The organism is Halomonas icarae (assembly GCF_009901955.1).
Classification (GTDB): domain Bacteria; phylum Pseudomonadota; class Gammaproteobacteria; order Pseudomonadales; family Halomonadaceae; genus Halomonas; species Halomonas icarae.
In genome coordinates, this window is record NZ_WUTS01000001.1 from 1,268,288 (window position 1) to 1,325,958 (window position 57,671).

At 63.8% G+C, this 57,671-nt stretch carries 51 protein-coding genes (2 of these 51 running past the window's edge); 40 read left to right on the plus strand and 11 right to left on the minus strand.

Annotation, left to right across the window (positions count from 1 at the left end):
- The 12 genes from nirJ to GRB80_RS06035 form a co-directional block, all read left to right on the plus strand.
- Positions 1-281: the 3' end of a heme d1 biosynthesis radical SAM protein NirJ gene (gene nirJ, locus GRB80_RS05980; protein WP_161422883.1), read on the plus strand. Its footprint begins 952 nt before the window's first position; only the last 281 of its 1,233 coding nucleotides appear in the window; its start codon lies off the left edge, out of view; the stop codon is at positions 279-281.
- A gap of 20 nt (positions 282-301) precedes the next feature.
- Positions 302-1,138: a uroporphyrinogen-III C-methyltransferase gene (gene cobA / locus GRB80_RS05985; protein ID WP_161422884.1), complete on the plus strand. Its 837-nt coding sequence runs from the start codon at positions 302-304 to the stop codon at positions 1,136-1,138.
- Positions 1,138-2,745 (plus strand): nitrite reductase, encoded by a 1,608-nt coding sequence (locus GRB80_RS05990; RefSeq protein WP_161422885.1) that lies wholly within the window; start codon positions 1,138-1,140, stop codon positions 2,743-2,745. Before cobA ends, GRB80_RS05990 begins: the two co-directional genes overlap by 1 nt.
- A gap of 98 nt (positions 2,746-2,843) precedes the next feature.
- Positions 2,844-3,326 (plus strand): globin, encoded by a 483-nt coding sequence (locus GRB80_RS05995; protein ID WP_161422886.1) that lies wholly within the window; start codon positions 2,844-2,846, stop codon positions 3,324-3,326.
- Positions 3,327-3,413: 87 nt separating this feature from the next.
- A complete protein-coding gene (locus tag GRB80_RS06000) occupies positions 3,414-4,625 on the plus strand; it encodes an NnrS family protein (RefSeq protein WP_161422887.1) in 1,212 nt (403 codons plus the stop codon).
- Positions 4,626-4,648: 23 nt separating this feature from the next.
- Positions 4,649-5,035: a SirB2 family protein gene (locus tag GRB80_RS06005; RefSeq protein WP_161422888.1), complete on the plus strand. Its 387-nt coding sequence runs from the start codon at positions 4,649-4,651 to the stop codon at positions 5,033-5,035.
- 107 nt (positions 5,036-5,142) lie between these two features.
- Positions 5,143-5,463 carry a carboxymuconolactone decarboxylase family protein gene (locus GRB80_RS06010; protein ID WP_132041737.1) on the plus strand — a complete coding sequence of 107 codons (321 nt, stop codon included), beginning with the start codon at positions 5,143-5,145 and terminating at the stop codon, positions 5,461-5,463.
- A 191-nt stretch (positions 5,464-5,654) separates the two neighbouring features.
- Entirely contained in the window at positions 5,655-6,107 is a 453-nt protein-coding gene (locus tag GRB80_RS06015; protein WP_132041736.1) for a c-type cytochrome, read from the plus strand.
- A gap of 54 nt (positions 6,108-6,161) precedes the next feature.
- Positions 6,162-7,517, plus strand: a complete 1,356-nt coding sequence (locus GRB80_RS06020; protein WP_161422889.1) for a cbb3-type cytochrome c oxidase subunit I — start codon at positions 6,162-6,164, stop codon at positions 7,515-7,517.
- 82 nt (positions 7,518-7,599) lie between these two features.
- Positions 7,600-8,412, plus strand: a complete 813-nt coding sequence (locus GRB80_RS06025) for a CbbQ/NirQ/NorQ/GpvN family protein (protein ID WP_161422890.1) — start codon at positions 7,600-7,602, stop codon at positions 8,410-8,412.
- 185 nt (positions 8,413-8,597) lie between these two features.
- Complete coding sequence (locus tag GRB80_RS06030; RefSeq protein ID WP_161422891.1) at positions 8,598-10,541, plus strand: nitric oxide reductase activation protein NorD; 1,944 nt, start codon at positions 8,598-8,600, stop codon at positions 10,539-10,541.
- Between the two features lie 38 nt (positions 10,542-10,579).
- The gene (locus tag GRB80_RS06035; protein WP_161422892.1) at positions 10,580-10,798 is read left to right on the plus strand and encodes a hypothetical protein; all 219 of its coding nucleotides are present in this window, start codon (positions 10,580-10,582) and stop codon (positions 10,796-10,798) included.
- Positions 10,799-10,882: 84 nt separating this feature from the next.
- Here GRB80_RS06035 and GRB80_RS06040 read toward each other — a convergent pair whose 3' ends face one another.
- From GRB80_RS06040 to GRB80_RS06070, 7 genes are all read right to left on the minus strand, one after another.
- Positions 10,883-11,173 carry a cytochrome C oxidase subunit IV family protein gene (locus GRB80_RS06040; RefSeq protein ID WP_161422893.1) on the minus strand — a complete coding sequence of 97 codons (291 nt, stop codon included), beginning with the start codon at positions 11,171-11,173 and terminating at the stop codon, positions 10,883-10,885.
- Positions 11,174-11,223: 50 nt separating this feature from the next.
- Positions 11,224-11,793 carry a cytochrome c oxidase subunit 3 family protein gene (locus GRB80_RS06045; RefSeq protein WP_161422894.1) on the minus strand — a complete coding sequence of 190 codons (570 nt, stop codon included), beginning with the start codon at positions 11,791-11,793 and terminating at the stop codon, positions 11,224-11,226.
- A complete protein-coding gene (locus GRB80_RS06050) occupies positions 11,790-12,248 on the minus strand; it encodes a DUF4870 family protein (RefSeq protein ID WP_237561927.1) in 459 nt (152 codons plus the stop codon). Before GRB80_RS06050 ends, GRB80_RS06045 begins: the two co-directional genes overlap by 4 nt.
- A gap of 103 nt (positions 12,249-12,351) precedes the next feature.
- Entirely contained in the window at positions 12,352-13,665 is a 1,314-nt protein-coding gene (locus tag GRB80_RS06055; protein WP_161422895.1) for an MFS transporter, read from the minus strand.
- A 52-nt stretch (positions 13,666-13,717) separates the two neighbouring features.
- Positions 13,718-15,310 carry an MFS transporter gene (locus GRB80_RS06060; RefSeq protein WP_132041728.1) on the minus strand — a complete coding sequence of 531 codons (1,593 nt, stop codon included), beginning with the start codon at positions 15,308-15,310 and terminating at the stop codon, positions 13,718-13,720.
- A 276-nt stretch (positions 15,311-15,586) separates the two neighbouring features.
- Positions 15,587-16,252 carry a two-component system response regulator NarL gene (gene narL / locus GRB80_RS06065; RefSeq protein WP_132041727.1) on the minus strand — a complete coding sequence of 222 codons (666 nt, stop codon included), beginning with the start codon at positions 16,250-16,252 and terminating at the stop codon, positions 15,587-15,589.
- Positions 16,249-18,183: a histidine kinase gene (locus GRB80_RS06070; protein ID WP_161422896.1), complete on the minus strand. Its 1,935-nt coding sequence runs from the start codon at positions 18,181-18,183 to the stop codon at positions 16,249-16,251. Before GRB80_RS06070 ends, narL begins: the two co-directional genes overlap by 4 nt.
- Before the next feature lie 155 nt (positions 18,184-18,338).
- Between GRB80_RS06070 and GRB80_RS06075 the strand changes: the two genes are divergently transcribed.
- From GRB80_RS06075 to GRB80_RS06135, 13 genes are all read left to right on the plus strand, one after another.
- A complete protein-coding gene (locus tag GRB80_RS06075; protein ID WP_161422897.1) occupies positions 18,339-19,616 on the plus strand; it encodes an MFS transporter in 1,278 nt (425 codons plus the stop codon).
- 222 nt (positions 19,617-19,838) lie between these two features.
- Positions 19,839-23,633 (plus strand): nitrate reductase subunit alpha, encoded by a 3,795-nt coding sequence (locus GRB80_RS06080; protein WP_161422898.1) that lies wholly within the window; start codon positions 19,839-19,841, stop codon positions 23,631-23,633.
- Positions 23,630-25,189 (plus strand): nitrate reductase subunit beta, encoded by a 1,560-nt coding sequence (narH, locus tag GRB80_RS06085; protein ID WP_161422899.1) that lies wholly within the window; start codon positions 23,630-23,632, stop codon positions 25,187-25,189. Before GRB80_RS06080 ends, narH begins: the two co-directional genes overlap by 4 nt.
- On the plus strand, positions 25,182-25,952 hold the full coding sequence (gene narJ / locus GRB80_RS06090) for a nitrate reductase molybdenum cofactor assembly chaperone (protein ID WP_161422900.1): 771 nt from the start codon (positions 25,182-25,184) through the stop codon (positions 25,950-25,952). The genes narH and narJ overlap by 8 nt, the downstream gene beginning before the upstream one ends.
- Positions 25,953-25,965: 13 nt before the next feature.
- The gene (gene narI / locus GRB80_RS06095) at positions 25,966-26,643 is read left to right on the plus strand and encodes a respiratory nitrate reductase subunit gamma (RefSeq protein WP_161422901.1); all 678 of its coding nucleotides are present in this window, start codon (positions 25,966-25,968) and stop codon (positions 26,641-26,643) included.
- Between the two features lie 21 nt (positions 26,644-26,664).
- A complete protein-coding gene (locus GRB80_RS06100; protein ID WP_161422902.1) occupies positions 26,665-27,486 on the plus strand; it encodes a peptidylprolyl isomerase in 822 nt (273 codons plus the stop codon).
- A 115-nt stretch (positions 27,487-27,601) separates the two neighbouring features.
- Positions 27,602-28,207 carry a molybdenum cofactor biosynthesis protein B gene (moaB, locus tag GRB80_RS06105; RefSeq protein WP_161422903.1) on the plus strand — a complete coding sequence of 202 codons (606 nt, stop codon included), beginning with the start codon at positions 27,602-27,604 and terminating at the stop codon, positions 28,205-28,207.
- A complete protein-coding gene (locus GRB80_RS06110) occupies positions 28,204-29,454 on the plus strand; it encodes a molybdopterin molybdotransferase MoeA (RefSeq protein WP_161422904.1) in 1,251 nt (416 codons plus the stop codon). Before moaB ends, GRB80_RS06110 begins: the two co-directional genes overlap by 4 nt.
- Complete coding sequence (locus GRB80_RS06115) at positions 29,414-30,157, plus strand: Crp/Fnr family transcriptional regulator (RefSeq protein WP_161422905.1); 744 nt, start codon at positions 29,414-29,416, stop codon at positions 30,155-30,157. The genes GRB80_RS06110 and GRB80_RS06115 overlap by 41 nt, the downstream gene beginning before the upstream one ends.
- Positions 30,158-30,254: 97 nt before the next feature.
- The gene (locus tag GRB80_RS06120) at positions 30,255-31,226 is read left to right on the plus strand and encodes a GlxA family transcriptional regulator (RefSeq protein ID WP_161422906.1); all 972 of its coding nucleotides are present in this window, start codon (positions 30,255-30,257) and stop codon (positions 31,224-31,226) included.
- A 233-nt stretch (positions 31,227-31,459) separates the two neighbouring features.
- The gene (locus GRB80_RS06125) at positions 31,460-32,668 is read left to right on the plus strand and encodes a M24 family metallopeptidase (RefSeq protein ID WP_161422907.1); all 1,209 of its coding nucleotides are present in this window, start codon (positions 31,460-31,462) and stop codon (positions 32,666-32,668) included.
- Between the two features lie 65 nt (positions 32,669-32,733).
- Positions 32,734-33,492, plus strand: coding sequence for a creatininase (locus GRB80_RS06130; protein WP_161422908.1), 759 nt, complete (start codon positions 32,734-32,736; stop codon positions 33,490-33,492).
- Positions 33,493-33,575: 83 nt separating this feature from the next.
- Positions 33,576-35,264, plus strand: coding sequence for a BCCT family transporter (locus GRB80_RS06135; RefSeq protein ID WP_161422909.1), 1,689 nt, complete (start codon positions 33,576-33,578; stop codon positions 35,262-35,264).
- Positions 35,265-35,413: 149 nt separating this feature from the next.
- On the opposite strand, the gene GRB80_RS06140 is transcribed toward GRB80_RS06135, so the two are convergent.
- Positions 35,414-36,277 (minus strand): LysR family transcriptional regulator, encoded by an 864-nt coding sequence (locus GRB80_RS06140; protein ID WP_161422910.1) that lies wholly within the window; start codon positions 36,275-36,277, stop codon positions 35,414-35,416.
- A 262-nt stretch (positions 36,278-36,539) separates the two neighbouring features.
- Between GRB80_RS06140 and GRB80_RS06145 the strand changes: the two genes are divergently transcribed.
- The 10 genes from GRB80_RS06145 to GRB80_RS06190 all read left to right on the plus strand — a co-directional run bounded on the left by GRB80_RS06145 (position 36,540) and on the right by GRB80_RS06190 (position 49,162).
- Complete coding sequence (locus tag GRB80_RS06145; protein WP_161422911.1) at positions 36,540-38,000, plus strand: sodium:solute symporter family protein; 1,461 nt, start codon at positions 36,540-36,542, stop codon at positions 37,998-38,000.
- Between the two features lie 186 nt (positions 38,001-38,186).
- Entirely contained in the window at positions 38,187-39,224 is a 1,038-nt protein-coding gene (locus GRB80_RS06150) for a GlxA family transcriptional regulator (protein WP_161422912.1), read from the plus strand.
- Positions 39,225-39,509: 285 nt separating this feature from the next.
- Entirely contained in the window at positions 39,510-40,829 is a 1,320-nt protein-coding gene (gene glyA, locus GRB80_RS06155) for a serine hydroxymethyltransferase (protein WP_161422913.1), read from the plus strand.
- Between the two features lie 38 nt (positions 40,830-40,867).
- Positions 40,868-42,118, plus strand: coding sequence for a sarcosine oxidase subunit beta family protein (locus GRB80_RS06160; protein ID WP_161422914.1), 1,251 nt, complete (start codon positions 40,868-40,870; stop codon positions 42,116-42,118).
- An 11-nt stretch (positions 42,119-42,129) separates the two neighbouring features.
- On the plus strand, positions 42,130-42,504 hold the full coding sequence (locus GRB80_RS06165; RefSeq protein ID WP_161422915.1) for a sarcosine oxidase subunit delta: 375 nt from the start codon (positions 42,130-42,132) through the stop codon (positions 42,502-42,504).
- Positions 42,501-45,548, plus strand: coding sequence for a sarcosine oxidase subunit alpha family protein (locus GRB80_RS06170; protein ID WP_161422916.1), 3,048 nt, complete (start codon positions 42,501-42,503; stop codon positions 45,546-45,548). Before GRB80_RS06165 ends, GRB80_RS06170 begins: the two co-directional genes overlap by 4 nt.
- Positions 45,541-46,191, plus strand: coding sequence for a sarcosine oxidase subunit gamma (locus GRB80_RS06175; RefSeq protein WP_161422917.1), 651 nt, complete (start codon positions 45,541-45,543; stop codon positions 46,189-46,191). Before GRB80_RS06170 ends, GRB80_RS06175 begins: the two co-directional genes overlap by 8 nt.
- Before the next feature lie 147 nt (positions 46,192-46,338).
- The gene (locus GRB80_RS06180) at positions 46,339-46,683 is read left to right on the plus strand and encodes a cupin domain-containing protein (protein WP_132041705.1); all 345 of its coding nucleotides are present in this window, start codon (positions 46,339-46,341) and stop codon (positions 46,681-46,683) included.
- 133 nt (positions 46,684-46,816) lie between these two features.
- Positions 46,817-47,683 carry a formyltetrahydrofolate deformylase gene (purU, locus tag GRB80_RS06185; protein WP_132041704.1) on the plus strand — a complete coding sequence of 289 codons (867 nt, stop codon included), beginning with the start codon at positions 46,817-46,819 and terminating at the stop codon, positions 47,681-47,683.
- Between the two features lie 99 nt (positions 47,684-47,782).
- A complete protein-coding gene (locus tag GRB80_RS06190; RefSeq protein ID WP_161422918.1) occupies positions 47,783-49,162 on the plus strand; it encodes an L-serine ammonia-lyase in 1,380 nt (459 codons plus the stop codon).
- 33 nt (positions 49,163-49,195) lie between these two features.
- Here GRB80_RS06190 and hglS read toward each other — a convergent pair whose 3' ends face one another.
- A complete protein-coding gene (hglS, locus tag GRB80_RS06195) occupies positions 49,196-50,557 on the minus strand; it encodes a 2-oxoadipate dioxygenase/decarboxylase HglS (RefSeq protein WP_161422919.1) in 1,362 nt (453 codons plus the stop codon).
- A 169-nt stretch (positions 50,558-50,726) separates the two neighbouring features.
- The gene (locus GRB80_RS06200; RefSeq protein WP_161422920.1) at positions 50,727-51,653 is read right to left on the minus strand and encodes a LysR family transcriptional regulator; all 927 of its coding nucleotides are present in this window, start codon (positions 51,651-51,653) and stop codon (positions 50,727-50,729) included.
- Positions 51,654-52,062: 409 nt separating this feature from the next.
- Here GRB80_RS06200 and GRB80_RS06205 point away from each other — a divergent pair, with 409 nt between their 5' ends.
- The 5 genes from GRB80_RS06205 to GRB80_RS06220 all read left to right on the plus strand — a co-directional run bounded on the left by GRB80_RS06205 (position 52,063) and on the right by GRB80_RS06220 (position 57,010).
- Positions 52,063-53,385, plus strand: coding sequence for an aspartate aminotransferase family protein (locus GRB80_RS06205; RefSeq protein ID WP_161422921.1), 1,323 nt, complete (start codon positions 52,063-52,065; stop codon positions 53,383-53,385).
- 183 nt (positions 53,386-53,568) lie between these two features.
- On the plus strand, positions 53,569-54,651 hold the full coding sequence (gene mmsA, locus GRB80_RS06210; protein ID WP_337194372.1) for a CoA-acylating methylmalonate-semialdehyde dehydrogenase: 1,083 nt from the start codon (positions 53,569-53,571) through the stop codon (positions 54,649-54,651).
- Between the two features lie 96 nt (positions 54,652-54,747).
- The gene (locus GRB80_RS16460; protein ID WP_267491317.1) at positions 54,748-54,879 is read left to right on the plus strand and encodes a hypothetical protein; all 132 of its coding nucleotides are present in this window, start codon (positions 54,748-54,750) and stop codon (positions 54,877-54,879) included.
- A 50-nt stretch (positions 54,880-54,929) separates the two neighbouring features.
- Entirely contained in the window at positions 54,930-56,492 is a 1,563-nt protein-coding gene (locus GRB80_RS06215; protein WP_202597171.1) for a sodium/proline symporter, read from the plus strand.
- The gene (locus GRB80_RS06220) at positions 56,489-57,010 is read left to right on the plus strand and encodes a hypothetical protein (RefSeq protein WP_161422922.1); all 522 of its coding nucleotides are present in this window, start codon (positions 56,489-56,491) and stop codon (positions 57,008-57,010) included. The genes GRB80_RS06215 and GRB80_RS06220 overlap by 4 nt, the downstream gene beginning before the upstream one ends.
- 193 nt (positions 57,011-57,203) lie before the next feature.
- Here GRB80_RS06220 and GRB80_RS06225 read toward each other — a convergent pair whose 3' ends face one another.
- Positions 57,204-57,671 carry the 3' portion of a TauD/TfdA family dioxygenase gene (locus GRB80_RS06225; RefSeq protein WP_161422923.1) on the minus strand. It continues 768 nt past the right edge of the window, so the window shows 468 of its 1,236 coding nt (coding positions 769-1,236); its start codon lies off the right edge, out of view — the gene reads right to left on this strand; the stop codon is at positions 57,204-57,206.

Sequence of the window (57,671 nt, forward strand, 5' to 3'; positions counted from 1 at the left end):
TCTTCGCGATCTGGCGCGATACCCAGGACCCGCTGATGGTCGGCTTCCGCCAGCGCCCGCGACCGCTCAAGGGGCGCTGTGCCGAGTGCCACTATCTGTCGATCTGCAACGGCAATACACGGGTGCGCGCCTGGAAGGTCACCGGTGACCCCTGGGAGGAGGATCCCGGCTGCTATCTGACCAATGCCGAGATCGGTGTTGCCGAGGAGGACGAGCGCCGGGTGGCGGCGCCCCATCTCGCTACCCCCTATCAGGCCATCCAGGCCGTCGAGATCACCTGAGGCTTGCGAGGAGTATCGCCATGCCGTCACACCGCGTTTCCTACGATCTGGCCGAGGCGCCGCTGGCGTCCGGCGAAGTGGCCATCATCGGCGCCGGCCCCGGTGACCCGGGCCTGCTGACCCTGCGGGCGCTGTCGCTGATCGAGCAGGCCGACTGTCTGGTCTACGATCGGCTCGTCTCCCGCGAGGTACTGGCGCTGGCGAGCCCCAGGGCTCGGCGCTTCTATGTGGGCAAGGCCTCGCGCTGCCATGCCCTGACCCAGGACGAGACCAATGCCCTGCTGGTGCGCCTTTCCCACGAGGGCAGGCGGGTGGTGCGCCTCAAGGGTGGCGACCCCTATATATTCGGCCGCGGCGGCGAGGAGGCCGAGGTGCTGATCGAGCACGGCGTTGGCTTTCGCGTGGTGCCGGGCATCACCTCTGCCCAGGGGTGCGCCGCCTACGGCGGCTTCCCGCTGACCCACCGCGACCATGCCCAGAGCGTCACCTTCGTTACCGGTCACTGCAAGGGCGACGGCGACCTGGCCCTGAACTGGGCCTCGCTGGCCGCCCCGAACCAGACCACGGTGTTCTACATGGGGCTAGCCAATGCCGAGCTGATCCGCGGCGAACTGCAGCGCCATGGCCTGCCGGCCTCGCATCCCGTGGCCCTGGTGGAGCGCGGTACCACCCCGGAGCAGCGCCGGGTGATCACCTGTCTGGGGGAGCTGGTCGAGACCATCGAGAGTGAGGGGCTGAAGCCACCCACCCTGATCGTGGTCGGAGAGGTGGTACGTCTGGCCGACACCCTCTTTCAGCCGGTACCGGAGCAGGCGGCCTTTATCGAGGGTGCCGTCCTGGAGCGGGTTGCCCTGTGATGACCGATACACGAAGTGCCGTGATCTCGCGGCTCCTGCCCCTGTTGGTGGCGGCGCTGTTCTTGCCCCCGGCGGCTGCCTCGGCCGAGGACGAGCTCGATCTCAAGCCCCAGGCCGGGGCGCTCTACCAGACCCACTGCGCTTCGTGTCACGGTGAAGAGCGCCTGGGGGGAGTCGGCCCGGCGCTGTTGCCAGGCAATCTTTCGCGGCTCAAGCCGGCGGCGGCCGAGGCGGTCATCCGTGACGGCCGTGCCGCCAGCCAGATGCCGGGCTTCGCGGCTCAGCTGGAGGAGGATCAGATCACTCGCCTGGCCGAGTGGATCTACCGTGAGCCCGGTGTGCAGCCGTCCTGGGGACGCGACGAGATCCTGACCAGCCAGGTGGTGCATCACCGTGATGGCAGCCTGCCGGACGAGCCGCGCTTCGATGCCGACCCGCTCAACCTCTTTATCGTGGTGGAGACCGGCGATCATCATGCCACCCTGCTCGACGGCGATACCTTCGAGCCGCTCCACCGCTTCGAGACCCGCTATGCCCTGCACGGTGGGCCCAAGTACACCCCCGATGGGCGCCATGTCTTCTTCGGCTCCCGGGACGGCTGGATCACCAAGTACGATATCTACAACATGGAGGTGGTGGCCGAGGTGCGTGCCGGCATCAATATGCGCAATATCGCCGTCTCCGGTGATGGCCGGTACGTGATGGCCGCCAACTATCTACCCCACAGCCTGGTGCTCTTCGATGCCCACAACCTGGACCTGATGAAGGTCTACCCGGTGCTGGGCGAGGATGGCGAGAGCTCACGGGTCAGCGCCGTCTATGCCGCCCCGCCACGGGGCAGCTTTATCGCCGCCCTCAAGGATATCGAGGAGGTCTGGGAGATTCCCTGGCCGCTGCCCACCGAACCGGTGGTCTCCACCGGCCATATGGCGACCCCGCTGGCACCGCAGCGCGCCCACGATACCGCCAACTTCCGGGTGCGCCGCATCCCGGTGCCGGACTACCTGGACGACTTCTTCTTCGATCTGGAGTATGCCCACGTCATCGGCGCCTCCCGGGGTGGGGAGAGCGACGGCCAGGGTGGCATGGTGATCAACCTGGACAGCGGTGAGAAGGTCGCTGACCTGCCCCTGGAGGGGATGCCCCATCTCGGCTCGGGCATCACCTGGGAGCATGAGGGGCGCCGGGTGATGGCCACTCCTCATCTGACCCGGGCAGCGGTGTCGATCATCGACATGACCACCTGGGAGGTGATCAAGACCCTGGAGACCGACGGCCCCGGCTTCTTCATGCGCAGCCATGCCAACTCGCCCTATGTCTGGGCGGATGTCTTCTTCGGGCCCAACCGCGACCGGGTGCATGTCATCGACAAGGCGAGCCTCGAGATCGTCGAGACCCTGATTCCCGAACCGGGCAAGACCGCCGCCCACGTGGAGTTCGATCGCTACGGCGAGAAGCTGCTGCTTAGCCTGTGGGAAGATGACGGCGCGGTGATCGTCTATGACGCCGAGAGTCTCGAGGAGGAGAAGCGCATACCCATGAGCAAGCCCTCGGGAAAGTACAACGTGTGGAACAAGACACGCTATGAGGAGGGCACCAGCCACTAGCTCTTGCGAAACAATCGGCGCGAGCCGGCGGGCCGGATCAGCGCTAGGCTTCAAGGAAGCAGAGCCAGATGCGACCGGCGATGCCCGGGGAGGCAGCCTTGGAAATCGACACTATCTTCGACGCCAGCTACGGCCGGGTTCTCGAGCATGAGGTTGGCGGGCAGGGCTTCTTCGAAACCTTCTACGCACGCTTTGTCGCCGCCTCGCCTGAGGTAGCGGAGAAGTTCCGTCATACCGATATGGTGCGTCAGCGGGCGATGCTCAAGAAGTCGTTCTACCACCTGCTGGCCTTCTATGCGTCCAGTCACGCCGACTACTACCTGAACAAGGTGGCGATCAGCCACAATCGTCGCCATCTCGACATTCGCCCGGGGCTTTACGATCTCTGGCTGGATGCCATGGTGGAGAGCGTGCGGCGGCATGATCCGCACTGTTGCCCCGAGGTTGAGCTGGCCTGGCGTCTGGTGATGAGCCCGGGCATCGTCTACATGAAGTTTCACTACGATCGCGACGTGCCCGTCGCTCATGACATCCCGTCGGGAGCTGTCCCTTATCAGGACCCGTCCCAGGGGGCGATATAAAGAATCATTCTTGATGCCTGTCATGGAAGTCGTGCACCCATCGGCGCACAATGATCCCATCCAAGCCTCCTGACGGGGTATCCTGACATGTCCTCCTCCCGCACCAGCCAGACCGCCATTTCGCCGACGCTTCTACCCGTGGCGCGTCTGGCCTTTCGGCCCTTCTTCCTGCTCGCCGCGCTGTTCAGCATCCTCTCCCTGGTGGTGTGGCTCGCCTTCTGGCACGGCGATATCCTGCTGCGCCCTCAGGGGGGGCTGATGTTCTGGCACCAGCACGAGATGCTGTTCGGCTTCGCCGTCGCCGTGGTGGCGGGCTTTCTGCTCACCGCGGTGCAGAACTGGACCGGTTTGCCCAGTCTTAAGGGTGGCCCGCTGCTAGGCCTGGTTGGGCTCTGGTTGCTGGCGCGAGTGCTGATGGCCTTTCCCATGGCGCTGCCGGGCTGGCTGGTGGCGACGATCGATCTCGCCTTCCTGCCGCTGGTGGCGGCGGTGATGGCGAGCCTGGTGATTCGCGCCCGGCGCTGGCGAAACCTGATCTTCCTGCCGGCTCTGGGGCTTCTGACCCTGGCCAACCTGCTGATGCACCTGGGCGTGTTGAGCGGCAAGGCGGAGCTGATCCGCCCCGCCGCACACCTGGCGGTATTGCTGATCACGCTGTTGATGGTGGTGGTGGGCGGTCGGGTGATCGCCATGTTCACCGCCAATCGACTGGGCCTGACGCGCAAGCCACCGATTCCGGCCCTCGAGACCCTGAGCCTGGGCAGCGTGATGGCGGTGGTGGTGAGCCAGCTGCTGGTTGCCCTGGGCGTAGCACTGCCATCGACATGGCTGGCGGGGCTGATGGGGCTCGCGGCACTGGCCAATGCCGTGCGCATGTCGCGCTGGGGTGGCCTGCACAGCTGGCGTGAGCCGCTGTTGTGGGGGCTGCATCTGAGCTACGCCTGCATTCCACTGGGGCTTGCCATGTGGGCCCTGGCGCTGCTCGTCGGCAGCCGCGCCGATGCCGCGCTGCATGCCCTGACCATCGGTGGCATGGGCACCATGATGCTCTCGATGATGGCACGCGTCTCGTTGGGCCATACCGCGCGCCCCATCCGTACGCTGCCCGGCATCGGCGTGGCCCTGGGACTGATGGTGGCCGCCGCACTGCTGCGTTTGCCGGTGCTGGTGCTGTTCCCCCAGATTACCCACTGGACCTATAACCTGGGGATCATCTTCTGGTGCCTGGCCTACGGGGTCTTCCTGTTCCACTATACGGGCCCGCTGCTGTCGCCGCGTGCCGATGGCAAGGATGGTTAGCCCGAGACAAGGAGCCCCTCGAGATGGAGTACTACCTGGTGATCAAGCATCTGCATATCACCGCCGCTACCCTGAGCATTCTCTTCTTTATGCTGCGTGCCGTCTGGTCGGTGCGTGAAGCGCCGGTGCTGCAGGCGCGCTGGGTCAGGATCGCCCCCCATATCATCGATACTCTACTGTTGACGCTGGGCGTGGTGCTGATGGTGATGCTCTCCCTGTGGCCGCATCAGCACCCCTGGCTCGCCGCCAAGCTGATCGCCCTGCTGGCCTATATCGGCCTGGGAATGGTGGCGATCAAGCGTGGGCGGAGCCCGGCGACGCGTGGCATGGCCGCCGTGGCCGCCATTCTGGTCTTTGTCTACATGCTGGGAGCGGCCATCCAGCATAGCGCGCTCTCCTGGCTAGCCTGACTCGAGAGTCGCATATCATCCGCCTAGCGCGACCTAAGGTCGGTTGATTGGCCTGTACTGATGTGGCCTATACTGATGTAACACTCATCCGCAGCAAGGAACATGGCATGTCGAAACAGGATCTTCCTTCCGGTGCCGGCCAGGTGGCCGAGCAGTATCCCGAGGTGTGGGACGCCTACGCCGAGCTGGGCAAGGCCTGCGCCGAGAGCGGTCCGCTGGATGCCCGTACGCGTCGGTTGGTAAAGCTGGCCCTGGCCGTGGGCGCTCGCTCTGAGGGTGCCGTGCACTCCCATGCCCGACGCGCCCTGGAAGAGGGCGAGACCAGCGAAGCCCTCAAGCAGGTGGCCATGCTGTCGATCCCCACCCTGGGACTGCCACGTGGCGTCGCTGCCCTGACGTGGATCGAGGACATCACTGACGAGCGCTGAACGCCACCCTCGGGCGACATGTTTTCACCCTCTGTTGCCCGTACCTTTCTGCACTAATTGACCGACATCAAAGCCTGATAGCCCTCTCTTCTGCTAGGCTTAACATGCATCGATAATGCATGTTAATAAATTGCCAGGCGCAAATCGCAGATCAGCGACGCGCCTGCCAGACGAGCAAGGGGGAAAGGTTCATGGCCGACGGTCTCACCAAGTCGGCGGCCCGCAATATCTTCTATGGCGGGTCGCTGTTCTTCTTTCTGCTGTTTGCCGCCCTGACGGCGCACAGCCACTGGTACATGGTCAACAAGTCCACCGACAAGGAGGGGCTCACCGAGTCGGTCGTGCAGGGCAAGCACATCTGGGAAAAGAACATGTGCATCAACTGCCACAGCATCATGGGCGAGGGCGCCTACTTCGCGCCGGAGCTGGGCAATGTCTGGGAGCGCTATGGCGGCCACCAGAACCCCGAAGCGGCGCGTGCCGGCCTGGCTGCGTGGATTCGTGCTCAGCCCCTGGGCGCTCAGGGCCGCCGCCAGATGCCGGCCTACGATTTCAGCGACGAGGAGATGAACGCACTGATCGACTTCCTCGAGTGGACCGACAGCATCGACGACCAGGACTGGCCACCGACCCCGGCGGGCTGAGTCGCCGGACCACCGGACCGCCGCAACGCGGATGAATCAAGGAGAACGACACCGATGAAATATGAAACCCAGAAGGTGGCACTGCCATTCTTCATGGTGGCCATGGCGCTCTTTGCCCTGCAGATCGTCTTCGGGCTGCTGGCCGCCGCCGTCTATGTCTGGCCTAACTTCATGGCCGAGGCCATGCCCTTCAATATCATGCGGGTTAGCCATACCAACCTGCTGATCGTGTGGCTACTGCTTGGCTTCATGGGCTCAACCTACTACCTGATGCCGGAAGAGGCGGAGCGCGAGATCCATAGTCCCACCATCGCCTATATCCAGCTGGCGATCTTCGCCTTCGCCGGTGCCGCGGCGCTGGTCGGCTACCAGTTCGGAATCCACGAGGGGCGCGAGTTTCTCGAGCAGCCGTTCTGGGTAAAGGTGCTGATCACCATCTCCTTCCTGATGTTTCTGTTCAACACCAGCATGACGCTCGCCAAGGGGCGCCGCACCGCAATCAACATGGTGCTGATGCTGGGCCTGTGGCTGGCCGCGGTATTCTGGCTGTTCGCCTTCTACAACCCCAGCAACCTCGCCGTGGACAAGCTCTACTGGTGGTGGGTGGTGCACCTCTGGGTCGAGGGCGTCTGGGAACTGATCATGGCCTCCCTGCTGGGCTACCTGTTGATCAAGATGACCGGTGTCGACCGCGAGGTGATCGAGAAGTGGCTCTACGTCATCGTCGGCCTGGCGCTGTTCTCCGGACTGCTGGGCACCGGTCATCACTACTACTGGATTGGTGCGCCGAGCTACTGGCAGCCCATCGGCAGCATCTTCTCCACCCTGGAGGTGCTCCCCTTCTTCGCCATGGTGGTGTTTGCCTTCACCATGTTCTGGAAGGGCAGCCGCAACCACCCCAACAAGGCCGCCATGCTGTGGGCCCTAGGCTGCCCGACCATGGCCTTCTTCGGCGCCGGGGTATGGGGCTTCATGCACACCCTGCACTGGGTCAATTACTACAGCCACGGCACCCAGGTCACCGCGGCCCACGGCCACCTGGCCTTCTACGGTGCCTATGTGATGCTGCTGCTGGGCATCATCAGCTTCGCCATGCCCCAGCTGCGCCGCGTTCAGCCCTACAACCAGGTGATCAACATGTGGGGCTTCTGGATCATGACCGGCGCCATGGCCTTCATGACCTTCACGCTGACCTTTGCAGGCGTCGTCCAGACCCACCTGCAGCGTGTGCTTGGCATGAACTTCATGGAGGTGCAGGACCAGCTGGTGCTGTTCTATGGCATGCGGCTGGGCGCCGGCATCGCCGTGGCCATTGGTGCCTGCCTGCTGCTCTACGCCTTCTTCGGCCCTGTCCGGGAACAGGTCCCCGCAGGCGGCACCCAGTTGACCGCGGGCCCGGGTCGCGCCTGATCTAACGAGGGCCCTGCAAGGGGCCCTCTTCGATTGTTTTCGAAGATTGTTTTCGAAGATTGTTTTTTGATGGAGTTACGCCATGACCCTCTCCACCGTGGCGGCGTCACACGCCGACCGGGAGATTCCCTACTACGACAGCGTGGGCAACGAGTGCGCGATGTTCGAGCACGCCTATGCCCAGCGCCTGCCGCTGCTGCTCAAGGGACCTACCGGCTGTGGCAAGACCCGCTTCGTCAGCCATATGGCGGCCAGACTGGGCAAGCCGCTGTTCACCGTCTCCTGTCACGACGACCTTACCGCCGCCGACCTTACCGGACGCTTCCTGTTGCAGGGCGGTGAGACACGCTGGGTCGACGGTCCGCTGACCCGCGCCGTGCGCGAGGGCGGCATCTGCTACCTCGACGAGGTGGTCGAGGCACGCAAGGATGTCACCGTGGTGCTGCACCCGCTCACCGACGACCGCCGACTGCTGCCGCTGGAGCGTACCGGTGAGCTGCTCGAGGCGCCGGACGACTTCATGCTGGTGGTCTCCTACAACCCCGGTTATCAGCATATCCTCAAGTCACTCAAGCCCAGCACCCGCCAGCGCTTCGTGGCGATGACCTTCGACTTCCCCCCGCCCAAGGTCGAGCGCGATATCGTGGCCCGCGAGAGCGGCCTGGAGCCGGATCGCTGTGCGGCACTGGTCAATCTGGCGGCCAGCCTGCGCGCCATGAAGGGCCAGGACCTGGAGGAGGGCATCTCCACTCGTCTGCTGGTCTACTGCGCGACCCTGATCCAGGCCGGCATGCCGATCCGCGACGCCGCCCGCGCCACCCTGGTGGAGCCGCTTACCGATGATGCCGACGTCCAGGAGGGCCTGATGGAGGCCGTCCAGGCCACCTTCGGTTGATCCGTATATGTTCGTTGCAGTCGCTGATACCGGGAGGCCCTTCGGGGTCAGACCCCGGCGGAGGGGATCACCGTTGGAAAGGTGCACCATGACGGGTCTATTGGCCTGGCCGGGGTCTGACCCCGAAGAGGCACAGAGCCACCATCCACGGCATCGTCGATTTTGCGCTACTGGGGGCACTGATCATGCTGGACTTTCTTGAGGTCGAGGAGACCGTCGGCCGCTACTGGCACCGCTGGGCTTCCGGGGCGGCGAGCTACCCCGACCACCCCGAGGCGGCGGTCAGCCTCGAGAGCCTGCGTCCCATGCTCGGCGTCTTCTTTCGTGCCGGCGGAGGAGAGCAGGGCATCGAGGTGGCCGCCATCGCCCGGCGCGCCTCGGCCCACCGGCTGAGCCTGCGCCAGCGCCTGGGTCTCGACGAGGAGTCCCTCGACCAGGCCCGCCGTGATGAGGAGCATCTGCTGCTGCCACCGCGCCTGGCGCTGTTTCCCGAGGCCGCCCTCAACCGCGACCTCTATCTGTGGCTGACCGCCTACCTGGCCGAGGCACGGCCGCTGAGCCTTCCCGAGGATCCCCTGCAGGGCGACCTGGCGCGGCTGCGCGAGGCGCGCCGTACCACACGGGCCGCCCTGGCGCGCTTCCCCGGGCTGACCGAGCGCTATGTGCGGCTGTGTGGCGAGCTGCTCGCTATCCGCCCGCAGCGCAAGCGCCTGCCCGCCATGGAGCGGGCCCTGGAGGCCGCACTCTGTGCCGAGCTAGGGGCGCCCGACCCCGAGGACGCCTGGGCGGTGGCCATGCAGCGCGCCATCCGCGAGGATGACCTCCCCCTCGAGGAGTTTCGTGCCCCCCGCGGCTATCGTCCGCCGCTGCCGGTGCCGCTCTGGGGCCAGGCGGTAACCCTTGGGACCAGCGCCGGCGTCCGCGAGGAGAGTGCGGATGACGAGGAGCTGCCCGAGGCCGCCGCTTCGGCCGACGACGACCATGGCAAGCGCCAGGCCGATCGCCGCGAGCAGGAGCAGGCCGATCGCGATGATCCACTGATGCTCAACAATATGGAGAAGATGCTCTCCTGGGCCGAGATGGTGAACCTCAATCGTCATGTGGAAGACGAGGAGGAGGAAGAGGCGCGTCAGGCGGCGGACCAGATGGACGAGATCGTGCTCAGCGCCAATCGCAAGAAGGCCGCGTCCCGTCTCAAGCTCGACCTCGATCTGGCGCCCGAGGAGGCCGCCGGTGGCCGCCTCAAGGGCAAGCACCCCTACCCGGAGTGGAACCATCGCAAGCAGGCCTATCTGCCCGATCACTGCCTGGTGATCAGCGACGTGCAGAGCGAGGAAGGGGAGAACTGGGAACCGGATGAAGCGACCCGTCGGCGTATCCGTCGTGTGCGGCGCGAATTCGAGGCGCTGCGCCCGCGGCGCGAGATCCTGCGCGGTCAGCTGGATGGCAGCGAGCTCGACATGGACGCCGTGATCCGCTCGCGCTGCGACCTGGCCGCCACCGGCGAGGCGAGTGACCGGCTCTATCTGGCCAGCCGCACCCAGGCTCGGGATCTGGCAGTCTCGATCCTGGTGGATGTGTCGCTCTCCACCGAGGCGTGGCTGCAGGATCGCCGCGTGCTCGATGTGGCCAAGGAGGCCCTGCTGGTGCTGGGGCACGGTCTGGCGGGCTGCGGCGACGACTATTCGATCCACAGCTTCACCTCCCAGCGTCGCCACAAGGTGTGGGTCAATACGCTAAAGTCATTCGACGAGCCCATGGGGGAGCGGGTAACCCGACGCATATCGGCGCTGAAGCCGGGCAGCTACACCCGCATGGGGCCGGCGATTCGCCACCTGTCCAGGCAGCTGAGCGAGCGCCCCAATCGTCATCGCCTGCTGCTGATGCTGACCGACGGCAAGCCCAACGATAACGACTACTACGAGGGGCGCTACGGCATCGAGGATACCCGCAAGGCGGTGCTCGAGGCGCGGCGCCAGGAGGTGAAGGTGTTCGGGGTGACCATCGATCGCGAGGCGGGGCAGTATATCCCTCACCTGTTCGGTCGCGGTGGCTACGCCATCGTACAGCGTCCCGAGCACCTCGCCCTGGCGTTGCCGAGTATCTATCGCCAGATCATCGCCACCTGAGCCCCCGTCATCCGAACCATCGCCGAGGAGATGCGCCCATGACCTCTCGAACCCGACCGATCCTCGCCGTGGCGGCCTGGAGCCTGGTCGCCGTGGCGCTGGTGCTGCCGCTGGTGTGGCTGATCAATAACCGCGACTGGGGTGTCGGGCTGATACTGCTGGCGCCGCTGCTGGTCTACGGCCTGATGCGCCTGGGGCGTTCCCTGGAGAGCTGGGCTCGGGCGAGTGCACCGCCGAAGCACCCTCAGCGACGCTAAAGTGAAGCCTTCGTCGTCCTGAGCGCTACCGGACAATGCAAAGGGCCTGCTGATGCAGGCCCTTTGCCGTATGCCGCTCAGGCCTCAGGCCATCCGGCCCACCAGATAGCCGGCACCGATCAGCGCCAGGGTGAGGATCACCAGGCCCACGAAGGCCCCCTTCCAGGCCGGGGTGGCCCTGCGCAGGTTGAGATAGACCATCAGCAGGCGCTGGGCCTTGAAGCCGGTGGCCAGGATGACCAGCGCCGCCGACCACAGCGGCAGCGTCTGCCAGTCACTGGCGTCGAGCAGCGCCGAGACCATCGACACCACCGTCAGGCCCATCAGCACGGCCCAGGTGGTCAGCAGGCGGCGGGTGCCGGGCAGCGGTGTCATGCGACCTCCGTTTTCAGCGCAGCAGGGAGCCTTCAGCTCAATAAATGCCCTCAGCGCAAGAGATAAAGCAGCGGATAGAGCAGGATCCAGATCAGATCGACCATATGCCAGAAGGCGGCGGCGGTCTCCACGTTCTCCAGGCTGGTACGCCAGCTGACCAGTCCCAGCAGCGCCAGGCCGAACAGCACATGGGCGAAATGAAAGGCGGTCAGCCCATAGTAGAAGCCGAAGAAGGTGTTGGTGTCCGGGGTGATGCCGATGGCGAACTTGCTCGAATACTCGACCACCTTGATCACGCCGAACAGTACGCCGAGCCCCATGGCGGCGGCGAGCCACTGGCGGGCACGCCGGATACGCTCGCTGGCGGTGGCCTCCACCGCCAATGCCACACAGAGCCCGCTGGTCAGCAGCACCAGCGTATTGAGCCCTCCCAGCAGCGGGTCGAGCTTCTGCTGGGAGGCATCGAACAGCGCCACCTGGGCGGCGCGTTCGGAGGAGTAGAGGGCGAAGAACGCCATGAACACCAGCAACTCGCTGAGGATCAGCACCCATATCAGCGGATTGCCGGGTAGGGCAGAGAGCGGCCCCCAGCCGGGGTTGGGTAGCTCCTGCTCCCTCATGCGTCGCTCAGGGTGACCCGGGCGACGCCGAAGGCCAGGCTGCGCGGGTTATCCACCGGGCGGTTGGAGGTCAGGCGGGCGATGCCCACGGCACAGCGGCCGACCATCCAGATCAGGCAGGCGGTGAAGTAGAGATAGCCCAGGGCCCAAGGGGCCATGGGCGGCGTGCCGACCAGCCCGAGCAGCTGCCAGGCGGCAGTGAAGAACGCCCCGCCCAGCACGCCCAGCCAGAAGGTGCGAATCTGGAACTGCAGGTGGCTCTTTACCCAGGGCTCGGCGCTTCGCTGCTTGACGTGGGCGATCAGCACGCCGACAGGCGCCGTTACCACCGCCAGCACGCTGCCCAGGAAGAGCATGTAGACGATGATGGCGGCGCCGCGCCCCCGGGACTGCTTGCCGGCAGGGACTTCGTTCATATGGCGAGCGTTGGCGGGTATGGCCTGAGGGGTGGACATGGCGGGTCCTCGCGTGACGGGCGACCGGCCCTGGCGAGCCGGTCTAATGATGTATTCAAAATGCTACTATAGCGCGAGGTCGCACGAAAAGCCTTGGCCTGGATCAACTCTCGGCCGGCTTGGTTTCGATGGACCGAACGTCGACACCCGGGGTCGCGGCCGAGTGGCCAGGGTGCTTCTTGTCGCGGGTCAGCATCGGAACACGACGCTCGGTCCACCACATCCAGATGATCGAGACCAGGGTCACGCCGAAGCAGAGCATCCATACGGTGGTGGCCACGCCGGTGAGGTCCACCAGGGCGCCGAACATGATCGGCAGCAGGAAGCCACCCACTCCGCCGGCCAGGCCGACGATGCCGGAGACCAGGCCCAGGTTCTCGTGGTACTCGTTGGAGAGGTACTTGAAGACCGAGGCCTTGCCGATGCCCCAGGCGATGCCCACCACGAACAACGCCGTGGTGAACAGCCACACCGGGATGCCGAAGCCGAACTCCACCACCCCTTCGCCACCGGCGCCGGCCACGCGGTACTGGGTCTCGGGATAGGACATGATGAACAGCGCGATCAGGCTGGCCCACATGCAGGCCCAGGTGACGGTATGCGCCCCGAAGCGGTCGGAGAGCCAGCCGCCAAAGGCGCGAATTACCCCCGAGGGCAGCACGAAGATGGTGGCGATCAGGGCAGCGACCTGAATGCCGAGGCCGTACTCTCCCATGTAGTAGCGGGTCAGCCACAGGGAGACACCGACATAGCCGCCGAACACCACGGAGTAGTACTGACAGTACTTCCACACCCGGGGGTCGTTGAGCACCTTGAGCTGGTCACGCAGCGAGACGCTGCTGCTGCTGCGATGGGCCGGGTTGGAGTAGGTGAAGCACCAGAACAGCACGGCGGTGACCAGCATGATGCCCGCGTAGATATTGGGCACCGCCTGCCAGCCCAGCACCACGATCACGGTGGGGGCGATGAACTTGGTGACCGCGGCACCGGCGTTGCCGGCACCGAAGATGCCCATGGCCAGGCCCTGGCGATCCTTCTCGAACCACTTGGCGGTGTAGGTGATGCCCACCGAGAAGGAGCCGCCGGCCAGGCCGACGAAGGCACCCAGCACCAGCAGCTGCCAATACTCGGTGGCGAACTGCACCAGCCAGATGGCCGGCACGATCAGGAGCAGGATGATGAAGAACACCGGCCGACCGCCGTGGCGGTCGGTCAGCGAGCCCAGGGGCAGGCGCGACAGGGCGCCGGTCAGGATGGGCACCGCGGTGAGGATACCGAACTGGGTACCGTTGAGGTTGAGCTCTTCGGCGATCGGCACGCCGATCTCGCCGAACATGGTCCACACCATGAAGCACATGGTGAAGGCGAAGGTGTTGGCGATCAGCACCGAGGTCTGCTTGAAGCGTTCAGAGGCCATGGGACCCTCCGAGTCTATCGGGTTAAGGGACGATATCGGGTTCGGTAAGTGATCAGGGGTTCTTCACATAGGCGCCGGGACGCAGGTAGAACCACCAGTTGACCACCAGGCAGACGGCGTAGAAGACCGCGAAGCCGTACATGGCGAGCTCCGGTGTGCCGGCCTTGATCTGCTCACCCATCACCCGGGGCGCGATAAAGGAGCCATAGGCGGCGACGGCGGAGGTCCAGCCCAGTGCCGGGCCCTTCTGCTGGGGGTCGAAGATGAAGCCGATGCTGCGGAAGGTCGAACCGTTGCCAATGCCGCTGGCGGCAAACAGCAGGATGAACAGCAGCAGGAACATCCAGAAGTACTGGTTGGGGTCGGTGGAGTTGTAGGCCAGCATCATCACGTAGCCGGCGCCCACGGAGCCCACCACCATGATCGCGGTGATCACCTGGGTGACGATGGAGCCGCCCAGCTTGTCGGAGATCCAGCCGCCCACCGGGCGGATCAGGGCGCCGACGAAGGGACCCATCCAGGCCCAGGTCAGGGCGCTGGGGGCGTCCGGGTTGGCGACACGGGTCATGCTGCCATCGGCGGCCACCTCCATCATGTTGCCGAAGATCACCGAGATGGAGAGCGGCAGGGCCGCGGAGAAGCCGATGAAGGAGCCGAAGGTGGCGATATAGAGCACGGTCATCGACCAGGTGTGCTTGTTGGAGAAGATCTCGAACTGCTTCTTGATGGCGGGCTTGATATCACCCGGGATCAGGCGCAGCAGCACCACGGTCAGCACAATGGTCAGCGGCAGGGCGATCCACATGTTGAGATAGCCCAGCGCCACCACGCCGGCGATGGAGGTCACGATGCCGACCCCGTAGAGGCCGAGAATCTTGCCGAAGGCCTGCAGCGGGGAGCCCGGGTTTGGGGTGATCGTGCGCAGGTTGTTCATGCCGAACCAGCCCGCGAAGGCCAGCGGAATCAGCAGCAGCATCCACACGAAGCCGGCGTTCTGGATCCAGGTATCGGTGCCCGCCTCGATGCGCCCGATCAGGGTGCCGCTGGCCTTCTCGAGCGCCATCGGTTCGCCACCCAAGGCGCCGAAGATGCCCACTGTCATCACCAGCGGGATCAGGATCTGCATGGTGGTGACGCCGAAGTTGCCGAGCCCGGCGTTCATGCCCAGGGCATAGCCCTGCTGTTTCTTGGGGAAGAAGTTGGAGATGTTGCTCATCGAGTTGGCGAAGTTGCCGCCGCCGATGCCCGAGAGCAGTGCCAGGGCCTGGAACACCCAGAACGGCGTCCCGGGGTTCATCAACGCGATGCCGGTGCCCATGGCGGGGAGCATCAGCAGGGCGGTGGTCAGGAAGATGGTATTGCGACCACCGGCGATACGGATCATGAAGGAGGCGGGGATGCGCAGGGTGGCACCGGCCAGGCCGGCAATCGCGGTCAGGGTGAACAGCTGCTCCACCGAGAACGGAAAGCCCAGGTTCTGCATCTGCGTGGTGATCATGCCCCACATCAGCCAGATGGCGAAGCCCAGCAGCAGGCTGGGAATGGAGACCCACAGGTTGCGGTTGGCAACCCTCTTGCCCTCCGACTCCCAGAACTCCTCGTTCTCGACATCCCACCGTTCGATGTCGGCATTCTTTCTGGTCATGACGTTTCCCCCTTGAGGTCTAGCGGTGCTCGCATCGGCCATGATCGGGTTGATCAATATCAAGGCGCGCGAAGATGGGGGAAAGATACGCCGCGCGGCGGCATCGGGAAACGTGGCATGCGGCTCCCCCTGGCGGTGGCATACCTCCAGGGGGGTAGGAGAGGGTCGTTGTTAGCTTTATGTTTTTATTGGTTTATTTTTATTGTATAGGTAAGGGCAAGGAGCGCGTCGACGCCCCGGGGGTATTTGGAGGTATCCACACAGAGCCCGCTTCGGCTAGCGCTCGATGCCCTCCTGCACGGCCCACACCGCCGCCTCGACCCTCGAGCGCAGGTTGAGCTTCTTGAGCAGGTGCTTGACGTGAACCTTCACCGTGCCCTCGGTGATCTCCAGCTTGCGGGCGATCATCTTGTTGGAGAGCCCCGCGGCCAGCTCGCGCAGGATCTCGCGTTCCCGCTGGGTCAGGCTGTGGATATCCGGTGCCGCCGGCTGGCTGCGCTGCTTGCGCAGGGCATCGGCGAGCAGCGATGTCAGGCTCTCGCTGAGCACCATGCGACCCAGTGCCGCCTGGCGCAGCTGGCGAATCATCTCGTCGGGATCCATGTCCTTGAGCAGGTAGCCGTCGGCGCCCGACTGCAGGGCATTGACCACATCCTCTTCATGGTCCGAGACCGTGAACATCACCACGCGGCCGGCGAAGCCGTTGCCGCGCAGCCGCCTGAGCGTCTCGATGCCGTCGATTCCCGGCATGTTGAGGTCGAGCAGCACCATGTCGGGGTCGAGCTCCTGTGCCAGGCGGATCCCCTCTTCGGGCTCCCCGGCCTCGCCGGCGAGCAGCAGGTCATCCTCAAGTTCCAGCAGCTGGGAGACGCCGCGCCGCAGCAGCGGATGATCGTCGATGATCAGGATGGTGGCGGGGTGATCGGTCGTGATGGCGGTCATCCTCGACTCCTGTGGCCATGGGGGAAATCGGCCACCTCATCGGCATTCAGGGTGGCGTCGTCTGGGTGGGGGGTCACCTGCTGATGGATCAAGCGGGCGGTCTGGGGCGTGAAGATCAGCTCGACCCGTGTACCGCCGCCGGGGCGGTTATGCAGGCTCAGGCGGCCGCCCAGGGAGTCGGCGCGGTCGCGCATGATCACCAGCCCGTAGTGCATCGGTGGCGAGCTGTCGTCGGCCAGGCCGATACCGTCATCCTCGATGACAACGTGTAGCCGGGCCGCCTGGAAGCTGACGGAGACGGCGGTCCAGTGGGCATTGGCATGCTTGAGCACGTTGGCCAGCGCCTCGCGCACCACCTGTAGTACATGGATCTCCTCATTGGGACTGAGCAGATGGGGCGGTACATCGATCTCCAGGGGGACACTGAAACCGAGGCGCTCGCCGAACTCCCGTGCCGTCTGACGCAGTGCACTGGCCAGGCCCGGAGCCTCCAGCTTGAGGCGGAAGGTGGTCAGCAGCTCGCGCAGCTGACGGTAGGCGCTGTCGAGCCCGGTGCGCAGCTCGTCGAACACCGGCGCCTGGCTCTCCCGCGGCATCTCCTTGAGCTGCATGCGCTCCAGGCGCGCCACCTGCATCTTGAGATAGGAGAGTGACTGGGCCAGGGAGTCATGCAGCTCCCGGGCGATGATGGCGCGCTCGTTCATCAGCGACACCTGCTGCTGCTCCTCGATTCGACGCTGCAGATAAATCGCATTGGCCAGCTGGTCGGCCAGGGCATTGAGCAGGCGGCGCACGCTGTCGGTGAGGGGCTGGTTTTTGGGGTGCCACACCTCCAGGGTGCCGAGCATCAGCTCGCCGACGCTCACCGGCAGCAGCACGCACTCGCCCTGTTCGGTCTGCTCCAGCCTGAGCGGCACGGGATCGATCAGGCAGGCGTGGCAGTCGTGATCGCGGCAATACTCCGGGCGGCGCGGCGAATGGGTGGCCAGTATCGGGATCTGGCGATCATCGTAGGGGTCGTTCAGCGATAGCCGAATCGGACCGACCTCGAGCAGCTGCTCCAGCTCGCGCAGCATGGGCGCGGCGCTGGCGCAGAGGTCGTTGCCACCGCCGTAGAGCGCGCGGCTGCCATCGTGCATCACCTCCATGGCTCGATTGCTGCGCTCGAGCTCCAGCTGCTTGCGCGAGGCACGTGCCTCCAGCTCGGCGTAGCTGGCACCGAGCTCCGTCGCCATGCCGTCCAGGGTGCGCCCGAGCAGGGCGAGCTCGTCGTTGCCCGTAAGGTGCGTTCGATAATCGAAGTTGCGTCGAGCGGCCTCGCGGGCGAGTACCACCAGCTGGCGCAACGGCACCACCAGGTTGTGACGAATATCATAGAGGGCGATCGCCACCACGACCGCGGTCAGTATCAGAAACAGGATCTGCAGGGCGCTGAGCAGCTGGATCTTCGATTCGCTGTTCCGTTCGAGGAGCCCGACCAGCCGGTCGATGTCCGCCACCAGGCTGTCCAGCGCCTGACGCAGCGGGTCGACCTGAATTCTTGCCTCGTCGATGGCCTGGCTTACCTGGGGAGCCAGCGCCGTGTGCCAGCTCGCCACGAGCAGCCGGTACTGCTCCCGCAGGGGGTGGTCCTCGGCCGTGGGCAGCGTGGCGGTCAGTCGGGGGCTGGCCAGGCGGGTCTCCAGGCGTGACATCAGCGCTTCCACTCGCTCACGTTGCGCCGGCTCGGGGTGCCGTTCATAACGCTGCAGGGCCGCGACGATCTGGTAGGTGTTCATGCGCAGCGAGCCGGCCACGTTGATGGCGGCGGCGTCACCACGGCTGTCGTTGGCCACCGTCATGGTGACCACGATGCTGATCAGGGCCATGGCACTGATGGCGAGCAGGGAGGCGACGATGCGGGCCACCAGGGAGTGTTGCAGCAGTTTCATAGTCTCCACAAGCCGTCGGGGAGTGGCGCATTGCATGGGGCTGGCTCGAGTCTACTACACCCAAGGGGGTAGGGCAGGTACCTCCACTGCCCCTTTGACCCCGGGGGCGGCTCTACACAGACTTTGACCACACTCCACCGCTCCCTGGCCTTGCGATGCCCCACGTCTCCGAACGCGATGCCGTCGTCGGCTACCGCCCCCTGGTGGTGGTCCTGCTGTCGCCGCTGGCCTTTGCGCTGGTGTTCGCCAGCTGGACCATCTTTGCGGTGCTGGGGCTGGAGCTGCGCGCCATGCTGAGACTGGGCGAGCTCGGCTTCGCGCTCATGCTGGCCACCCCCATGCTGACCGGGGCGCTCGCGGCGCTCCCCATGGCCGCCCTTGCCCGGCGCCACGGTGGGCGGCGAGTGATGATCGCCTGCCTGCTGCTGATCTGTCCCTTCCTGTGGGCGGTGGCCCACTCCAGCACCTATCTGCACTTTCTGCTCGCCGGCGGCGGACTGGGGCTGGGGGCCGGCTCGCTGGCGGCGGGGCTGGTCTATGTGGCCGAGCTGTCACCGCGGCGGCATGCCGGTCTGGCGCTGGGGCTCTATGGTGCCGGGATGGTGGGGGCCGGGCTTAGCTACCTGCTGCTGCCGCTGATCAGCCAGGCCTATGGCTGGCGCAGTGCCCCTCTGCTCTATCTGCTGCCGGTGCTGGCGGTGGCGGCGCTGTTGTGGCTGTTCGCCGATGACCCGGATCCCCCGGCCGCTTCGGGCGAGATCGACGATGACGACATGACGAGAGGAGAGCGGCCGGGCTGGCTCGAGGCCCTGCGACACTGGCGCCCCTGGCGACTGGCGGTGGTCTACAGCTTCTTCTATGGCGCCTTCGTGGCGCTGTCGCTGTGGCTGCCGGGCTACCTCGGTGACCAGTATGGCCTGGAGTTGCGAAGTGCCGCGCTGCTGGCACTGCCTTTCCCGCTGGCGGTGGGGCTGGGGCAGGTGGCTGGCGGCGCCTGGGGGGACGCCCACGACTTTCGCGCCCTGCGCTGGTGGGTCAGCGCCTGCGTGCTGGTCTGCCTGTTCCTGCTCTCCTACCCCCCCTTCACCATGCAGATCGAGGGGGTGGGCCGGGTGCTGACGCTGCACTATGCCGCGCCACTGTGGGGCTTTCTGACGCTGCTGGTGACCATGGGGCTGATCATGGGGGTGGGACAGGGCAGCCTGATGCGCATGATTCACCGCGACCACGGCAGTCAGCTGGCGCTGGTGGGTGGGCTGGCACTGACCCTGGGCGGCCTGTTTGGCGCTCTGCTACCGCTGATGTTCGCCCTGGGCAATCACTGGCTAGGCATCCGCACCGCGGGGTTCATGTTTCTCTACGCGTCGCTGGTGGTGTGCATGCTGGTGATGCTCTGGGATCACGTCAACGGCGCGGGGCGAAAAGGGGCCTGATAAAGGGGCCTGATAAAGGCGATACCTCGCCCATGATGGGCCTCTATCTCCTTGGTGGTACAGAGGCGGTATATGGAGGTAACCGGGCAGTAATCGTCGCGCCGATCACCCAGAATTGCCTGCATGTCACCGGCCTGGTCCACGCATGATGCGCACTCGATCCAGGCTGACCGAGTGGCCCCGCGAGGTCACACCTCTTTTTCAGGAGCCTGGAGAGCGACCATGAGTCACTTCATCGATCGGCTGAACTTCTTCCGCAAGGCCCGCGAGCCCTTTGCCAATGATCACGGCGAGCTGCGCGACGAGTCCCGCGGCTGGGAGAACGGCTACCGGCAGCGCTGGCAGCATGACAAGATCGTGCGCTCTACCCATGGGGTGAACTGCACTGGATCCTGCAGCTGGAAGATCTACGTCAAGAATGGCCTGGTCACCTGGGAGACCCAGCAGACCGACTATCCGCGCACCCGGCCCGACCTGCCCAACCACGAGCCGCGGGGTTGTCCGCGCGGTGCCAGCTACTCCTGGTACATGTACAGTGCCAACCGTCTCAAGTATCCGCTGATCCGCAAGCCGCTGCTCAAGCTGTGGCGCCAGGCGCTGAACGAGAAGAGGGACCCGGTCGAGGCGTGGGCCTCCATCGTCGAGGACCCGGCCAAGGCCAAGCAGTACAAGCGTGCCCGCGGCATGGGCGGCTTCGTGCGCGCCGACTGGAACGAGCTTAACCAGCTGATCGGCGCCTCCAACGTCTATACCACCAAGCAGTACGGGCCGGACCGCATCATCGGCTTCTCGCCGATTCCCGCCATGTCCATGGTCAGCTACGCCTCCGGTGCCCGCTATCTGTCGCTGATCGGCGGCGTCTGCCTGTCGTTCTACGACTGGTACTGCGACCTGCCCCCGGCCAGCCCCCAGACCTGGGGCGAGCAGACCGACGTGCCCGAGTCCGCCGACTGGTACAACTCCGGCTACATCATCGCCTGGGGCTCCAACGTGCCGCAGACGCGGACCCCGGACGCCCACTTCTTCACCGAGGTGCGCTACAAGGGTACCAAGACCGTCTCGATCACCCCGGACTACGCCGAGGTCTCCAAGCTCACCGACGAGTGGCTCTCCGCCAAGCAGGGCACCGATGCCGCCCTGGCCATGGCCATGGGTCACGTCATCCTCAAGGAGTTCCACCTCGAGAAGAGCAGCAGCTACTTCACCGACTATGTGCGGCGCTATACCGACATGCCGTTCCTGGTCGAGCTCGAGGCTCGCGAGGACGGCAGCTATGCGCCGGGACGCCAGATGCGCGCCAGCGACTTCGAGGCGAGCCTGGGCCAGGGCAACAACCCCGAGTGGAAGACCGTGGCGTGGGATGAGACCCGCGATCAGCTGGTGGTCCCGCGTGGCTCCATCGGTTTCCGTTGGGGTGAAAATAGCGGCGAGACCGGCGACGAGGTGGGCAAGTGGAACCTCGAGCCGCTGGACGCCGAAGGCACCGAGATCAAGCCGCTGCTGACCCTGGCCGACAGGCATGACGAGGTGGCGAAGGTCGCCTTCCCCTACTTCGGCGGCATCGCTCACGAACACTTCGATCACGTCAAGAGCGGCGGCGCCAGCGAGGAGCTGCTGTTCCACAGCCTGCCGGTCAAGCGTATCAAGAAGGCCGACGGCTCCGAGGCGCTGGCGGTCACGGTGTTCGACCTGATGTGCGCCAACTACGGCATCGACCGCGGGTTTGGCGAGGATGACGGTGCCACCTCCCTGGACGAGGTGAAGCCCTACACCCCGGCCTGGCAGGAGAAGATCACCGGCGTGCCCGCCGAGCAGGCCACCCGTATCGCCCGTGAGTTCGCCGAGAATGCCGACAAGACCCAGGGTCGCAGCATGATCATCGTCGGTGCCGGCATGAACCACTGGTACCACATGGACATGAACTACCGTGGTCTGATCAATATGCTGGTCATGTGTGGCTGCATCGGGCAGAGCGGCGGCGGCTGGTCCCACTATGTCGGGCAGGAGAAGCTGCGCCCGCAGACCGGCTGGACCCCGCTGGCCTTCGGCCTCGACTGGCAGCGTCCGCCGCGGCACATGAACGGCACCTCCTTCTTCTACAACCACTCCTCCCAGTGGCGCTACGAGAAGCTCGAGATCAAGGAGATCCTGTCGCCGCTGGCCAAGGCCGAGGACTACCCAGGCAGCCTGATCGACTTCAACGTTCGCGCCGAGCGCATGGGCTGGCTGCCTTCCGCGCCTCAGCTGGGCACCAACCCGCTGCGCCTGGCCGCGGCCGCCGAGGCCGCCGGCATGTCCACCCAGGACTACGCCGTCCAGCAGCTCAAGGAGGGCAAGCTCGCCTTCGCCGCGGAGGATCCGGACAACCCCCAGAACTTCCCGCGCAACATGTTCATCTGGCGTTCCAACCTGCTGGGCAGCTCCGGAAAGGGCCATGAGTACATGCTCAAGTACCTGCTGGGTACCCGTCACGGTATCCAGGGCAAGGACCTGGGCGACTTCGGCGGCCAGAAGCCGGAAGAGGTCAAGTGGCATGACGATGCCCCCGAGGGCAAGGTCGACCTGCTGGTGACCCTGGACTTCCGCATGTCCACCACCTGCCTCTACTCGGACGTCGTGCTGCCTACGGCGACCTGGTACGAGAAGGACGACCTCAACACCTCCGACATGCACCCCTTCATCCACCCGCTGACCGCGGCCACCGACCCGGCGTGGGAGTCGCGCAGCGACTGGGAGATCTTCAAGGGGATCGCCAAGTCATTCTCCGAGGCCGCCGAGGGGCATCTGGGCGAGGAGACCGACCTGGTCACCCTGCCGCATCAGCACGACTCCCCGGCCGAGCTGGCTCAGGTCGATGTGAAGGACTGGAAGAAGGGCGAGTGCGAGCCCATTCCCGGCAAGACCATGCCGGCGCTGATCGAGGTCAAGCGTAACTACCCCGAGACCTATGAGCGCTTCACCTCCATCGGCCCGCTGCTCGAGAGCATCGGCAACGGCGGCAAGGGCATCAGCTGGAAGACCGAGTCCGAGGTGGACCTGCTCGGCAAGCTCAACCACCGCAAGACCGAGGGGCCGCACAAGGGGCGTCCGCGTCTCGACAGTGCCGTCGATGCCGCCGAGATGATCCTGACCCTGGCGCCGGAGACCAATGGCCAGGTGGCGGTGAAGGCCTGGGATGCGCTCTCCAAGATCACCGGGCGGGATCATACCCACCTGGCGCTGCCCAAGGAGGACGAGAAGATCCGCTTCCGCGACATCGTCGCCCAACCGCGCAAGATCATCTCCAGCCCCACCTGGTCCGGCCTCGAGGACGAGCATGTCTCCTACAACGCCGGTTATACCAACGTGCATGAGCTGATCCCGTGGCGCACGGTGAGTGGTCGCCAGCAGTTCTACCAGGATCACCCCTGGATGCGCGCCTTCGGCGAGAGCCTGCTGGTCTATCGTCCGCCCATCGATACCAAGGCGGCGGTAAGCGTGGCCGAGCACGGTTTTGCAGAAAACAAGGACAACGGCAACCCGGAGATCGCGCTGAACTGGATCACCCCGCACCAGAAGTGGGGCATCCACTCCACCTACAGCGACAACCTGCTGATGCAGACCCTGTCGCGGGGCGGTCCGATCGTCTGGATGTCCGAGGACGATGCGAAATCCATCGGCGTCGAGGACAACGACTGGATCGAGCTCTACAACGCCAACGGCGCCATCGCGGCCCGGGCGGTGGTCAGTCAGCGGGTCAAGAACGGCATGGCGATGATGTATCACGCTCAGGAGCGGATCCTGAACATGCCGGGCTCCGAGATGACCGGCACCCGTGGCGGCATCCACAACTCGGTGACGCGTGTGTGTCCCAAGCCGACCCATATGATCGGTGGCTACGCGCAGCTCTCCTACAGCTTCAACTACTACGGCACCGTCGGTTCCAACCGCGATGAGTTCGTTATCGTGCGCAAGATGAAGAAGATCGACTGGCTGGACGGTGAAGGCAATGATTACGAGCAGGAGGCCGTGAAATGAAGATTCGTTCCCAGGTAGGCATGGTCCTCAACCTCGACAAGTGCATCGGCTGCCACACCTGCTCGGTGACCTGCAAGAACGTCTGGACCAGTCGTGAGGGAGTGGAGTACGCCTGGTTCAACAACGTCGAGACCAAGCCCGGCATCGGTTATCCCAAGGAGTGGGAGAACCAGGGCAAGTGGAAGGGCGGCTGGATGCGCCGCAAGGACGGCAAGATCGAGCCGCGCATCGGCGGCAAGTGGCGGGTGCTGGCGAATATCTTCGCCAACCCCGACCTGCCGGAGATCGACGACTACTATGAGCCGTTCACCTTCGACTACGAGCATCTGCACACCGCCAAGCAGGGGGAGCACCAGCCCACCGCGCGGCCGCGCTCGCTGATCTCCGGCCAGCGCATGAACAAGATCGAGTGGGGTCCCAACTGGGAGGAGATACTGGGCACCGAGTTCGCCAAGCGGCGCAAGGACATGAACTTCGAGAAGGTGCAGGCCGATATCTACGGCCAGTTCGAGAACACCTTCATGATGTATCTGCCGCGCCTGTGCGAGCACTGCCTGAACCCGACCTGCGTGGCGAGCTGCCCCTCCGGTGCCATCTACAAGCGCGAGGAGGACGGCATCGTCCTGATCGACCAGGACAAGTGCCGCGGCTGGCGGATGTGCATCTCCGGCTGCCCCTACAAGAAGATCTACTACAACTGGAAGACCGGCAAGTCCGAGAAGTGCATCTTCTGCTACCCACGCATCGAGGCCGGCCAGCCGACGGTCTGCTCCGAGACCTGTGTGGGCCGCATTCGCTACCTCGGTGTGCTGCTCTACGATGCCGACCGCATCGAGGAGGTCGCCAGTTCACCGGACGTGCGCGATCTCTACCACCGTCAGTGCGAGATTTTCCTGGATCCCAATGATCCGGAAGTGATCGCCCAGGCGAAGAAGGATGGCATCACCGATAACGTGATCAAGGCCGCCCAGGCCTCGCCCGTCTACAAGATGGCCATGGACTGGGGGCTGGCGCTGCCGCTGCACCCCGAGTATCGCACCCTGCCGATGGTCTGGTATGTGCCGCCGCTGTCGCCGATCCAGTCCGCCGCCGAGGCCGGCAAGGTCGAGTTCGACGGCGTGATGCCCAGGATCGAGTCGCTGCGCATTCCGGTGAAGTACCTGGCCAACATGCTGACCGCCGGTGAGGAGGAGCCCGTGGTGCTGGCGCTCAAGCGCCTCATGGCCATGCGCCTCTATATGCGCGGCAAGCATGTGGAAGGCCAGGCCAACACCGAGGTGCTGGAGGGCGTCGGCCTGACCGAGCAGCAGGTGGAAGAGATGTACCGCTACCTGGCCATCGCCAACTACGAGGATCGCTTCGTGATCCCCACCAGTCATCGCGAGATGGCGACCGAGGCGTTCCCGGAGCGCGGTGGCTGCGGCTTCAGCTTCGGCGATGGCTGCCACGGCGACAGCAGCGAGAGCCTGTTTGGCGGACGCAAGACCACCGCGACCCTGGTCCAGCCGGTGACCTTCGACCCGCAGGCACAGAGTGAGGAGACCCGTCATGGCTGAAGCCGCACAACAGATGGAAACGGTGGCAGACATGCTGAGCCTGCGCGTGCTGGCCCGGCTGCTGGACTACCCCACCGAGGAGCTCCAGGCCGCCGCCCCGGAGATGATCGAGATCCTGAATGCCGAGCGCCGCCTGTCGGCGGCGCGACGCACCGCCCTGATGGATTGGTGCCAGCGTCTTCTGGAGGCCGACATCATGGAGCTCCAGGCGGAGTATGTGGCGCTGTTCGATCGTGGTCGCAATACCTCGCTGCTGCTCTTCGAGCATGTGCATGGCGAGTCCCGCGACCGGGGTCAGGCGATGGTCGACCTGATGGCCGAGTACCGTGCCGCGGGCTTCGAGCTCGACGCCCATGAACTGCCGGATTATCTGCCGCTGTTCCTGGAGTATCTCTCCACCCGTTCCGAGGCCGAGATCGGCCGCTGGCTGGGCGAGATCCGCCATATTCTGGCGCTGCTTACCGCGCGTCTCGAGGAGCGTGAGGCCGATTATGCCCTGGTGCCGCTGGCGCTGCTGGCGCTGATCGGTGCCGATGATGACGTCGCCGCCCATCGCCAGACGGCGAAGGAGGAGGCGCCCGACTACACCGCCGAGGCACTGGACGAGGTGTGGGAAGAGGAGGCAGTGCGCTTCACCGCCGATTCCGACCAGGATTGTGCCCTGCAATCCGCCGAGGGGCGCCGGCTGGCCGAGCGCAAGAACGTTACCCAGAGCGAGGCGGTGCGGGTCCTCGACCCCGCTGCTCCCGCCCGGAAACACTGAACGGAGACCCGTCATGAACTACCTCAATACATTGCTGTTCGGGCTCTACCCCTACCTGGCCGGTACCGTCTTCCTGATCGGTAGTCTGATGCGTTTCGATCATGGCCAGTACACCTGGAAGACCGGCTCGAGTCAGATGCTGACATCGCGCAACATGCGGCGTGCCAGCAATCTCTTCCATATCGGCATCATCGTGATCTTCTTCGGTCACCTGGTGGGCTTGCTGACCCCGCATTGGGTCTATTCGCCCTTCGTGAGCGCCGGCACCAAGCAGGTGATCGCCATCATCATCGGTGGCATCGCCGGCATCATGTGCCTGGTGGGTGGCGTGATGCTGGCCCATCGCCGCATCACCAATCCGCGGGTGCGTGCCTCCTCGAGCCCGATGGACACCGTCATCATCGGGCTGCTGGTGGTGCAGGTCTCGCTGGGCCTGCTGACCATCATCCCTGCCCTCGGTCACCTGGACGGCGGCGTGATGATTCAGCTCGCCCACTGGGCACAGTCCATCGTCTTCTTCCAAGGCGGCGCCGCTGTCTATCTCGAGAGCGTGGGCTTCATCTACAAGCTGCACATCCTGGTGGGTCTGACCATCATTCTGGTCTTCCCCTTCACCCGACTGGTGCATGTGTGGAGCGTGCCCTTCGGCTATGTGACCCGTCGTTACCAGCTGGTGCGCAAGCGGGGCTGAAACGGTTTCGAGGAAAAAAGCATGCAAAAGATCGATATCGAGATGATTCCGGGGGGGGCGAGCCCCCCTCCCATCCGGGTCGGTGAAGCCACCATCGCGGAGGCCGACATCGCCCAGGAGATGCAGTACCACCCGGCAGACAGCGCCGGTACCGCCCAGCTCAAGGCCGCCCGTGCCCTGGTGGTACGCGAGCTGCTCCGCCAGCGCGCCGCCGCCCTGGGTCTGGCCGATGACGACGGTGCGGACCTCGACGAGGATGATGCCATCATCGCCGCCCTGCTGGAGCAGGAGCTGGACGTGCCCGAGCCCTCGGAGGAGGACTGCCGGCGCTTCCACGCCACCCACGCCGAGCGCTTCAGTGAGCCGACGCGGTTGCAGGTTCGCCATATCCTGCTGGCCGCGGCGCCGGATGATGCCGAGGCCCGGGATGCCGGCTATCGTCTGGGCGAGAAGCTCGTCAAGGAGCTGGGCGAGCATCCCGAGCGCTTTACCGAGTTTGCCCAGCGTCACTCCGCCTGTCCCTCGAAGGAGGAGGGGGGCGAACTGGGCTGGCTGGCCCCGGGCCAGACCGTGGCCGAGCTCGACGATGCCCTGCATCGCCTGCCCGAAGGGCTCCATGATCGACCCCTCGCCTCGCGTTACGGCTGGCATGTGGTCAGCATCGATGCCCGCCAGGGGGGGCGCGAGCGTCCCTATGAAGAGGTGGCCGAGCATGTGCGCCACAGCCTGCGCGAGCAGTCCACCCGCCGCGCCCTGCGCCACTATCTGATGGCGCTTCAGGCGGAAATCGGCGTCGAAGGCGTCAGCCTCGACGACGAGAGCGGCAGCGCCCTGATGCAGTAACCCCCTCCCTCGAGATCCTGTCGCCCCACTGGGCGGCAGGATCTTGCGCTTTCTTGATGCCCGTCACTTCCCCCCCACCCCGCTCCGCCGCACCATGGCCGGAAAGGAGGCCCTCATGTCCCATGTTTCTGCCAATACACCCTTTGCCCCTCTCGGTATCGCCGTGCTGACCGTTTCGGACACCCGCGGCTTCGCGGAGGATGGCAGCGGTGATCTGCTTTCCGCGCGCCTGACCGATGCCGGCCATACCCTGGTGGAGCGCTGCATCGTGCCCGACGACATCTATCGCATTCGGGCGGTGGTCTCGAAGTGGGTGGTACGCGACGACATCCAGGTGGTGCTGGTCAACGGCGGCACCGGCTTTACCACCCGCGATACCACCCCCGAGGCACTGGCCCCGCTGTTCGACAAGGCGGTCGATGGCTACGGCGAGCTGTTCCGCCATCTGTCGCTGGCCACGATCGGCACCTCCACCATTCAGTCCCGTGCCGTGGCGGGGCTCATCGACCGGACCCTGGTGTTTGCCATGCCCGGTTCGCCCAAGGCGTGTGCCACCGCCTGGGACGGTATTCTGCTCGAACAGCTCGATGCCCGTACCCGGCCCTGCAACTTCGTGGCCATGGTGCTGCCGCATGGCTCGAGCTGTGCCAGCCGCCAGCCCGAGGCGGCGCCTGGCGAGGCGCTGAGCGAGACGGAAAGCGGCGAGGAGATTGGCGCATGAACTGCGGCTGTGCGGAGGTGATCACCCCGGGGCTGGTCGATCTGTTCGACGCGCGTGAGCGCATGGCCACCGCGGCCCGTCCGGTGGCAGGGGGCGAGCGGGTGGCACTGGAGGAGGCCGAGGGGCGCGTGTTGGGTGACGCTGTCGCCGCCGCCCTGGATCTTCCCGGCGTCGATAACAGCGCCATGGACGGCTATGCCCTGCGCCTGGCCGAGCTGACCCCCCGGGGCCTGCCGGTCATCCAGCGCGTACCCGCTGGTGCCGGCGTAATGCACCTCCCCGAGGGAGGCTGCGCGCGTATCTTCACCGGCGCCCCGGTACCCATCGGGGCCGATGCCGTGGTGCCACAGGAGAAGGTGCGTCTGGATGCCGAGGGCCGGGTGCATGTCGAGGGAGGCCTCTCTCCGGGGGCCAATATCCGCCGCCAGGGAGAGGAGAGTCGTGCCGGGACACCGCTGCTCGCCTCGAACACTCGTCTCGAGGCCGCCGCGATAGCCCTGCTGGCCAGTCATGGCATCGCCGAGGTAACGGTGAGGCGACGGGTGAGGGTCGCGCTGCTCTCCACCGGCGACGAGCTGATCGAGCCGGGCCAGCCGCGTGCCCCGGGCCAGGTCTTCGACAGCAACCGCGCGATGCTCAAGTCGCTGATGGCCCACCAGAGCATCGAGCTAATCGATATCGGCGTGGTTCTGGATGACCCCCATGAGCTGCAGCGAGCCCTGGAACGGGCCCGCGACGAGGCCGATCTGGTAGTCTGTAGCGGTGGTGTATCGGTGGGCGAGGAGGATCATGTGCGCCCGGCCATCGAGCGGCTGGGGGGCATCGTCTTTCATGGGGTGGGGATCAAGCCTGGCAAGCCCTTCGCCCTGGGCTTTCTTGGCGAATCCCTCGACGCCGGCACACCGCTGGTCGCCCTGCCGGGCAATCCCGTGGCCTCGCTGGTGGGGTGGCAATTCCTCGCCCTGCCGCTGCTGCAGGGGTGCCAGGGCATGACGCCGCCACCGCTGCAACGCTTCCCGGTCAAGGCCGGCTTTTCACGACGTGGACCGCGTGGGCGCCGCGAATTGCTGCGCGTCGTGATCGACTGGAGTTCCGGCACACCGGTGGCGCAGCTGGCCGGTGGGCAGGGGTCGCATATGCTGAGTGCCGCCAGCCAGGCCCATGGCTACCTGCTGGTCGACGCGGATACCGATGTGGAGGAACACCATGCCTATGGATACTGCCCAGCCGCCCAGTTCGGCCGCTGACCTGCTGTTCAAGCCGCGCCAGCTGCGTGATCTGGTGCGCGGTGTGCCGTGGCTCGGTGCGCTCTCCGACGCGGAGGTCGAGGCGCTGCTCGAGGACTGCGAGCCGCGTACCCTGGCCAGCCGCGAGTGGCTGTTTCGCCAGGACACCCCTGCCGAGTGGCTGCATATCGTGATCAGCGGGGCGGTACGGCTGGTGCGCAGCGCCGGCGACGGTCGGCTGGCCACCATCCGCTGCGTGGAGCGAGGGGGCACCCTGGGCGAGCTGAGCATGGTCGCCCGAGAGGGCGTCTATCTCTACTCCTCCGAGGCGCTGCGCCGAACCCATGTGCTGTCGATTCCCGCCGCGCGCTGCCGCGAGGCCATGGATCGTCACCCCGAATGCCGTGCCGAGTTCATGAGTCGCCTGGCGCTGGAACTTACCGACCGTCTCGAGGACATGGCACTACTGACCCAGGGCGATGCCATGTCGCGGCTGGTCAGCTACATCCTGCGCCAGCTACCATCGGGGCGAAGCAACGAGCCGCGGGTGGTGCGCCTGACCATTCCCAAGCGCTGGCTGGCCGCCCAGCTGGCGGTGACCCCGGAGACTCTCTCTCGCCTGCTGGGCAAGCTGCGCGACAGCGGCGCCATCAATATCGATCGTCAGCGGCTCACGGTGCTCGACGAGCAGAAGATGCGCGATCTGATGGTGGTTGACGATTAAGCCCAATCCAGAAGGGTGGCAAGGCGTTGTGGCAGATGAAGGGGCAGGTGAGAGGGGTGGCGAATGAGAGAATCGGCGGCTGACGAGAGGGGAGAGCGTGCGACTGGAGTACACGGGCCCGTTGCCCGAGCAGGTGGGGTTTCTGCTGCTGCCGCAGTTCTCGATGATGGCGTTCTTCGCCGCGGTGGAGCCGCTGCGTATCGCCAACCGCATCAGCGGTCGGCCACTGTTCGACTGGACGCTGATTAGCGTCGATGGCGAGCCGGTCACCGCCAGTAACGACATGACCCTGCTCGTCGACTGTGCCATCGATGAGGTTCACCATCTCCCCTCCCTGGCGGTATGCAGCGGCTTCGAGCCCGAGGCCTACCTCGGTCGCCCGTTGATGGCATGGTTACATCGCCTCGACCAGGCCGGGGGAGCCCTGGGGGGGCTGGATACCGGCTGCTTCCTGCTCGCCGCCGCCGGCCTGCTCAAGGGCGAGCGGGTCACCCTGCACTGGGAGAGTCTGCCCGTCTTCCGCGAACGCTTCCCCGCCATCCCCACCTCCGATGAGCTTTTCGAGCTCGGCGAGCGGCGCTTCTCCTGTGCCGGCGGAGCCGCGGCCATGGACATGGCCCTGGCGGTGATCGCCCGACGTCACGGCACGCGGCTGGCCATCGATGTCTCCGAACAGCTGATCCACGAACGGTTGCGCAGTCGCGGCGACCAGCAGCGGATGACCCTGGCGCGACGCCTGGGGACCCATAACCGTCGCCTGGTGGAGGCGGTAGCGCTGATGGAGCGTCACCTGGAAGCTCCCCTGTCGGTGGCGGATATCGCCCACCGCTGCGGTGTCTCCTTGCGACAGCTCCAGCGCCTCTTCGAACGCCACCTCGCCACCACTCCGCGGAGCTGGTACCTGGGTCTGCGCCTGGAGCGTGCCCAGCACCTGCTGGTCGAGACCGACATGGATGTACTCGCCATTGGTCTGGCCTGTGGCTTCTCCTCCGCATCCAGCTTTTCGCGGGCCTTCAGCGAGCGCTATGGCCACTCCCCGCGGGAGGCACGCCGGCAGGGCTCTCAATAGCAGTTCCTTGAAGCCTTTTCTTTTGTCAACTATCTAAATATAAAGCGTATTTCGCTCGCCAATGGGGGCATTTGCACTAGTCATTGGTGCAACGGAAGGTGTCTGGCCATAGTCATTCGTACCAGCAGTAACCCGTACAACATGGCAAGCGAGGGGCGTCCCGATACCGGCATCTGAGGCCGGAAACGCCTGGCTGGTATGACGATTCCGTTGACACAAGAGGAGATAACAACATGCAACTGCCGTCACTGATCGAGATTCCCAACGGCGAGAAAGTGGTACCGACGTTCTCCGATAACGAGATGAAGGGGCGCCTCGCTCGCCTGCGCGACTACATGGCGAAGAACGAGGTCGACGCTGTTGTGTTGACCTCCTATCACAACATCAACTACTTCAGTGACTTCGTCTACTGCAAGTTCGGCCGCGACTACGGCCTGGTGGTGACCCAGGACAGCTTCACCACCGTGACCGCCAACATCGACGGCGGTCAGCCCTATCGTCGCAATCGCCTGGGCGACAACATCGTCTACACCGACTGGCAGAAGGACAACTTCTTCAAGGCCGTCAAGCAGCTCTGCGAAGGCAAGCGTCGCGTCGGCGTCGAGTACGACCACATGACGCTGCAGAACAAGCAGAAGCTGGTCGATGCGCTGGGTGATGTCGAGCTGGTCGACGCCGGCGTGCCCACCATGCAGATGCGCATGGTCAAGTCCGACGAGGAGATCGCGCTGATTCGCCAGGGCGCTCGCATCGCCGACGTGGGCGGCGTTGCCGTGCGCGATGCCATCTACGCCGGCGTGCCGGAGTACGAGGTGTCGCTGGCCGGTCAGGCCGCCATGGTGCGCGAGATCGCCAAGACCTACCCCAACAGCGAGCTGATGGATACCTGGGTGTGGTTCCAGTCCGGTATCAACACCGACGGTGCCCACAACCCGGTGACCAGCCGCCGCGTGCAGCCCGGCGATATCCTCAGCCTGAACACCTTCCCGATGATCTCCGGCTACTACACCGCCCTGGAGCGCACCATGTTCCTCGGCCATGCCTCCGACGAGCACCTGCGTCTGTGGGAGGTGAACTGCGAGGTGCACCGCCGCGGTCAGGAGCTGATCAAGCCCGGCGTGCGTTGCTGTGACATCGCCCATGAGCTCAACGAGATCTTCGCCAAGCACGACCTGCTCAAGTACCGCACCTTCGGTTACGGCCACTCCTTCGGCACCCTGAGCCACTACTACGGCCGCGAGGCGGGCCTGGAGCTGCGTGAGGACATCGAGACAGTGATCGAGCCCAACATGGTGGTCTCCATGGAGCCGATGATCACCGTGCCGGAGGGCCTGCCGGGTGCCGGTGGCTATCGCGAGCACGATATCCTGGTGGTCAACGAGCACGGGGCCGACAATATCACCGGCTTCCCGTATGGCCCGGAGCACAATATCATCAAGTAATGTTTTAACGACAAAGGGGGAGCTCTGCTCCCCCTTCTTGACGATAGCGTGCGGGGAGAAACGAGATGAGCAGTGTCAAGATAGAGAACCTTGACTGGGTAACCTACAAGTCGCTGACGGAAAGTGGTCAGTGCAGAATCATCCTCCCGGTGGGGGCCATCGAGCAGCATGGGCCTCATATGTCGCTCAATCCCGATGTGCTGATTCCCAGCCATATTGGCGAGAAGGTGGCGGAAAGAAGCCACAATATGCTGGTAGCGCCCGCCATCAGCTATGGATACAAGTCACAGGTAAAATCCGGGGGAGGCAACTTCTTTCCAGGCACAACCTGCGTGTCGGGCGCCTCGCTTGAGAACTATGTATTCGATGTGTTGCAGGCCTATGTCAACCATGGCAACCGCGAATTCATCCTGATCAATGGCCACTTCGAGAACTCCATGCACCTCTGTGAGGCCGCCGACAGGCTGGTCAACAAGTGCAAGGGCGAAGGCATTTCGATCAAGATCTATCTGCTCTCCTACTGGGACTTCATCAGCGAGGAGACCATCGAGAAGGTGTTCCCCGACGGCTTCACAGGCTGGGCCGTTGAGCATGGCGGTGTGCTGGAGACGTCGATCATGCTCAAGCTTCACCCTGAGCTCGTCGACATGTCTAAGGCCGTCGACGTGGAGCCGGCCACCTTCCCTCCCTACGATGTCTTTCCCCCCGACCCCTCCTGGGTAGCACCGTCCGGGACCCTGTCTTCTCCGCTCAATTCGACGCCGGAGAAGGGAGAAATGATCCTCGAGGAGTGTATATCGGGAATCGTATCGCACTTGAACTGATTCACTGTCATGGGCTCCGAATCACCCTCGGGGCCAAGAGATGTCAGGGATGATGCCAAGTACAATAATAGCGAGGTATCAAGATGTCAGATAAAGAACCGGTCACGGTCCCACGGTTCACGGGACGAGACCTCCCCCCCTTCGGGCGACTGGTCATCCAGTTTGCTCCTCCCGTTGCCATCATTGCGCTGATCCTGATGGTGCTTGGAAACCCCGATGGTGTTGCCTCGGTCATCTTCGACATGAGGACCTATGTCACGGGTGGCTTCACCTGGTTGTTTATCCTCTATTCGCTCTTTGCCGTCGCGGTATGCGGCTGGCTGGTGTTCAGCAAGGTCGGAAGTCGAGTCAGGCTGGGCGGCCCCAAGGCGAAGCCCGAATACAGTAACTTTGCCTGGTACTCGATGCTGTTCGCCTGTGGTCAGGGGATCGGCCTGATCTTCTGGTCGGTGGCCGAGCCCATCATGCTGCGTGACTCCAGCCCCGTCTTTGAGGCAATGGAAGGTAATGTGGCGGGCGGTGGTATCGTCTGGGCCTACTTCCACTGGGGCTTCACCGCCTGGGCCATGTACTGCGTCGTGGCGGTGTGTCTCGCCTATTCGCACCACAACCTGGGCAAGACCCTGACCTTCCGTGAGGCGACGGTGGATCTGCTGCCACGCTGGTCGCGTGGTGGTGCCGGCGTGGTCATCGAGTTGCTGGCAATCATGGCAACCATCCTCGGACTCTCTACCTCCTTTGCCTTTGCGGCGATGCAGTTCACCGCGGGTCTAACATCATTCACCGGAGTCTCCTCCGGGCCGACCATCTGGCTGTTTGTCATCGTGGGCCTGGGTGCCGCCGCGGCTATCTCGGCCTTCTTCGGCATCAGCAAGGGGATGCGCCTGATCAGTGAGACGAACTCGATCCTGAGTGTGGTGCTGGTGGTGGCTGCCTTCATCTTTGGGCCGACACTGTTCATCATCTCCAATATCACCCAGACCTTCGGCTCCTACTTCACGAACTTCGTTCCCATGAGTTTCTGGACCGATGCGCCGAGCACGGCCGATCCGCTGACCTCCTGGCAGCAGAGCTGGAATGGCTGGTGGACCGTCTTCATCTGGTGCTGGGTGATTGCCTTCTCCCCCTTCGTGGCCGGCTTTATCGCCAGGATCTCGCGGGGTCGCACGCTGCGTGAATTCGTTATCGGTGTCACCATCATCCCCTCCTTTATCGTCATGCTCTGGATCGGGGTTCTCGGTTCCGCTGCGATCTATTACGACGACAAGAGTGGCCGTGGCATCTCCGATGCGGTGAATGCGGATGTCGCCAGCGGGCTGTTTGCGATGCTGGAGTCCATACCGGTGATCGGCAGCTTGCTGCTGGTGGTGGCGACGGTACTGGTGGCGACCTACTACGTGACATCCCTGGATGCTGGCACCTACGCCCTGGCGGAGTTCGTTTCCGCACCGAAGCGCGCTGGCGCCTGGTTCCGCGTGGTCCTGGTCCTCAGCATCGGTGCTGTGGCGACGGTACTGCTAACCCTGGGGGGCAGTGGGGTGGTCGATACGGTCCAGACCGGAACCATCATTGGTGCCTTCCCCTTCTCCATCGTGATCATTCTGATGATCGTGAACACCATACGGCGCCTGCGCAGTCGCGACAGGGCGACCAGAGAGCTGGAGATGGTGGTCAATGATCCTGATCCCAATGTGGAGCTCAAGATCAACGAGGAGGGAGATATCCGAACGGTGTCCGCCGGCGAAATGAAACCGGGGGCGTCGAGCTCCTGACACCCAGTTCTCTATCATGTCTATCAATCGGCTCACTGGGCGATAGGGTGGTAGATAGCCATTAGAAGAAGGCAGGTAACCCGATAGCGATAAGGATAGTCTGTCGGATCACCTGCCTTCGGTCATTCTGGACCGATGGATCTATACGGTTAGATATTGGCGATTCCCGTCCTTAGAAAGTCGAGCACGTGGCGGGACGCCACATTCAACTCCGGCTCCTTGTAGTAAAGACCGATGCAGACGCGCTCCAGATCGGGCAGTGAATCCGTGTTGACGGCATGCTTGAGGTGGTCGGGAATGACGGAGCTGGCCATCGCGGTGATGCCAAGCCCCTCCTCCACGGCCGAGAAGATGCCCAGCAGGCTGGTGCTGGTATACATGAAGCGATAGGGGTGTGCCTGGCTCTGCAACGCCTCCTCCATGATCGAGCGATAGACACACCCCTGGGGATAGGCAATCAGCGGGAGCGGGCTATCGGCACCGCTGACCAGGTGGTCCTCCCTGAACACCCACTCGAGTTTTTCCAGGCGGTAGTCGCGAGAATCCCTGTCTTCATTCTCCTTTTCGCGCTCCATGGCCATGGCGATATCGTAGTGTCCCTTCTGATAGCGCTGGAGGATCACCTTGCTGATTTCGCAGTCGACCTCGACGATGATATTGGGATAGACCCGCGACAGCTTTCGTAGCGCCTTGGGCAGGAAGGCCAGTTCGAAATCGTTGGGAATCCCCAGGCGTACCTTGCCCGAGATATTCTCGCCTCTTACCTTTGCAATGACCTGGTCATTGATCTCCAGTATCTGCCTGGCCGCCTTGTAGAGATACTCTCCATCTTCGGTGAGCTCCAGGCTGGAACCTCTGAGAAAAATCTTGGTGCCAAGGATCTCCTCCAATTTCTTGATTTGAAGGCTGATCGCGGGTTGTGATCGACCCAGTAGCTCGCCAGCGCTGGTAAAGCCACCGAGATCCTTGATGGTGACGAAGGTCCTCAACAGGTCGGTGGGTATATTAGTCATTATTGGCCCATTTCGATGTCTGATGTGTGTATTGAGTATACAAATTGGCGCCTTTCATGCACGGAAAATACCTTGAAGGTGCAAAAACGAAAACACCACAACGCTGTTGCCACACCAACAACAAGAGGTATAGGCATATGGATTCCTGGGTGTTGACCACCTTCCTGATACTGACACTCTACATGCTGGTCCATGCCGGAGCCGCTTACCTGCGGAGAGAGCTGAAAAGAAAGTCCACCAATGGGTCAGCGAGGCAGTAATCATGGATTCCTACAAGCTGTTCAACTGGGGGCTTCTGTTCCTCACCTTCGGCCTGATGATCTATCTGGGCTTCCTCTCCTCCAGAATGATGAAGAAGGGCGATGAAGGAGGCTTTCTCGTTGCTGGACGTTCGCTGGGGGCCTTCGTCGGCGCCAGTACCATCGTTGCCACTGGCTTCAGTGGCTGGGGCTTCATGGGCTCACCGGGCGTTACCTACCAGTTTGGTGCCATCGAGGTGCTGGGCAACTTCTTCTTCGCCCCGGCGATGATGATCGCCGTACTCTATTTTGCAAGCTTCCTGCAGCGCAAGGCCATCGACATGGGCAGCAACACCATTCCCGAGTATATCGCCCAGATTCATGGCGGCGGTACCATGGGCCGACTCGTGCAGGGGGTCGCGGCGCTTATTACCATCCTGCTGCTGCTGGTGTTCCTGACCAGCCAGATCAAGGCCGTTGGCCTGCTGGGAGCCAGCTGGCTGGGCATCGAGCTGACCCAGAGCGCCCTGCTGATGGTCGGCGTCATCATCCTCTACACCATGCTGGGCGGACTCGCCGCGGTGGCCTGGACCGATACCGTGATGGTCTGCGGCATGTCGGTCGCCGCCGTCATCATCATGATACAGATCTTCACCTCGATTGATCTGGGCACCTGGGAGGCGTCGCTCAATGCGATCGACCCGGAGCTTCTGAATCCTAGCACCGGGGCCCATTATGGCGACAGCCCGGCGACGGTGTTCCTGGTGCTGCCCTATGCCTTCCTGTTTGCCGCGGTTCTGCCGTTCATGGCGATACGCTTCCTGGCCTTCAAGCCGGAGGTCAAGCTGCACAAGGCGGGCGTCTATGTGGCGATCATCGGGGCCCTGCTGAGCCTGGTGCCGCTCGTGGGTCTTTATATGAGGGCGCAGATGCCGGAACTGGCCGATCCTGACAATGCCATGCCGGCCTATCTCGAACACTTCATGCATCCGGCACTTCAGGGCTTTATCACCCTGTTTATCCTGTTCGCCATGAAGTCCACCGCGAACTCGCTGCTGCATACCGTGGCCTCGGCGACCTCCCATGACCTGCGGCTTGCCCTGTTCAAGGACCTTGTCCATAGCCAGCGGCTGGTGCTGTGGGTCAATCGCCTGGCCGTCGTGGCTCTCGGTGTCGTCGCCCTGCTGATGATGCTCTACGCGCCGCCCTTCATGCTCTCCTGGCTGGGGATCCTCGGTACCGGCACGCTGCTGGCCAGCATGATCGGTCCGGTGTTTATCTCCACCTTCTGGCAGGGCTCTGCCTGGGGCGCACTGGTCGCCATGCTGGCTGGCTTCGGTACCAGCGGCTACATGATGCTGTTCGCCGATGTGGGTTGGCTGATCGGGCCGCTGACAGGCTGCGTGGTCTCCTCGATCTGCTACGTTGGTGTGTCGCTGGTAACGCCCCGCATCCGGCTGAGTGGTTCGGCGGCTCGCATCTAAGCTTGTTTGTCCCATGCCATGGCGGCGCCCGCAGACTCTGCGGGCGCCGCTGTTTGTGGTGTATTTGTGATTTAGATGCGGGTAGGGCTGCCTGGATGATTACCTCGTGATCTTGCGGGGTAGAGTGGAGCCTGGGCCTTGATCATCCTGGCGGCTTGTTTCGCCACCCATATCTGGACATAGCTAATGAGCACACACCTGGCAGACGAGCCCCTCACCATCGGCTTCGTCCTGCTGAACCGTTTCACCCTGATGCCCTTCGCCGCCTTCGTCGACTGCCTTCGCCTGGCCGCCGACGAGGGCGACCGTAGTCGGCAGCTGCGCTGTCGCTGGACCTTCATGGCCAGCAACAGCGAGGCGGTGCTCTCCAGCAGCGGTGCGGCCATTTCGCCCTGTGAGCCTTTCAGCAACCCGAGAGGGTTCGACTATATCGTGGTCGTGGGGGGCGTTCAGGCGGAGGGCGACCGGCAGGATAGTGCTGCCCTGGCCTACCTGCGTGAGGCGGCCGGTGCCGGGGTTCCACTGGTGGGGCTGTGTACCGGGGTGTTTGCGCTGATCCAGGCCGGTCTCATGAAGGGGCGGCGCTGCTGCGTCAGCTGGTATCACCACCGTGACCTGGTCCAGCGCTTTCCGGCCATCGAGCCGGTGGCCGACCGACTGTTCATCGATGACGGAGACCGGCTTACCTGTGCCGGCGGTGCGGCGGCAGCCGACCTGGCGGCCTATCTGATCGAGCGTCACCAGGGCAAGGCCTGGGCCATGAAGAGCCTGAATATCATGCTCCTCGACGAGGCGCGAGCCGGTACCCACCCTCAGCCTCAGCCGGTGGTGTTCGGCAAGATCGAGGATCGCCTGGTTCGCCGCGCCATTGCGGTGCTCGAGCAGCACCTGGGGGAAGCGCTGTCGATGGAGGCGCTGGCCGAGCGTGTGGGCACCTCGCGCCGTAATCTGGAGCGGCGGTTTCGCGATTCGCTTGGCGTCAGTCCGCTCAAGTTCTCCCGGGACCTGCGTCTGCGTTACGGCCTCTGGCTGCTGCACTACACCGGCAAGAGCGTCACCGAGATCGGCGAGCGCTGCGGCTTTGCCGATACCGCCCACTTCTCGCGCCACTTCCGCAAGGCCTTCGATGCGACGCCGTCGGAGATGCGCAAACGTGCCGGTGAGCCGGGTAGTGACCGGGTCGACCCCTTCTTTCTGCATATCGACGGCCGGCCTGTGCCTTGAGCCCTCGGCCACCCTTCAGGTTTTTCGCCCCCTCACGCTTTCAGTAAGCGCACCGCAGCCTGCTGTTTCCCCGTTGCTCGAGTGGTGGCCAGCTCCCTCGGCGTACAGGAATCCTGTCGCATCTGTTCAATCCCTCCCCGTCGCGGTCGTCTTTAATCGAGTGGTATGCCAGACGCGCAGCGTGGTGGTTATCCACGCATAAGGATTTCAAATTTTTCCTTCTGATGGGTAGGCGATAGATTCGAGGTACACCCTGCCCGACATCGATAACAACAGGAGCCAGTCATGAACCAGGTAGGTCTCGCCAACTTCGACTCCCAGATCGCCGCCGCCATCGCCGACGAGGTGGCCCGCCAGGAGGCTCATGTCGAACTGATCGCCTCCGAAAACTATGCCAGCCGTGCGGTAATGGAAGCCCAGGGCACCCAGCTGACCAACAAGTATGCCGAAGGCTATCCCGGCAAGCGTTACTACGGCGGCTGCGAGCACGTTGATGTGGTCGAGCAGCTGGCCATCGACCGCGCCTGTGACCTGTTCGGCGCCGACTACGCCAACGTTCAGCCGCACTCTGGCGCTCAGGCCAATGCTGCGGCGTTCATGGCGATGGTCAAGCCGGGCGACACCATCCTCGGCATGAGCCTGGCCCACGGTGGCCACCTGACCCACGGCGCCGCGCCGAACTTCTCGGGCAAGCACTACCATGCCGTGCAGTATGGCCTGAATCCGGAGACCGGCGAGATCGACTATGAGGAGGTCGAGCGTCTGGCACGCAGCCACAAGCCCAAGCTGATCATCGCCGGCTTTTCCGCCTATGCGCGTGTCGTCGACTGGCGCCGCTTCCGCGCCATCGCTGATGAGGTGGGCGCCTGGTTCATGGTCGACATGGCCCACGTGGCCGGCCTGATTGCCGCGGGTCATTATCCGAGCCCGGTTCCCCACGCCCATGTGGTCACCACCACCACTCACAAGACCCTGCGCGGCCCGCGCGGTGGCCTGATCCTCTCCGCCACCGGCGATGCGGACCTCTACAAGAAGCTCAACGGTGCGGTCTTCCCGGGCCAGCAGGGCGGCCCGTTGATGCATGTCATCGCTGCCAAGGCGGTGGCCTTCAAGGAGGCCATGAGCCAGGAGTTCGTGCAGTACCAGCAGCGCGTCATCGACAACGCCCGCGCCATGGCCGGCGTGTTCCTGGAGCGTGGCTATGATGTCGTCTCCGGCGGTACCGATGACCACCTCTTCCTGGTCTCGCTGATCAAGCAGGGCGTCACCGGCAAGGACGCCGATGCGGCACTCGGCCGTGCCCATATCACCGTCAACAAGAACGCCGTGCCCAACGATCCCCAGAGTCCCTTCGTTACCTCCGGCCTGCGCATCGGCACCCCGGCGGTGACCAGCCGTGGCTTCGACGAGACCGAGTGCGCCGAGCTGGCCGGCTGGATCTGCGACATCCTCGACGTGCTGGCCGACCAGGAGTCGACGGAGTCCGTGGAGGCGCAGGTGCGCGAAAAGGTGGCCAAGCTCTGTGGACGTCACCCGGTCTATGGCGACTCTGCCGCCACCGGTCACCAGACCCCCGCCCAGGCCGATGCCGCGTCAGCGGTCTGATCGCCTTAACGAATCAGAAGCGGATTCAGGAGAGAGACATGCAACGCTATTCAGGCTTCGGGCTGGCCAAGCACGCGCTCAGCCACCACGAGAACTGGCAGCGCCAGTGGCGCAACCCGACCCCCAAGAAAAAGTACGACGTCATCGTCGTCGGTGGCGGCGGCCATGGCCTGGCCACCGCCTACTACCTGGCCAAGAACCACGGTATCACCAACGTGGCAGTGCTGGAGAAGGGCTGGCTGGGGGGTGGTAATACCGCGCGTAATACCACCATCGTTCGCTCCAACTATCTGTGGGACGAGGCGGCACGTCTCTATGACCACTCGCTGGATCTGTGGAAGGGGCTGTCCCAGGACCTCAACTACAACGTGATGTTCTCCCAGCGTGGCGTGATGAACCTGGGACATACCCTACAGGACATGCGCGATATCCAGCGCCGGGTGCATGCCAACCGGCTGAACGGCGTCGACAGTGAGGTGATCACCCCCGACCAGATCAAGGAGATCGTGCCGGTCATCGACACCTCCAAGCGCGCCCGCTATCCGATCCTCGGCGCCTCCTGGCAGAAGAGCGCCGGCGTCGCTCGCCACGATGCGGTGGCCTGGGGCTACGCCCGGGCGGCGGATGCCCTGGGGGTGGATATCCTGCAGAACACCGAGGTCACGGGCTTCAAGATTCGCGATGGTCAGGTGTATGGCGTGCACACCAATCGCGGCGATATCGAATCCAAGACCATCGGCTGCGTCACGGCGGGCAACTCCGGCGTGGTGGCCAAGATGGCCGGCCTCACACTGCCGCTGGAATCCCATCCGCTGCAGGCGCTGGTCTCCGAGCCGCTCAAGCCGGTGCTCGACACCGTGGTGATGTCCAATCATGTGCATGGCTATATCAGCCAGTCCGACAAGGGTGACCTGGTCATCGGCGCCGGTATCAACGGCTACCTTGGCTACGGCCAGCGCGGCAGTTACACCACCGTGGAGCACACCCTGCAGGCCATCGTCGAGATGTTCCCGATCTTCTCGCGGGTGCGCATGAACCGTCAGTGGGGCGGCATCGTCGACACCTGTGCGGATGCCTGTCCGATCCTCTCCAAGACCAAGGTCAAGGGGCTGTTCTTCAACTGCGGCTGGGGCACCGGCGGCTTCAAGGCCACTCCGGGTTCCGGTCATGTCTTTGCGGCGAGCCTTGCCAAGGGCGAGATGCATCCCATCGCTGCGCCGTTCTCGATCGACCGCTTCAACACCGGTGCCCTGATCGATGAACATGGCGCCGCCGGCGTCGCGCACTAAGGAGAAATACGATGTTCTATATCCATTGCCCTTATTGCGACGAATACCGCGATGAAGAGGAGTTCCACCCCAAGGGCCAGGCGCATATCGCCCGTCCCGAGGACCCCGAGTCCTGCACCGATGATCAGTGGGGTGCTTACCTGTTCTTCCGTGACAACCCGCGCGGCATCCACCATGAGCTGTGGGTGCACGCGATCGGCTGCCGCAAGTTCTTCAACATCACACGTAATTCGGCGAGCTACGAGATCCTCGAGACCTATCGAATGGGTGAGCAGCCTCGCTTCAGCGCCGAGCATCCCGAGGGGAAGTCCGTCGAAACAGTGGCGGCCGAAAAGGTTGCCGCCGAGGCGGGAATGGTCGCAGGTCAGGAAGGAGTCAAGGCATGAGTCAGTCGAATCAGCCGAATCGTCTTCGCCAGGGTGGACGCATCGACCGCGCCCGCACCCTGAGCTTCACCTTCAACGGCAAGCGCTATCAGGGCCATGCCGGTGACACCCTGGCCTCGGCACTGCTGGCCAATGGGGTGGATCTCGTCAACCGCAGCTTCAAGTATTCCCGTCCGCGCGGCATCGTCGCCGCCGGCGCCGAGGAGCCCAATGCGCTGGTCCAGCTGGGCAGCACCGAGGCGGCCCAGGTGCCCAACGTGCGTGCCACCCAGCAGGCGCTGTTCGAGGGCCTCACGGCACAGAGCACCAACGGCTGGCCCAACGTGCAGCGTGATGTCATGAGCCTGGTCGGCAAGCTGGGCGGGCGCTTCATGCCGCCGGGCTTCTACTACAAGACCTTCATGGCGCCGGCCTCCATGTGGATGACCTACGAGAAATACATCCGCAAGGGAGCGGGTCTGGGTCGCAGCCCGATGGAGAACGATCCCGATAGCTACGACCACCTCAACCAGCATTGCGAACTGCTGGTGGTCGGTGCCGGCCCCGCGGGTCTGGCCGCCGCGCTTACCGCCGCTCGTGCCGGCGCTCGCGTGATCCTCTGCGATGAGCAGGAGGAGATGGGTGGCTCGCTGCTTGCCAGCCGTGAGCTGCTCGACGATCAGCCGGCCGCCCAATGGGCCGAACAGGTGATCAGCGAGCTGGCCGAGAACGACAATGTCACCCTGCTGCCGCGCACCACGGCCAACGGCTACCATGACCATAACTTCGTGACCCTGCACGAGCGGCGCACCGAGCATCTCGGTGAGGCCGCGCCGACGGTCGACGGTTACCGGCTCACGCGCTCACGCATGCATCGAGTGCGGGCGGGGCAGGTGCTGCTGGCCACGGGAGCACATGAGCGCCCGCTGGTCTATGGCAACAATGATGTGCCGGGCAACCTGGTGGCCGGTGCGGTCTCCACATATATCCGCCGCTACGGTGTGGTACCGGGCAACAAGCTGGTGCTCTCCGTCAGCAACGATCATGCCTATCGTGCCGCCCTGGACTGGGATGAAGCCGGCCGTGAAGTGGTGGCCATCGTCGATGCGCGCCGTCATCCGGATGGTGAGCTGGTCGAGCAGGCTCGGGCCCGTGGCATCCGCATCATCGAAGGCTCGGCGGTGCTCGAGGCCAAGGGCGACAAGCGCGTCAGCGGCGCCCGTGTGGCGACCATCGATGCAGCGGCCTTCAAGGTCACCGGTCAGGCCGAACTCCTGGAGTGCGACACCATCGCCAGCTCCGGCGGCTACAGCCCGGTGATCCACCTGGCCTCTCATACCGGTGCGCGGCCCACCTGGGACGAAGAGATCCTCGGTTTCGTGCCCAGCCTGGTGAAGGGGGTGCACGCCGCAGGCAGCGCCCGCGGCGTACATGACCTGGCCGAGGGCCTGGCCGATGGTGCGGCCAAGGCGACTGAGGCGCTTGCCGCGCTGGGCAAGTCTGCCAGCGCCATCGAGCCGCCCCGAGCCGAGACCATTCGCGAAGGCGAGGCCTGTGCTCTCTATCAGGTGCCCCACGAGAAGCCGACCCTGCGTGCGCCCAAGCAGTTCGTTGACATGCAGAACGACGTCACCGCGGCGGCCATCGAGCTGGCCACCCGCGAGGGCTTCGAGTCCATCGAGCACGTCAAGCGCTACACCGCCATGGGCTTCGGCACCGACCAGGGCAAGCTGGGCAACATCAACGGCATGGCCATCGCCGCGCGCTGTCTCGGCAGGTCGATTCCCGAGGTGGGTACCACGGTGTTCCGGCCCAACTACACACCGGTCACCTTCGGCGCCATCGTCGGACGTCACTGCCGTGAGCTGTTCGACCCCGAGCGCTACACCGCCCTGCATCAGTGGCATGTGGAGAATGGTGCCGAGTTCGAGGACGTCGGCCAGTGGAAGCGCCCCTGGTACTTCCCACGCAAGGTCAACGGCAAGCTCGAGACCATGGATGAAGCCGTGGCACGCGAGAGCCTGGCGGTGCGTACCGGCGTCGGCATCCTCGATGCTTCCACCCTGGGCAAGATCGATATCCAGGGGCCGGATGCGCGGGAATTCCTCGGTCGCGTCTACACCAACAAGTGGGCCAAGCTGGCGCCTGGCCGGGTACGCTACGGCCTGATGTGCAAGGACGACGGCATGCTGATGGACGACGGTACCACCAGCTGCCTGGGCGAGAACCACTTCCTGATGACCACCACCACCGGCGGCGCCGCCGGCGTGATGGAGTGGCTGGAGCTGTGGCACCAGACCGAGTGGCCGGAGCTGCAGGTGTACTTCACTTCGGTCACCGATCACTGGGCGACCATGACCGTGACTGGTCCGGATGCACGCAAGCTGCTGTCCGAGATCACCGATATCGATCTCGACCGCGAGCAGTTCAAGTTCATGGACTGGCGCAACGGCAAGGTGGCCGATGTCCCGGCGCGGGTGTTCCGCATCTCCTTCACCGGGGAGCTGGCCTACGAGATCAACGTGCAGGCCAACTACGCCATGCATGTCTGGAAGACCCTGTTCGAGCACGGCAAGAAGTATGACCTGACGCCCTACGGCACCGAGACCATGCATGTGCTGCGTGCCGAGAAGGGGCTGATCATCGCCGGTCAGGATACCGATGGCTCGGTGACCCCCGAGGATCTGGGCATGTTCTGGGCGATCGGCTATGACAAGCCCTTCTCCTGGATCGGCAAGCGCGCCCTGACGCGCCCGGATACGGCGCGCAAGGACCGCAAGCAGTTCGTGGGGCTCAAGCCCGTCGACCCGAAGGTGGTGCTGGAAGAGGGCGCCCATATCGTCGTCGACAAGGACCAGCCCATTCCCATGGATATGCTGGGTCATGTGACCTCGAGCTATTACAGCCCGAACCTGGAGAGCGGTTTTGCTCTGGCAGTGATCAAGGGCGGTCGGGACCGCATGGGCGAGAAGCTCTATGTGCCGATGCCGGACGGTCAGGCCCATGAGGTCGAGGTCGTCAGCCCCGTATTCATCGATCCCAAGGGAGAGCGTCAGCATGTCTGATATCACTTACGGCAAGGTTGCGACCTTCAACACCCATCCGGACGCCTCGATTCCCAAGGAGTCACCGCTGTCCGTGGCGTACAACACTGGCAGTGTGCCGGCCGCGTCATCCGGCAGCGGAATCCTGTTCAAGGAGCAGGCCTTCCTGGGCCACCTGATCCTGCGCGGCGGGGCCATCGTTCTCGATGAAGCCGTGCGCAAGGTGCTGGGCATCAGCCTGCCCGGCCAGCCCCTGGGGCTGGCGCTGGACGCCAGCGGTGAGCGCAGCGTTCAGTGGCTGTCGCCGGATGAGTGGCTGGTGATCGTGCCCGGTGGCGAGGAGCTCGATGTCGAGCAGCGGCTGCGCGACGCCCTGGGCGATGCCCACTATGCCATCGTCGATGTCAGTGGGGGGCAGACTCTGATCTCCCTGGAGGGGGAAAAGGTCCGCGAGCTGCTGATGAAGTCGACCAGCTACGATGTCCACCCGAGCAACTTCCCGGTGGGCAAGGCGGTCAGTGTGGTGTTCGGCAAGTCCAGCCTTATCCTGCGCCGTCCCAGCGAGGAGCGCTATGAGCTGGTGCTGCGCAGAAGCTTCGCCGACTACCTCTATCGCTGGATCCTGGACGCCGGCGCCGAGTATGGCATTGGTGTGCAGCGTTAGGAGCCGGGCGGTGAGCAAGGCCGCTTCTCGTTTGTTCTGCAGGGATGCCTGGTGTTCAAGCATGCTGCATCACGAGCCGAGGAGCGGCATAGGGGCATGTCTCCATGATGTGCAACAAGATCAACAATATCGCTTAAAGGAAGAACAATGACCGACAAGATCAAGGTACTGCGTGACGCACAGCCGGACGTGCTGCTGGACGCCAGCTCCTGGGAAAAGCTCTCTGGCGATCCTCATACCGTCAACCTCAACGCCTACGCGTCGGAGGACGGGACCAAGACCATGGGCACCTGGATCTGTACCCCGGGAAGATGGGCAGTGAACTACGACAAGTGGGAATACTGTGACTTCCGTGAAGGGTACTGCATCCTTACCCCGGAAAATGGCGAGCCGATTCACCTGAAGGCGGGTGATATCTTTATCGTCGAGCCGGGGTTCAAAGGCACCTGGGAAGTGGTTGAAACGGTACGCAAGTATTTTGTTTTTGCCTGAATCAATCTTTCGCATTGAGTTGATATGGCGGTGTATTGGCGGTTGATGCCAGCCGCTGTACCACTCGTCAGGGTTAGGCCGGGGGCGGGATGTTTCCCCCTCCCGGCTTTTCGCCATCACAGGAGTCAGGCTCATGGGGCGTCATTCAGATAACTGGATCATGACCGCGCAGTGCCCGAGTCGGTTGGGTACCGTGGACGTGGTCACACGCTTTCTCAAGGAGAATGCTTGTTACATTACCGAACAGCACTCCTTCGATGATCGGCTGAGCGGACGCTTCTTTATCCGCACGGAGTTCAGGCCGGAGGCAGAAGGGTTTGAGGCCGCAAGCTTCGAGACCGGCTTCGCCGAGCGTGCCGCCGAGTTTGGCATGACGTTCGAACTGACACCGCCAGACCGGCGGATGCCGGTAGTGATCATGGTCTCCAAGGCCGACCACTGCCTGAACGATCTGCTCTATCGCTACCGTATCGGCCAGTTGCCCATCGATATTCGCGCCATCGTCTCCAACCATCCGGATCTGGCCAATCTGGCGGAGTGGCACGGCATTCCCTACCACCATTTCCCGATCACGCCGGATACCAAGCCCGAACAGGAGGCCCAGGTGTGGCAGGTGGTCGAGGAGACGGGGGCAGAGCTGGTGATCCTGGCCCGCTACATGCAGGTGCTCTCGAGCGACCTGTGCGAGAAGCTCAGCGGCCGCGCCATCAATATCCATCACTCGCTGCTGCCGGGCTTCAAGGGGGCCAGGCCCTACCACCAGGCCTATGAAAAGGGCGTCAAGCTGGTCGGCGCCACCGCCCACTACATCAACGATGACCTCGATGAGGGCCCGATCATCACCCAGGGAGTGGAGCCGGTGAGTCACGCCGACTATCCCGAGGATCTGGTGGCCAAGGGGCGCGACGTCGAGTGCCTGACCCTGGCCCACGCAGTGGCCCTGCACGTGGAGCGCCGCGTCTTCCTGCATGCCAGGCGCACCGTGGTCTTCGACCGCTAGGTACATCTGCGAGTGCGTATTGCGTGGGAGGCCGGCTTTGCCGGGCGAATGGCGCCGTCAGGCGCCCATCGATGAATCCAATAACAAGGTCATTACATCATGCCAATCAGTGTCTTCGATCTTTTCAAGGTCGGCGTCGGGCCTTCCAGCTCGCACACCGTGGGCCCGATGCAGGCCGCCTGCAACTTTGTCGCCGAACTCGAGGCCAGGGAGCTGGTTGAGCACACCCGCCGCCTCGAGGTCGAGCTCTATGGTTCGCTCTCCGCCACCGGCATCGGCCATGGCACCGACCATGCGGTGATCATGGGCCTGATGGGCGAGCGACCCGACCATATCGACCCGGATGTCATCGTCCCGCGGATCGAGGCCCTGAAGTCCTCGGGTACCCTGCAGCTGGCCAGCCGCCACGCTGTTGCCTTCGACTGGCAGCGCGACATGCGACTGCTCGAGGAGAGTCTGCCCCAGCATCCCAACGCCATGCGGCTGCTCGCCTATGGCGATGAGGGCGAGCTCTACCGCAATACCTACTACTCGGTGGGCGGCGGCTTCGTCATCGATGAGGCCCAGTCTGCCGAGGGGGTGCTGGATACCGACCACACCGAGATCCCCTATGACTTCCAGACCGGCGACGAGCTGCTGCGCATGTGTCGCGACAGCGGCCTGCGCATCAGCGAGCTGATGCTGGAAAACGAGAAGGCGTGGCGCAGCGAGGCGGAGATCCGTGAGGGTCTGCTGACCATCTGGACGGCGATGCAGGCGTGCATCGAGAAGGGCATGGAAGCCGAGGGCGTGCTGCCCGGCGGGCTCAACGTCAAGCGTCGCGCCAGGAACCTGCACCAGCGGATGCTGGCCAGCAAGGACGACCACTCGCTGATCGCCTCCACCATGTCGGCCATGGACTGGGTCAACCTCTATGCGCTGGCGGTCAACGAGGAGAACGCCGCCGGCGGGCGCATGGTCACCGCGCCCACCAACGGCGCGGCGGGCATCATCCCGGCGGTGCTCCAGTACTACATGCAGTTCCGCCAGGGCGCCAATGAGCGCGACGTGGTGGACTTTCTGCTGGCCGCCGCCGCCGTGGGCATCCTGTGCAAGAAGAACGCCTCCATCTCCGGTGCCGAGGTGGGCTGTCAGGGCGAGGTGGGCTCGGCCTGCGCCATGGCCGCCGCCGGCCTCACCGAATTGATGGGTGGCAGCGTCGACCAGGTGGAGAACGCCGCCGAGATCGGCCTGGAACACAACCTGGGACTGACCTGCGACCCGGTGGGGGGCCTGGTGCAGGTGCCCTGCATCGAGCGCAACGCCATCGCCTCGGTGAAGGCGATCAACGCCGCCCAGATGGCCCTGCGCGGCGATGGTGAGCACTTCATCTCGCTGGACAAGGTGATCCGCACCATGCGCGATACCGGTGCGGATATGCAGGAGAAGTACAAGGAGACCTCGAAGGGTGGGCTCGCCGTCAGCGCCATCGAGTGCTGACTCTCCCACCGCCGTGCTGCCGGTGGGCCTGACTCAGGAGGCCAGCGCCTGCAGCACGGCGTCGCGGCTGGCGCGTTCCCGCTCGGCGTAGAGCGCCAGCTCGTCGGCCACCGGGGCGCCCAGTGCCGCCTCGAAGGCCGCGCGGTTGGCATTGCCGGCGTAGGCACCGTTATCCCCGCCGCCCAGGTTGGACTGGAAGATGCCCGCCGCACTGATCGGCAGGAAATCCTCGTAGGTGATTGGGCGCGCGCTGACCAGCCCGCGTTCGATCAGTGTCTCGAGGTCCGCCTCGGCGACCTTGTCCGCGGCACGGCCGGCGTCGGTCAGGCGGTATTCGAAGAACGCCAGCCCCTGGCGGCGCAGCGCGCTCTCGCTGTCGGGGAAGTCGGCGAACACCTCGGCCAGAACCTGCTGATGCGCCGCATTGTCGAGGCCTTGGGTCCGCTCACGGGACGCCGTCAGCAGACGGTCGTAGAGCTCGCGTCCCTTGGCGGTCAGCGCCACTCCGCGCTGTTCGATCTCACCGAAGCGGGCGGTATGGGTACCCTGGCACTCGCCCTGGAAGCGGGTCGGCTCCTCCAGCGCCTTGAAGCTGGTCTGGCGCAGCAGGATCGGGCAGTCGCGGCGCGGTGGGCCCTCGATCACGGCCTTGGGATTCATGCCGGCCGCCGGCATGCGCCGCTGGACTTCGTCGATATCCAGGGTGCGCGGCGTCAGATGGTTGATATGTGGCCCGCGGAAGCACACCACGTCGGCGATCAGCCGGTGCTCGGCGTGCAGTGCCTCATAGGTGGCGAGGTCCACGGTGGCATCATGGTGCCAGCGGAAGGTCTCCAGCGCCTCGACGACGAAGCGCTCGGCCTGGTCATCGTCGAGTCCACCCTGCTGTTCATGCAGTGCGATCAGCTCGCGCACGCCGGGGGTGAAGATGTCGCGCTCGGCCAGGATGGCCGCCGCGCGCTCGCGCAGTGCTTCGCTCTCGATCAGCTCCAGGCGCAACAGCGAGGTGAAGATGCGGAAGGGGTTGCGGGCCAGGGCCGCATCATCGACCGGGCGAAAGGCGGTGGAGTGTACCGGCACCCCAGCCTCGGAGAGATCGTAGTAGCCCACCGGGTACATGCCCATCACCGCGAACAGGCGGCGCAGCATGCCAAGCTCGTCGGCGGTGCCGACACGGATGGCGCCGTGACGCTCGACATCGAGCCGCGCCAGCTCATCGGCCTCGGCCAGCCGTTCGGCCAGCGACGGGTTCGCCTCCAGCGTCTCGCGGTTCACCTGCTCCACCAGCTCCAGCAGGGTGGTGTACTGCGGCACCTCACTCTGGTACATGGCCGACATGGCGGCGGCGAAGCGGTGACGGATCTCATCGGGGGAAATCAGGAATGCTTGGATCATGGAGTCTGTCTCTCGGGTTGTGGGTCAGGGGAGTGGGGCATGTTCGAGGTGCGGTAGGGTGAAACTATCCATTCTTGCACTGGAGCGGGGGGCTTTGAAGGCTCGGACCCTGTGCTCATCTACGCCACCCCATTAACCCTGCTCGCGAGTGCAGCGCATCGCCCTCCGGTTAAGTCTGCACCAGACGAGTCAGCTCCTCGAGATAGCTCTCCAGCACGAGGTTGGGCGGTGCGCCCTTGCGCGTAATGGCGCTGTAGTGGGTGCAGTAACGCCATCTCTCGGGGCAGAGGGCGCGCATGCGCCCCTCGCGGACCCAACCTTCCGCGTAATGGGTCGGCAGGTAGCCGATAAAACGGCCGGAGAGGATCAGGAAGGCGATGCCTTCGCGGTCGCTGGCCGAGGCTGCTTCCTTCAGTGGCTCATGAACTTCCTTGATCTCGGGGGTCTGGGCGTAGGCGGGAACCACGGCATCGTGGTTGGCCAGAGCCGCCTCGTCGATGTTTTCCACTTCGAACAGCGCATGCTCGTTGGAACAGTAGAGGCGCGACTCCTCGGCGTAGAGCGAGAGGTAATGCAGCCCCGGTAGCACCTTGAGGTCGGGAATCACCCCGGTGTGGAGTCGCCCATCGAGTACCGCCATCTCGATATCGCTGGGGGGAATCATGCGGATGTTGATGCGCACCTCGGGGCCGCGCTCCTTGAGCGCGCTGAGTGCATCGGTGATATGCATTTCGGGCATTGTCACCAGATTGTCGGTAATGCCGATATTGAGCTCGCCCTTGAGCTGGGCATGCAGGCCGTTGACCCGGGTGCGAAACCCCTCCACGGCGGCCAGCAATTGCAGGGTCGATTCATAGACCTCCGCCCCCTCGTCGGTCAGGGCGAAGCCGCTGCGTCCGCGTTGGCAGAGACGCAGGCCTAACCGTGTCTCCAGGTCATTCATCGCCATGCTGATGGCGGCGCGACTGATGCCCAGCGCCACCTCGGCGGCAGAAAAACCCCCGCACTCCACCACCTTACGGTAGATCCGTAAAAGTCTGAGATCAGTGTCCCCCAGCTGCCCCATGGGGGTACTCTTGCGCTTGCGCTGTACCATCTACCCTCTCCGCCGCTGCTGTCCGCCGGCACGGGGTGTCGCTAATGACTTCCGTACCTTCTGTTAAGTATTCACTTTCACGAAGTTAAATACTTTTTAGTTTGACTGATCCAAGCTAGGGGCTAGCTTGAAGAGTGTCAATATGTCTTGAAGCAGTGGTGGCTAGGAGGCGAGGAAAGTCTATGGCGATGGATGCCTAAAGTGGCCGTATGCCCACGGCGCACACTAAACAGTGACGACGGCCAGGAAACATAACTCAAACTAGGTAGTAAGATTCGAACTGAATGGATCAGAATCTAGTTTTTCGGGATGGCCAGGCCGAAGGTTTTTTAGACACAAATGAAGAGGATGTGCTGATATTACTGATGTGCCTAATCGGGACATCATTCGACTATTTAAGGGTGGCCAAATGACTGATTTAAATAACAACCTGACAAGTAATCAGCCTGTCAAAAAACTAGACAGTGACGGGGTGTTTCACTCTTGGTCAGCGCAAGGCTCTCTGGATCCTCTGGTGATCAAGAGTGGTAGTGGTTGTCGCCTATGGGACTATGAGGGGCGCGAATACCTCGACTTTTCCAGTCAACTAGTAAACACCAATATTGGGCATCAACACCCTAAGGTGGTCAGTGCCATCAGGGCGCAGCTGGAGGAGCTGTCCACCGTGGCGCCCGCACATGCCAACTATGCACGAGGCCTGGCAGCCGAAAAGATCCTGGCGCGAGCTCCCGAGGGGTTTCACAAGGTGTTCTTCACCAATGGTGGCGCCGATGCAAATGAGAATGCTATCCGGATGGCGCGCACCATTACTGGGCGTGACAAGGTGTTGTCGTCCTATCGCTCCTACCATGGCGGAACCGGGTCGGCCATCGTGGCAACCGGTGACTTTCGTCGAGTGCCGAATGAGTATGCTCGTGCTCATGTTCATTTCTTCACCCCATACCTCTACCGTAGTGATTTCTGGGCGCAGAACGAGGAGGAGGAGTCGGCTAGGGCGCTTCAGCATCTCCGACGCGTGATCGAAGCCGAGGGACCAGGATCCATAGCGGCTATCCTGCTTGAAACTATACCTGGAACCGCTGGGATACTTACGCCTCCTAAGGGTTACTTGGAAGGCGTACGTGCGCTGGCCGATGAGTTCGGAATCGTGCTAATTTTCGATGAAGTGATGGCCGGATTCGGGCGTACAGGAAAGTGGCTGGCGCTGGATCATTTCGATGTCACTCCTGATCTGATTTCCTTTGCTAAAGGTGTTAACTCCGGCTATGTTCCAGCCGGTGGGGTTATTATTTCAGAGAGAATTTCGCGATATTTCGATGAAAACATGTTTTTCGGTGGTCTCACCTACTCAGGGCATCCACTAGGAATGGCGGCTATTTGTGGAACCCTTGATGCCATGGAGGAAGAGGACATCGTGGGCAATGCGGCGCGCATTGGTAGTGAGGTTCTGGCGCCTGGGTTAAAGCAGATAGCCGAACAGCATGAGGTGGTTGGCGAGGTGCGTGGTGTGGGGGTTTTCCAAGCCATCGAGCTAGTTGAAGATCGTGAAAGTCGCCAGCCGCTCAATGCCAAGTCGATGGGGCAGGCCAAGGCTTCCATGGTTGAGTCTGGTCTGCTTCCCTTTGTAGTAGCGAATCGTATCCATGTTGTACCTCCCTGTATTGTTAGCGTCGAAGAGGCGAAGAAAGGTTTGAGCATTATCAGCGATGTCTTAGGCAGTATTCGTCGATAGGAGCGGAGGGCTCTTGACGGATGGAGCGGCCAAATAATGAAAATGATAGGTGTCAATATTGTCCATGCCGTCAGCTCATGATCCCTCGAATTATATTGAGCGAATAATCGATTTCACAACAACGCACCACCAAAAGGTAATCCATGACAGCACTCGGCCACCTGATCAACGGCGCTCGCGTCGATCGCCAAGGGCGCAGCCAGGATCTTTACAACCCCTAACTTCCCCGCGATGGTGCCGCTGTGGATGTATCCCATGGCCATCGCCTGCGGTAACACCTTCGTGCTCAAGCCCTCGGAGCGTGACCCGACCTCGGCACTCTTTATCGCCGAGCTGGCGCTGGAGGCGGGCCTGCCCGCGGGCGTGCTCAACGTCGTCAATGGTGACAAGGAGGCCGTGGACACCCTGCTCGATGATGCCCGTGTCCAGGCCGTCAGCTTCGTCGGCTCCACGCCGATCGCCGAGTATATCTACTCGCGGGCCAGCGCCAACGGCAAGCGTTGTCAGGCGCTGGGTGGCGCCAAGAACCACGCCATCGTCATGCCCGATGCCGATATGGAAAATGTGGTCAACTCGCTGACCGGAGCCGCCTTCGGTTCCTCCGGCGAGCGCTGCATGGCGCTATCCGTGGCGGTGGCCGTGGGGGATGAAGCGGCCGATACCCTGATCGCCAAGATGCAGGAGTCGATGGCGACCCTCAAGGTCGGCCCCTTCTCCGACAAGAGCAACGACTTCGGTCCGGTGATCACCAAGGCGCATCAGGAAAAGGTCTGCGGCTATATCGCCAGTGCCGCGGAGCAGGGCGCTACCCTGGTGGTCGACGGTCGCGACGTCCAGGTGGAGGGTTACGAGGGGGGCTTCTATGTCGGCGGCACCCTGATCGATAATGTGACGCCCGAGATGACCTGCTATCGGGAAGAGATCTTCGGTCCCGTGCTGCTGGTCATGCGGGTCGACAGCATGGAAGAGGCGATGCGGCTGATCGATGAGCATGAGTATGGCAATGGCACCTGCATCTACACCCGCGATGGTGAGGCGGCACGCTACTTCAGCGATAATATCCTGGTCGGCATGGTAGGAATCAACGTGCCGCTGCCGGTGCCCGTGTCGTATCACAGCTTCGGTGGCTGGAAGCGTTCGCTGTTCGGTGATCTTTCCGCCTACGGCCCCGACGCGGTTCGCTTCTACACGCGTCGCAAGACCGTGACCCAGCGCTGGCCCTCCGCCGGCGTGCGTGAAGGGGTGCAGTTCTCCTTCCCCTCCTGAGCCCCGGTGGTTTCGTTGAGGCTAAGTGGCTCCGCCTAGGCGGGGCCATCGTGATTGAGACGCCAAAAATATCAACAACAAGCAGTGGAGATAACGATGTTCGGATTACCCGTATCCACCACCTGGCTGGTCATCGGTGTGCCGGTGTTCTGGGTGCTCTACACGCTGGGCTTCCTCTGGGTAACGCGAGGCTGGCCGGGACTCAAGAACTCGGAGTCCGGTCGCTGAGTCGAGGCGGCTGGTCATGAAAACAAGAATCGCGTGACAGGAGAAAATGAGTGAACTCGACGGTATTGCTGTTTCTTGGCTTGTACTTCGCCGGCATGTTGGCAGTAGGTGTGATTTCCATGCGCCGAGGCGGCTCGAGCAGCATGGAGGGGTACTACCTTAGCGGTCGCAATGTGGGGCCTCTGGTGACCGCCATGACGATGCAGTCGACATCCATGAGTGGCTACATGTTCCTGGGGGCCGGGTCTCTCGGCTACACCCAGGGGTATTATGGATTCTGGTATGCCGCGGGAGATATCGGTGGCGGGGTGGTGAACCTCTCGGTTCTCGGACGGCGGATGCGAAAGCTCTCCCAGATCATGGGGGCACTAACTTCCATCGAGTATCTCGAGAAGCGCTATCCCAGCAAGTGGGTCCGCCTGATCGCGGCGGTGCTGTCGGTCTCCCTGCTGGGCGCCTATGTACTGGCGCAGTTCATCGCCGGTGGCAAGGGCCTGGAACTGGTGACAGGACTGCCCTACGAGGTGGCGCTGGCGATAGCCGTGGGCGTCATTCTTGCCTATACCCTGATGGGCGGCTATGGCGCGGTGGCCTACACCGACCTGCTGCAGAGCTTCGTGATGATCATCGGCATCGTCTGGATCCTGGTCGCCACGCTTCAGGAGGTCGGTGGCCTGACGGCTGCCAACCAGGCCATCGCTTCCATTGATCCGACGCTACTCAGCATCTGGGGCAAGGATCTCGTCCATGAAGGGCAGTGGGGAATCGTGCTGGGGGCATTGTTGATCTTCTCCATCGGCTATATGGGTTGGCCCCACGTCGTCACGCGTCACATGGCAATGCGCAACCCTTTCCATGCGCGTCGCGCCGGCGTCTACTCCACCCTGTGGAACCTGGTGTTCGTCAGTGCCCCCTATATTCTCGGCACCCTGGCCATCCTGGTGCTGCCCGATCTCGACGACCCAGAGCAGGCCATCTTCGCCCTGGCCCAGAACCTGCTGCCTGCCGCCGTGGTGGGTATCGTGATGGCGGCCATCATGGCGGCCATCATGTCCACGGCCGACTCGATCCTGCTGCAGACCGGGAGCATTGCGGCGCGAGACCTCTATGAGCGGTTTATCAATCCGAACATGGAAGAGAAACAGATGGTGAGAGTGTCCCAGCTGATCGTTCTGTTGCTGGGAACCGTCTGCGGTGTCGTGGCCGTCTTCGAGCCGCCGGCGATCTTCTCCATCGTCGTCTTCACGACCTCGGTACTGGGCAGTGCCTTCCTGCCGGCGTATGTGGCCGCGGTGTGGTGGCGAAAGGCCAATACGCCCGGTGCCCTGGCCTCGATGATTGTCGGTAGCCTGGTGGCGTTCTTCTGGCAGTATCTGGCGCTGGACGGGGTGACCGGCCTGCATCCCATGCTGGCCGGTGTGGTGCTCTCCAGCCTGGCGATGGTCGTCGCCAGCCTGCTGACGCAAACCAGCCATCCCGTTCCCGAGCATATCCTGCAGGCGATGGAGGAGACCGCCGAACTGCGCCCCCTGCCGAGGCCACTGAAGGCGCAGCAAAGCTTCGAGATGGCACATGAGGCGCTGACGCTCAAGCTCAGTGAGCGCCCGGCGTGATCGAGCCCTCGGGGAGTCCCGTGGTGGACGTCGCCGATGATCGGGAAGCCTGGCTCAAGGCCAGGCTTCCCCTCGACGGCCTCGAACGACGTGTCGCCAGCATCGACGCCGAGCTGACGATCGATAGGGTCGAGCCGATCGGCTTCCCGTACCTGCTTTGTCTCTATCGCTGGAACACTCGACGCTGGGGCATGTCGCGTCAGGAGCTGATGAACTGTCTGGTCGATCGTTGCCAAGGGGTCAGTACGACAGTGGAGGGCATCGAGTTCGGCTCTCCCCTGAGGGCTGCCACGCTGCCTGCCCCCGAGCTCGAGACGCCTCCCCTCGAACGCAAGGCGCGCCAGCATGTGATGCAGGTGCGCCGCCATCGGCTGAAACGGCGAAGCGCCTCGGGGCTAGAGTTGATACGCTGCGAGACCGTTCGCAAACCCCTGTGGCGCCTCACTGCTCACCATGAACGGCATGGCGATCTCGAGCTGCTGATCGATGCTCTCAATGGCGGTTATTACCTGCTGTAAGCGGGCGCACTTGGCGGGCCGGCTGGCTGGAAGGCGTCGAGGCACGCCCGCCATCGAGGCGGTACGCGCCCTCTACCAGTAAGCTCGACGGCGTTATGCGCCGAGTCGATCCTTCAGCGCCTGGCAGAACTTCTGCCAGGCGCTGTGCTTTTCGGGAGGTCGTGCAGGCATGCCCAAGGGCATCATTGACCTGTCACGATTCCTGTTGCCCCTTGGCCGCCACGCGACGCTCACGACGACGACGCTGCACCATGCGGTAGCGTGAGCGTACCTCGTCACGCTCCATATAGCAGCCTTGCAGCCAGCGGTGGCCGCTCGAGCCCTCGAAGGCGTCGCGGGCGTGTAACAGGCGGCGATTGTCGAAGATCACCAGGTCGCCGGGCGCATAGGTGAAGCGGATGGCGAACTCTGGCTCGCGCAGCATCGCCTGCAGGGTCATCAGGGCCGCATAGGCGGACTCCACCTCATCGAAGTTGGCCTGGAGCGGGCCGCGCAGAAAGTCGGCGATGCGCACCTCGAGCAGTTCGCCGCGATCATCCAGGCGAATCATCGGCGAGTACCAGACGTAGTCGGTGGTCCTGGCGGTATTGGCGAAGCACCAGTGAACTCGAGTCAGGGTGTCAAAGGCCTCGGGGTCGCGTTGGCGCAATGCCTCGGCCAC

Coding starts and splice junctions, on each gene's coding strand:
- cobA (WP_161422884.1), top strand. CDS start 302: ATGCCGTCACACCGCGTTTCCTACGATCTGGCCGAGGCGCCGCTGGCG.
- GRB80_RS05990 (WP_161422885.1), top strand. CDS start 1,138: ATGACCGATACACGAAGTGCCGTGATCTCGCGGCTCCTGCCCCTGTTG.
- GRB80_RS06000 (WP_161422887.1), top strand. CDS start 3,414: ATGTCCTCCTCCCGCACCAGCCAGACCGCCATTTCGCCGACGCTTCTA.
- GRB80_RS06005 (WP_161422888.1), top strand. CDS start 4,649: ATGGAGTACTACCTGGTGATCAAGCATCTGCATATCACCGCCGCTACC.
- GRB80_RS06010 (WP_132041737.1), top strand. CDS start 5,143: ATGTCGAAACAGGATCTTCCTTCCGGTGCCGGCCAGGTGGCCGAGCAG.
- GRB80_RS06015 (WP_132041736.1), top strand. CDS start 5,655: ATGGCCGACGGTCTCACCAAGTCGGCGGCCCGCAATATCTTCTATGGC.
- GRB80_RS06020 (WP_161422889.1), top strand. CDS start 6,162: ATGAAATATGAAACCCAGAAGGTGGCACTGCCATTCTTCATGGTGGCC.
- GRB80_RS06025 (WP_161422890.1), top strand. CDS start 7,600: ATGACCCTCTCCACCGTGGCGGCGTCACACGCCGACCGGGAGATTCCC.
- GRB80_RS06030 (WP_161422891.1), top strand. CDS start 8,598: ATGCTGGACTTTCTTGAGGTCGAGGAGACCGTCGGCCGCTACTGGCAC.
- GRB80_RS06035 (WP_161422892.1), top strand. CDS start 10,580: ATGACCTCTCGAACCCGACCGATCCTCGCCGTGGCGGCCTGGAGCCTG.
- GRB80_RS06040 (WP_161422893.1), bottom strand. CDS start 11,173: ATGACACCGCTGCCCGGCACCCGCCGCCTGCTGACCACCTGGGCCGTG.
- GRB80_RS06045 (WP_161422894.1), bottom strand. CDS start 11,793: ATGAGGGAGCAGGAGCTACCCAACCCCGGCTGGGGGCCGCTCTCTGCC.
- GRB80_RS06050 (WP_237561927.1), bottom strand. CDS start 12,248: ATGTCCACCCCTCAGGCCATACCCGCCAACGCTCGCCATATGAACGAA.
- GRB80_RS06055 (WP_161422895.1), bottom strand. CDS start 13,665: ATGGCCTCTGAACGCTTCAAGCAGACCTCGGTGCTGATCGCCAACACC.
- GRB80_RS06060 (WP_132041728.1), bottom strand. CDS start 15,310: ATGACCAGAAAGAATGCCGACATCGAACGGTGGGATGTCGAGAACGAG.
- narL (WP_132041727.1), bottom strand. CDS start 16,252: ATGACCGCCATCACGACCGATCACCCCGCCACCATCCTGATCATCGAC.
- GRB80_RS06070 (WP_161422896.1), bottom strand. CDS start 18,183: ATGAAACTGCTGCAACACTCCCTGGTGGCCCGCATCGTCGCCTCCCTG.
- GRB80_RS06075 (WP_161422897.1), top strand. CDS start 18,339: ATGCCCCACGTCTCCGAACGCGATGCCGTCGTCGGCTACCGCCCCCTG.
- GRB80_RS06080 (WP_161422898.1), top strand. CDS start 19,839: ATGAGTCACTTCATCGATCGGCTGAACTTCTTCCGCAAGGCCCGCGAG.
- narH (WP_161422899.1), top strand. CDS start 23,630: ATGAAGATTCGTTCCCAGGTAGGCATGGTCCTCAACCTCGACAAGTGC.
- narJ (WP_161422900.1), top strand. CDS start 25,182: ATGGCTGAAGCCGCACAACAGATGGAAACGGTGGCAGACATGCTGAGC.
- narI (WP_161422901.1), top strand. CDS start 25,966: ATGAACTACCTCAATACATTGCTGTTCGGGCTCTACCCCTACCTGGCC.
- GRB80_RS06100 (WP_161422902.1), top strand. CDS start 26,665: ATGCAAAAGATCGATATCGAGATGATTCCGGGGGGGGCGAGCCCCCCT.
- moaB (WP_161422903.1), top strand. CDS start 27,602: ATGTCCCATGTTTCTGCCAATACACCCTTTGCCCCTCTCGGTATCGCC.
- GRB80_RS06110 (WP_161422904.1), top strand. CDS start 28,204: ATGAACTGCGGCTGTGCGGAGGTGATCACCCCGGGGCTGGTCGATCTG.
- GRB80_RS06115 (WP_161422905.1), top strand. CDS start 29,414: ATGCCTATGGATACTGCCCAGCCGCCCAGTTCGGCCGCTGACCTGCTG.
- GRB80_RS06125 (WP_161422907.1), top strand. CDS start 31,460: ATGCAACTGCCGTCACTGATCGAGATTCCCAACGGCGAGAAAGTGGTA.
- GRB80_RS06130 (WP_161422908.1), top strand. CDS start 32,734: ATGAGCAGTGTCAAGATAGAGAACCTTGACTGGGTAACCTACAAGTCG.
- GRB80_RS06135 (WP_161422909.1), top strand. CDS start 33,576: ATGTCAGATAAAGAACCGGTCACGGTCCCACGGTTCACGGGACGAGAC.
- GRB80_RS06140 (WP_161422910.1), bottom strand. CDS start 36,277: ATGACTAATATACCCACCGACCTGTTGAGGACCTTCGTCACCATCAAG.
- GRB80_RS06145 (WP_161422911.1), top strand. CDS start 36,540: ATGGATTCCTACAAGCTGTTCAACTGGGGGCTTCTGTTCCTCACCTTC.
- GRB80_RS06150 (WP_161422912.1), top strand. CDS start 38,187: ATGAGCACACACCTGGCAGACGAGCCCCTCACCATCGGCTTCGTCCTG.
- glyA (WP_161422913.1), top strand. CDS start 39,510: ATGAACCAGGTAGGTCTCGCCAACTTCGACTCCCAGATCGCCGCCGCC.
- GRB80_RS06160 (WP_161422914.1), top strand. CDS start 40,868: ATGCAACGCTATTCAGGCTTCGGGCTGGCCAAGCACGCGCTCAGCCAC.
- GRB80_RS06165 (WP_161422915.1), top strand. CDS start 42,130: ATGTTCTATATCCATTGCCCTTATTGCGACGAATACCGCGATGAAGAG.
- GRB80_RS06170 (WP_161422916.1), top strand. CDS start 42,501: ATGAGTCAGTCGAATCAGCCGAATCGTCTTCGCCAGGGTGGACGCATC.
- GRB80_RS06175 (WP_161422917.1), top strand. CDS start 45,541: ATGTCTGATATCACTTACGGCAAGGTTGCGACCTTCAACACCCATCCG.
- GRB80_RS06180 (WP_132041705.1), top strand. CDS start 46,339: ATGACCGACAAGATCAAGGTACTGCGTGACGCACAGCCGGACGTGCTG.
- purU (WP_132041704.1), top strand. CDS start 46,817: ATGGGGCGTCATTCAGATAACTGGATCATGACCGCGCAGTGCCCGAGT.
- GRB80_RS06190 (WP_161422918.1), top strand. CDS start 47,783: ATGCCAATCAGTGTCTTCGATCTTTTCAAGGTCGGCGTCGGGCCTTCC.
- hglS (WP_161422919.1), bottom strand. CDS start 50,557: ATGATCCAAGCATTCCTGATTTCCCCCGATGAGATCCGTCACCGCTTC.
- GRB80_RS06200 (WP_161422920.1), bottom strand. CDS start 51,653: ATGGTACAGCGCAAGCGCAAGAGTACCCCCATGGGGCAGCTGGGGGAC.
- GRB80_RS06205 (WP_161422921.1), top strand. CDS start 52,063: ATGACTGATTTAAATAACAACCTGACAAGTAATCAGCCTGTCAAAAAA.
- GRB80_RS16460 (WP_267491317.1), top strand. CDS start 54,748: ATGTTCGGATTACCCGTATCCACCACCTGGCTGGTCATCGGTGTGCCG.